Source organism: Lactococcus sp. LG1267 (genome assembly GCF_017309545.1).
Lineage (GTDB): Bacteria > Bacillota > Bacilli > Lactobacillales > Streptococcaceae > Lactococcus > Lactococcus petauri.
This window is the reverse complement of sequence record NZ_CP071295.1, coordinates 1,268,773-1,326,443: the sequence shown is the minus strand read 5'-3', so window position 1 is coordinate 1,326,443 and position 57,671 is coordinate 1,268,773. Positions and strand designations below refer to the sequence as shown.

55 protein-coding genes, 1 pseudogene and 1 other annotated feature (2 of these 57 only partly in view) are annotated in these 57,671 nt (G+C 39.1%); of the genes and pseudogenes, 14 read left to right on the top strand and 42 right to left on the bottom strand.

Annotated elements, in window-relative coordinates; genetic code table 11:
- From glpO to J0J33_RS06505, 10 genes are all read right to left on the bottom strand, one after another.
- Positions 1–1,527: the 5' portion of a type 1 glycerol-3-phosphate oxidase gene (gene glpO, locus J0J33_RS06550; protein ID WP_206888865.1), read on the bottom strand. Its footprint begins 303 nt before the window's first position; only the first 1,527 of its 1,830 coding nucleotides appear in the window; the start codon lies at positions 1,525–1,527; the stop codon falls past the left edge of the window.
- A gap of 36 nt (positions 1,528–1,563) precedes the next feature.
- On the bottom strand, positions 1,564–3,060 hold the full coding sequence (gene glpK, locus J0J33_RS06545) for a glycerol kinase GlpK (protein WP_019292543.1): 1,497 nt from the start codon (positions 3,058–3,060) through the stop codon (positions 1,564–1,566).
- A 234-nt stretch (positions 3,061–3,294) separates the two neighbouring features.
- Complete coding sequence (locus tag J0J33_RS06540; protein WP_206888849.1) at positions 3,295–4,923, bottom strand: hypothetical protein; 1,629 nt, start codon at positions 4,921–4,923, stop codon at positions 3,295–3,297.
- A 283-nt stretch (positions 4,924–5,206) separates the two neighbouring features.
- Positions 5,207–8,596, bottom strand: a complete 3,390-nt coding sequence (locus J0J33_RS06535) for a BspA family leucine-rich repeat surface protein (RefSeq protein ID WP_206921627.1) — start codon at positions 8,594–8,596, stop codon at positions 5,207–5,209.
- 319 nt (positions 8,597–8,915) lie between these two features.
- Positions 8,916–10,382: a helix-turn-helix domain-containing protein gene (locus J0J33_RS06530; RefSeq protein WP_206888841.1), complete on the bottom strand. Its 1,467-nt coding sequence runs from the start codon at positions 10,380–10,382 to the stop codon at positions 8,916–8,918.
- A gap of 159 nt (positions 10,383–10,541) precedes the next feature.
- Positions 10,542–11,753, bottom strand: coding sequence for a chloride channel protein (locus J0J33_RS06525; protein WP_019293554.1), 1,212 nt, complete (start codon positions 11,751–11,753; stop codon positions 10,542–10,544).
- 176 nt (positions 11,754–11,929) lie between these two features.
- Positions 11,930–12,169: a DUF896 domain-containing protein gene (locus J0J33_RS06520; protein ID WP_004257921.1), complete on the bottom strand. Its 240-nt coding sequence runs from the start codon at positions 12,167–12,169 to the stop codon at positions 11,930–11,932.
- Positions 12,170–12,185: 16 nt separating this feature from the next.
- Entirely contained in the window at positions 12,186–14,219 is a 2,034-nt protein-coding gene (gene glyS / locus J0J33_RS06515) for a glycine--tRNA ligase subunit beta (RefSeq protein ID WP_206888840.1), read from the bottom strand.
- Positions 14,219–15,187 carry a glycine--tRNA ligase subunit alpha gene (gene glyQ / locus J0J33_RS06510; RefSeq protein ID WP_165719545.1) on the bottom strand — a complete coding sequence of 323 codons (969 nt, stop codon included), beginning with the start codon at positions 15,185–15,187 and terminating at the stop codon, positions 14,219–14,221. Before glyQ ends, glyS begins: the two co-directional genes overlap by 1 nt.
- A 13-nt stretch (positions 15,188–15,200) precedes the next feature.
- Entirely contained in the window at positions 15,201–15,980 is a 780-nt protein-coding gene (locus tag J0J33_RS06505; RefSeq protein WP_019292766.1) for a formate/nitrite transporter family protein, read from the bottom strand.
- A gap of 317 nt (positions 15,981–16,297) precedes the next feature.
- Here J0J33_RS06505 and J0J33_RS06500 point away from each other — a divergent pair, with 317 nt between their 5' ends.
- Entirely contained in the window at positions 16,298–17,320 is a 1,023-nt protein-coding gene (locus J0J33_RS06500) for an alpha/beta hydrolase (protein ID WP_034999659.1), read from the top strand.
- A gap of 34 nt (positions 17,321–17,354) precedes the next feature.
- Here J0J33_RS06500 and J0J33_RS06495 read toward each other — a convergent pair whose 3' ends face one another.
- Positions 17,355–18,377 (bottom strand): DUF475 domain-containing protein, encoded by a 1,023-nt coding sequence (locus tag J0J33_RS06495; protein WP_206921626.1) that lies wholly within the window; start codon positions 18,375–18,377, stop codon positions 17,355–17,357.
- Between the two features lie 12 nt (positions 18,378–18,389).
- A complete protein-coding gene (locus J0J33_RS06490) occupies positions 18,390–19,013 on the bottom strand; it encodes a YigZ family protein (protein WP_019292769.1) in 624 nt (207 codons plus the stop codon).
- Between the two features lie 54 nt (positions 19,014–19,067).
- Here J0J33_RS06490 and J0J33_RS06485 point away from each other — a divergent pair, with 54 nt between their 5' ends.
- Positions 19,068–20,324 carry a DEAD/DEAH box helicase gene (locus J0J33_RS06485; protein WP_206888838.1) on the top strand — a complete coding sequence of 419 codons (1,257 nt, stop codon included), beginning with the start codon at positions 19,068–19,070 and terminating at the stop codon, positions 20,322–20,324.
- Entirely contained in the window at positions 20,321–20,965 is a 645-nt protein-coding gene (locus J0J33_RS06480) for a ComF family protein (RefSeq protein ID WP_206888836.1), read from the top strand. The genes J0J33_RS06485 and J0J33_RS06480 overlap by 4 nt, the downstream gene beginning before the upstream one ends.
- 2 nt (positions 20,966–20,967) lie before the next feature.
- Here J0J33_RS06480 and J0J33_RS06475 read toward each other — a convergent pair whose 3' ends face one another.
- The 5 genes and pseudogenes from J0J33_RS06475 to ald form a co-directional block, all read right to left on the bottom strand.
- Positions 20,968–21,429 (bottom strand): diacylglycerol kinase family protein, encoded by a 462-nt coding sequence (locus J0J33_RS06475; protein ID WP_019292772.1) that lies wholly within the window; start codon positions 21,427–21,429, stop codon positions 20,968–20,970.
- Positions 21,413–21,901: an rRNA maturation RNase YbeY gene (gene ybeY, locus J0J33_RS06470; RefSeq protein ID WP_019292773.1), complete on the bottom strand. Its 489-nt coding sequence runs from the start codon at positions 21,899–21,901 to the stop codon at positions 21,413–21,415. The genes J0J33_RS06475 and ybeY overlap by 17 nt, the downstream gene beginning before the upstream one ends.
- 9 nt (positions 21,902–21,910) lie before the next feature.
- A pseudogene (locus tag J0J33_RS10945) lies at positions 21,911–22,384 on the bottom strand (NUDIX hydrolase).
- A 1-nt stretch (position 22,385) separates the two neighbouring features.
- Positions 22,386–23,345, bottom strand: coding sequence for a PhoH family protein (locus J0J33_RS06460; RefSeq protein WP_004257953.1), 960 nt, complete (start codon positions 23,343–23,345; stop codon positions 22,386–22,388).
- Positions 23,346–23,464: 119 nt separating this feature from the next.
- Positions 23,465–24,571, bottom strand: a complete 1,107-nt coding sequence (ald, locus tag J0J33_RS06455; protein WP_206888834.1) for an alanine dehydrogenase — start codon at positions 24,569–24,571, stop codon at positions 23,465–23,467.
- Positions 24,572–25,179: 608 nt separating this feature from the next.
- Between ald and J0J33_RS06450 the strand changes: the two genes are divergently transcribed.
- Positions 25,180–26,352, top strand: coding sequence for a hypothetical protein (locus J0J33_RS06450; RefSeq protein ID WP_206921625.1), 1,173 nt, complete (start codon positions 25,180–25,182; stop codon positions 26,350–26,352).
- Positions 26,353–26,358: 6 nt separating this feature from the next.
- Positions 26,359–26,991, top strand: coding sequence for an ATP-binding cassette domain-containing protein (locus J0J33_RS06445; RefSeq protein ID WP_029343346.1), 633 nt, complete (start codon positions 26,359–26,361; stop codon positions 26,989–26,991).
- Between the two features lie 99 nt (positions 26,992–27,090).
- Here the strand turns inward: J0J33_RS06445 and rpmA are convergent, their stop codons facing one another.
- From rpmA to J0J33_RS06415, 6 genes are all read right to left on the bottom strand, one after another.
- Positions 27,091–27,375, bottom strand: coding sequence for a 50S ribosomal protein L27 (gene rpmA / locus J0J33_RS06440; protein WP_004257956.1), 285 nt, complete (start codon positions 27,373–27,375; stop codon positions 27,091–27,093).
- On the bottom strand, positions 27,368–27,712 hold the full coding sequence (locus J0J33_RS06435) for a ribosomal-processing cysteine protease Prp (RefSeq protein WP_004257958.1): 345 nt from the start codon (positions 27,710–27,712) through the stop codon (positions 27,368–27,370). The genes rpmA and J0J33_RS06435 overlap by 8 nt, the downstream gene beginning before the upstream one ends.
- 3 nt (positions 27,713–27,715) lie before the next feature.
- Complete coding sequence (gene rplU / locus J0J33_RS06430) at positions 27,716–28,030, bottom strand: 50S ribosomal protein L21 (protein ID WP_003136338.1); 315 nt, start codon at positions 28,028–28,030, stop codon at positions 27,716–27,718.
- A 33-nt stretch (positions 28,031–28,063) separates the two neighbouring features.
- Positions 28,064–28,136, bottom strand: a sequence feature (ribosomal protein L21 leader region).
- Between the two features lie 143 nt (positions 28,137–28,279).
- Entirely contained in the window at positions 28,280–29,188 is a 909-nt protein-coding gene (locus tag J0J33_RS06425; protein ID WP_206888829.1) for a diacylglycerol kinase family protein, read from the bottom strand.
- A 90-nt stretch (positions 29,189–29,278) separates the two neighbouring features.
- Complete coding sequence (locus J0J33_RS06420; protein ID WP_029345738.1) at positions 29,279–30,457, bottom strand: DUF998 domain-containing protein; 1,179 nt, start codon at positions 30,455–30,457, stop codon at positions 29,279–29,281.
- 2 nt (positions 30,458–30,459) lie between these two features.
- Positions 30,460–30,837, bottom strand: coding sequence for a DUF1934 domain-containing protein (locus J0J33_RS06415; protein WP_206888826.1), 378 nt, complete (start codon positions 30,835–30,837; stop codon positions 30,460–30,462).
- Positions 30,838–31,037: 200 nt separating this feature from the next.
- Between J0J33_RS06415 and J0J33_RS06410 the strand changes: the two genes are divergently transcribed.
- From J0J33_RS06410 to J0J33_RS06400, 3 genes are read left to right on the top strand one after another with little or no spacing between them, the layout of a single operon-like run.
- On the top strand, positions 31,038–32,336 hold the full coding sequence (locus tag J0J33_RS06410) for an HD domain-containing protein (RefSeq protein WP_019292783.1): 1,299 nt from the start codon (positions 31,038–31,040) through the stop codon (positions 32,334–32,336).
- Positions 32,337–32,357: 21 nt separating this feature from the next.
- On the top strand, positions 32,358–33,170 hold the full coding sequence (yidA, locus tag J0J33_RS06405) for a sugar-phosphatase (RefSeq protein ID WP_019292784.1): 813 nt from the start codon (positions 32,358–32,360) through the stop codon (positions 33,168–33,170).
- Complete coding sequence (locus J0J33_RS06400) at positions 33,163–33,531, top strand: hypothetical protein (RefSeq protein ID WP_019335349.1); 369 nt, start codon at positions 33,163–33,165, stop codon at positions 33,529–33,531. The genes yidA and J0J33_RS06400 overlap by 8 nt, the downstream gene beginning before the upstream one ends.
- A 19-nt stretch (positions 33,532–33,550) precedes the next feature.
- Here J0J33_RS06400 and J0J33_RS06395 read toward each other — a convergent pair whose 3' ends face one another.
- The 3 genes from J0J33_RS06395 to J0J33_RS06385 form a co-directional block, all read right to left on the bottom strand.
- Complete coding sequence (locus tag J0J33_RS06395) at positions 33,551–34,564, bottom strand: rhodanese-related sulfurtransferase (protein WP_206888824.1); 1,014 nt, start codon at positions 34,562–34,564, stop codon at positions 33,551–33,553.
- Between the two features lie 87 nt (positions 34,565–34,651).
- On the bottom strand, positions 34,652–35,110 hold the full coding sequence (locus J0J33_RS06390) for a hypothetical protein (protein ID WP_019293172.1): 459 nt from the start codon (positions 35,108–35,110) through the stop codon (positions 34,652–34,654).
- Between the two features lie 101 nt (positions 35,111–35,211).
- Positions 35,212–35,814 carry a DUF6287 domain-containing protein gene (locus tag J0J33_RS06385; RefSeq protein WP_206888821.1) on the bottom strand — a complete coding sequence of 201 codons (603 nt, stop codon included), beginning with the start codon at positions 35,812–35,814 and terminating at the stop codon, positions 35,212–35,214.
- Positions 35,815–36,005: 191 nt separating this feature from the next.
- Between J0J33_RS06385 and J0J33_RS06380 the strand changes: the two genes are divergently transcribed.
- From J0J33_RS06380 to J0J33_RS06370, 3 genes are all read left to right on the top strand, one after another.
- Positions 36,006–36,650 (top strand): CatA-like O-acetyltransferase, encoded by a 645-nt coding sequence (locus tag J0J33_RS06380; protein ID WP_206888819.1) that lies wholly within the window; start codon positions 36,006–36,008, stop codon positions 36,648–36,650.
- Between the two features lie 73 nt (positions 36,651–36,723).
- A complete protein-coding gene (locus J0J33_RS06375) occupies positions 36,724–37,602 on the top strand; it encodes a phosphoesterase (protein ID WP_029343339.1) in 879 nt (292 codons plus the stop codon).
- Between the two features lie 72 nt (positions 37,603–37,674).
- Positions 37,675–38,205 carry a DUF402 domain-containing protein gene (locus tag J0J33_RS06370; RefSeq protein WP_004258003.1) on the top strand — a complete coding sequence of 177 codons (531 nt, stop codon included), beginning with the start codon at positions 37,675–37,677 and terminating at the stop codon, positions 38,203–38,205.
- 21 nt (positions 38,206–38,226) lie between these two features.
- Here J0J33_RS06370 and J0J33_RS06365 read toward each other — a convergent pair whose 3' ends face one another.
- Positions 38,227–39,867 (bottom strand): ABC transporter permease, encoded by a 1,641-nt coding sequence (locus J0J33_RS06365; RefSeq protein WP_206888818.1) that lies wholly within the window; start codon positions 39,865–39,867, stop codon positions 38,227–38,229.
- A 12-nt stretch (positions 39,868–39,879) separates the two neighbouring features.
- Complete coding sequence (locus J0J33_RS06360; RefSeq protein ID WP_165719533.1) at positions 39,880–40,758, bottom strand: ABC transporter ATP-binding protein; 879 nt, start codon at positions 40,756–40,758, stop codon at positions 39,880–39,882.
- A gap of 133 nt (positions 40,759–40,891) precedes the next feature.
- On the opposite strand from J0J33_RS06360, the gene J0J33_RS06355 reads away from it, so the two are divergent.
- Positions 40,892–41,458, top strand: a complete 567-nt coding sequence (locus J0J33_RS06355) for a TetR/AcrR family transcriptional regulator (protein ID WP_019291875.1) — start codon at positions 40,892–40,894, stop codon at positions 41,456–41,458.
- On the opposite strand, the gene whiA is transcribed toward J0J33_RS06355, so the two are convergent.
- The 12 genes from whiA to J0J33_RS06295 form a co-directional block, all read right to left on the bottom strand.
- Positions 41,455–42,375 (bottom strand): DNA-binding protein WhiA, encoded by a 921-nt coding sequence (whiA, locus tag J0J33_RS06350; RefSeq protein ID WP_019291876.1) that lies wholly within the window; start codon positions 42,373–42,375, stop codon positions 41,455–41,457. The two genes, J0J33_RS06355 and whiA, sit on opposite strands and share 4 nt — an antisense overlap.
- The gene (gene yvcK / locus J0J33_RS06345; protein ID WP_019291877.1) at positions 42,372–43,358 is read right to left on the bottom strand and encodes a YvcK family protein; all 987 of its coding nucleotides are present in this window, start codon (positions 43,356–43,358) and stop codon (positions 42,372–42,374) included. Before yvcK ends, whiA begins: the two co-directional genes overlap by 4 nt.
- Entirely contained in the window at positions 43,355–44,245 is an 891-nt protein-coding gene (gene rapZ / locus J0J33_RS06340; protein WP_206888801.1) for an RNase adapter RapZ, read from the bottom strand. Before rapZ ends, yvcK begins: the two co-directional genes overlap by 4 nt.
- 47 nt (positions 44,246–44,292) lie before the next feature.
- Complete coding sequence (gene cls / locus J0J33_RS06335) at positions 44,293–45,738, bottom strand: cardiolipin synthase (RefSeq protein WP_019293179.1); 1,446 nt, start codon at positions 45,736–45,738, stop codon at positions 44,293–44,295.
- 105 nt (positions 45,739–45,843) lie between these two features.
- Positions 45,844–46,452 (bottom strand): hypothetical protein, encoded by a 609-nt coding sequence (locus J0J33_RS06330; RefSeq protein WP_206888798.1) that lies wholly within the window; start codon positions 46,450–46,452, stop codon positions 45,844–45,846.
- On the bottom strand, positions 46,416–47,723 hold the full coding sequence (locus tag J0J33_RS06325; protein ID WP_206888795.1) for a glycosyltransferase: 1,308 nt from the start codon (positions 47,721–47,723) through the stop codon (positions 46,416–46,418). Before J0J33_RS06325 ends, J0J33_RS06330 begins: the two co-directional genes overlap by 37 nt.
- A complete protein-coding gene (locus J0J33_RS06320; protein WP_206888770.1) occupies positions 47,724–48,374 on the bottom strand; it encodes a hypothetical protein in 651 nt (216 codons plus the stop codon).
- Positions 48,364–49,749: an FAD-dependent oxidoreductase gene (locus J0J33_RS06315; protein WP_206888768.1), complete on the bottom strand. Its 1,386-nt coding sequence runs from the start codon at positions 49,747–49,749 to the stop codon at positions 48,364–48,366. Before J0J33_RS06315 ends, J0J33_RS06320 begins: the two co-directional genes overlap by 11 nt.
- Positions 49,750–49,962: 213 nt before the next feature.
- Positions 49,963–50,358, bottom strand: a complete 396-nt coding sequence (locus J0J33_RS06310) for a hypothetical protein (RefSeq protein ID WP_206888759.1) — start codon at positions 50,356–50,358, stop codon at positions 49,963–49,965.
- A gap of 303 nt (positions 50,359–50,661) precedes the next feature.
- Positions 50,662–52,155, bottom strand: a complete 1,494-nt coding sequence (gene lsa(D) / locus J0J33_RS06305) for an Lsa family ABC-F type ribosomal protection protein (RefSeq protein ID WP_206888749.1) — start codon at positions 52,153–52,155, stop codon at positions 50,662–50,664.
- 53 nt (positions 52,156–52,208) lie between these two features.
- On the bottom strand, positions 52,209–52,370 hold the full coding sequence (locus tag J0J33_RS06300; RefSeq protein ID WP_019291881.1) for a hypothetical protein: 162 nt from the start codon (positions 52,368–52,370) through the stop codon (positions 52,209–52,211).
- Positions 52,371–52,649: 279 nt separating this feature from the next.
- Positions 52,650–53,984, bottom strand: a complete 1,335-nt coding sequence (locus J0J33_RS06295) for an amino acid permease (protein WP_019291882.1) — start codon at positions 53,982–53,984, stop codon at positions 52,650–52,652.
- A 477-nt stretch (positions 53,985–54,461) separates the two neighbouring features.
- Here J0J33_RS06295 and J0J33_RS06290 point away from each other — a divergent pair, with 477 nt between their 5' ends.
- Both J0J33_RS06290 and J0J33_RS06285 read left to right on the top strand, forming a co-directional pair.
- Entirely contained in the window at positions 54,462–55,271 is an 810-nt protein-coding gene (locus tag J0J33_RS06290; protein WP_019335346.1) for a Cof-type HAD-IIB family hydrolase, read from the top strand.
- Positions 55,268–56,191 carry a LacI family DNA-binding transcriptional regulator gene (locus J0J33_RS06285; RefSeq protein WP_017369743.1) on the top strand — a complete coding sequence of 308 codons (924 nt, stop codon included), beginning with the start codon at positions 55,268–55,270 and terminating at the stop codon, positions 56,189–56,191. Before J0J33_RS06290 ends, J0J33_RS06285 begins: the two co-directional genes overlap by 4 nt.
- A gap of 45 nt (positions 56,192–56,236) precedes the next feature.
- On the opposite strand, the gene J0J33_RS06280 is transcribed toward J0J33_RS06285, so the two are convergent.
- Together J0J33_RS06280 and J0J33_RS06275 are read right to left on the bottom strand one after the other, a co-directional pair.
- On the bottom strand, positions 56,237–57,010 hold the full coding sequence (locus J0J33_RS06280) for a DUF1295 domain-containing protein (RefSeq protein ID WP_019291884.1): 774 nt from the start codon (positions 57,008–57,010) through the stop codon (positions 56,237–56,239).
- On the bottom strand, positions 57,007–57,671 hold the 3' end of the coding sequence (locus tag J0J33_RS06275) for a DAK2 domain-containing protein (RefSeq protein WP_117517416.1). 1,129 nt of this gene lie beyond the right edge of the window; only the last 665 of its 1,794 coding nucleotides appear in the window; its start codon lies off the right edge, out of view; its stop codon occupies positions 57,007–57,009. The genes J0J33_RS06280 and J0J33_RS06275 overlap by 4 nt, the downstream gene beginning before the upstream one ends.

The following is a 57,671-nucleotide window of genomic DNA, read 5'->3' as shown; positions in this document are numbered from 1 at the left end:
GCCATAAAAGTCCGCAATGTATTTTGCTTCTTCTTCTGTAAGTCCTGCAGCAACACCAACTTTCATGTTTTCAGCAACAACTTCTTCAACCTTAGTTGGGTCAAATTCACCACCAGAGATTTGGTATTTTTTAGAGTCAATAGGTTCATATTTCAAACCAAAGTCCTCCTCAAGCAGTTGGCAGATAAGCTCCATCGCACCCGCTGCCATTTTGCGATAGTCCGTGATTTTTCCGCCCGCTAGAGTAATCAAACCATCGCTCTCGCGTTCGAGGGAACTTCCACGAGATACGGAAGATGGTGCATCTCCTTTTTCGGAAAGGCTTGATTCCATATTGTTCAATAAATGCTCTACTTCGGCTTTTGTTGCTGTTTTATTTTTATAGCGGAGCACTGCCTCAACGACAGCGTTAAAGCTGGTTTCAGAAACCGCACCATTATCCCCACCGTTATAGTCTGAACCAGAATTTCCACCTAATAATGGGCGCAATCCAGCCCATGAAGCTTCAATGTCATTAATCGTGATATTTGCTTCAGGGTAGCGGAAATTAATGACATCCAAGAGGTAATCCACATCTTCTTGGGTTACTTTTGGATCAGTAAAGTCGCCATGATAATCTGTATCTGTCGTACCAAAATAAGTTTTATTTTCACGTGGAATAGCAAAGACCATACGTTTATCGTGTTTGCCTGTGTCAAAATAAGTTGGTTGTGGTACAGGTAGTTTAGCCGCATCCACTACCAGATGTACACCTTTTGTTGGACGCATTTTTGGCACGATAGGACGTGTGAAGTTCAGATAACGAATCTTGTCTACCCAAGGACCACTTGTGTTAATCACAAGTTTAGCTTTGACTTCAATGACTTGGTCTGTCAACAAATCACGCGCACGAACACCAGAGATTTGTCCATCGGTATAGGTAAAATCAATGACTTTCATCTTGCTAATGGCTTGCGCACCGTCTTCTACGGCTTTCTTGATATTATCAATTACCAAGCGTGCATCATTGTTACGATAGTCAAGATAAACACCAGCTCCTTGTAACCCTTTTTTCTTGATGAGTGGCTCACGGCGCAATACTTCTTCTGGTGAGATAGTATAGTTAGCATATGGTGAGTCTTCATCCACACCGGCCAAACGGTCATACAAATCCATCGCAATTTTCACAGAAAACATATCAAAAGTTGTCTTGCCTTCATCATCGTAGATAGGAAGTAACATCGGATCTGGCTTAGGAATATGGGGCGCAATGCCTTGAACAACAGCACGTTCTGAAACCGTATCAGAAACAACTTCGACATCGAAGTTTTTGAGGTAGCGGATCCCTCCATGCACGAGTTTTGTCGACCGTGAAGATGTTCCCTCTGAAAAGTCCTGCATTTCAAGTACGGCAACTTTCATGCCAGCAGCCGCTGCTTGTAATGTCAATCCAGCACCAGTGATTCCCCCTCCGATAACGAGTAGGTCCATCTCTTCATTTTGAACTTTTGTGATTGCTTCTTGTCTTGTTTTTTTAGAAAAAGCCATTTCTATTCTCCTTTTAGGTTACTGTCTAATTGCTTATTATTTGAAAGCGCGTGTCGCATTCACGGCTTTTTTCCAACCGGCATAAAGTTCTTCTCTGCGTTCTTCTTGCATTTGAGTTTGGAAAATTTTGCCCGGTTCATAGGATTCTTTAAGTTCTTCTAAGTCTTTCCAGAAACCAACAGCTAGTCCTGCAAGGAAGGCTGCACCAAGTGCTGTTGTTTCCAAATCGCCCGCACGTTGGATTGGGATATTCAGGATATCCGCTTGGAACTGCATCAAGTATTCATTGTTTGCAGCACCGCCGTCTACCTTGAGCACAGACATATCGATTCCTGTATCTTCTTTCATGGTGCTGACTACATCACGAACTTGATAAGCAATCCCTTGTAAGGTTGCTTTCACAATATCTTCTTTTGTTGTTCCACGTGTCAAGCCAAACATCGCACCACGCGCTTCTTGGTCCCAATACGGAGCACCAAGACCGACAAAAGCTGGCACTACATAAACTTCATCTTGACTCCTAGATTGGAGTGCCACTTCTTCGGAATCACTGGCCCGCTCCAACATTTTCAAACCATCACGTAACCATTGGATAGATGAGCCTGCGACAAAGATGCTTCCCTCTAAGGCATAATATACTTTTCCGTTAATACCATAGCCAATCGTTGTCAGCATGTTATTTTTCGAAATATGGGGTTTCTCACCTGTGTTCATGACAATAAATGAACCTGTACCATAGGTATTTTTAATCATCCCAGGCTCAAAGGCCATTTGACCAAATAATGCAGCTTGCTGGTCTCCCGCCATACCAGAGATTGGTACTTCAGAGCCGAAGAAATGGAAACCTTTAGTTACACCATAAACTTCTGAGTTGGACTTAACTTCTGGAAGCATTGAAGCTGGAATATTAAGAATTTTCAGGATTTCTTCATCCCATTTCAACTCGTGAATATTGTAGAGCATAGTACGGCTGGCATTCGAATAGTCGGTATAGTGTGCATCGCCATCTGTCAACTTCCACAAGAGCCATGTATCGATGGTTCCAAAGAGGAGCTCGCCCCGTTCGGCACGCTCTTGTGCACCTTCTACGTGATCAAGAATCCAACGAATCTTTGTGGCTGAAAAGTAGGAATCAACAATAAGTCCTGTCTTTTTGTGGAAGAGTTCATCATGCCCTGCTTCTTTAAGGCCATTGGCAATGTCGGCAGATTGACGAGATTGCCACACAATAGCATGGTAAATGGGCTTGCCTGTCTTTTTGTCCCAGATAATGGTGGTTTCGCGTTGGTTAGTTATACCGATACCGGCAACCTGTACAGGTTTGATACCAGATTCGATAAAAGCTCCTGCGATAACAGACTGTACAGAGTTCCAAATCTCGTTGGCATCATGTTCGACCCAACCTTCTTTAGGAAAATACTGGGTGAATTCCTTTTGGGAACTCCCAATGTGTTTACCCTGTTTATCAAATATAATAGCTCTTGAGCTTGTTGTACCTTGGTCAATTGCCATAATGTAAGAAGTTTCTGTCATGTTCGTTCTCCTTTGTAAACGCTTTCTATATTTCATATTATAGCATTTAAAGATAATGAAATACTTTCATTTTTTAAGAAATTCTAAAAAAAATTGAAAGTGTTCGTTTTAAATATAAAAAAACTTCTCAATTACTGAGAAGCTTTGTGTATTGATAGTTAATGATAACGGAGGAATGAACCTGCTTTATTTTCTAAGTTGTCCTCATCAATAGCTTGGGACTCCTCACAGGTATTATTTTTGCATCTCTCCAATCTGTGAAAGCATGAGCGCAGGAAGGACGTCTTTTGTTTCGTTGACTTGCCATTTCCTCCAAGGATATTCTTCTGTCCTGCTCTCACTAAAGCCAAACACTCGTGTATAAGGAGGCCCTTCATATCCGACAGTTGTCCGTGACCAGAAGTCAGGGAAAGGAGGGTGGGAAACTTCGTTACGTATTCCTCCTCTCGTGTGAAACATAATGTCTGCCATAGACATAATAAAGGCCGTTCTTTCTCCATTTTCTGCATCTACTCTGGTGAAGTAATTTTCCATATCCTGACCTTTTTCACTACTCCATGGATCATTTAATTCATGGTCACCGATACCTCTAGTAGACCCATAGCTTACAGGAAGAACGCGTCGTTGGAGTTGAGCCGGCAGTAAAGCATAGAAATTATTAGCCATCTGCCTCACATTAGAGCTCATATAGTCTGTTGTCTCACCAAAAGTACTTTGCCCAATGGTCTGCATAGGTACAACCAGGTGCCCACCACCATGTGGACTTACATATAAGTATTCCGCTCCTTCCACATAAAAGCTGTCCCCAGGGTCAATATCGCCATTGAAGTTTGGAATACTCGTTTCTCCCATACGATTAACCAAATCTCTGGCTCGCGCTGTATCTCCTCCTTGTGCAAAGAACTCAGCAATATTTGTTTCACTTGGGGATACCATGTCACCTGAGACATGGATGGCATAAAACCACGAACCTGGTTCTTTTTTAATCGCATCTGCCATATCTGTCTGATCTAAGAAATAAGCAGTTGCTTGACCAGGCATGAGATAAGAGGCCCAGTAAGCATAGCCACTTTCTTCATCAACTACCCAATAATTGCCTACTTTTTGATTTTCATCTAACGTCTCCCATTCGGTCATGGTTATAGGGGGACGATCTTCACCTAAAACAGACTCGGTAGACTGATTTATTGGACGTCCTGGAAAGAGAGCTGTACGCTCTTCTTCTGGAAGCTCAGGATCATAGTTTTGGAAGCCAGAATTTCGGTCCCAATACCCCTCTGTACCATCACCGGGATGCGTAGCCCCTCCTTCCACATAGTCGCGTGCATCGCCAGCTGCTGCAGTCCTCTCATCATCACGATCCTGATTAAAAGTTGGCATATAAGAAGGAGAACGTGGGGCTTGTGTAAGTCTATTTCTAGGATTAGACATCCCCACTGGTGGAGGAGATGCACTACTAAAATTACCAAAAGACCAGTTTGTATAGCGGTCAAATGCCGCACTTGAACTTCTATCTGAGCGCTTATGAATATCACCAGCAGCTGGAAGCCAGGTGGTCCAAGAACCTACATTCTCTTGTTCAGCATCATATACGATGGATTCTCCATTTTTTGCCAAATATTCTTTGAGTTGGATACGGACAAGTAAAGGCCCATCGCCATAGTTTTCCACAAAGACATCTTTGTTTTCCGTTTCACGGTTGAAATAATCGTGAATGCGGCCTGCACTCTCATGATCATTTTGCCCTTCACGGTCATTGATGGCTTGTTGGTTGAATGATTGAAAGGCAAAAGTGCCTCCAATTAAGCCAAGCAGAGCTAAAAGTGCGATATTGCGTAGTTTGCGTTTCTTTTCTGGGTTCATATTTTTTCCTCATTTTATTTGTTAGCCTCAAAAACAACTCGATTATTCAAGTTGTTTTTAGACGCAATAAAAATAGCGGAAAATTACGTCTGTCTGTCTGATTATAGAACATCACAGTCCCTCCATCAAATTTTTTGTTAAAATTGAGTAATATCAACGATACCTATATGATATAATTGTAATATTTCTGTTGTTAAATTCAAAATAATATCAGGCATAAGTAAAAGAAGAGAGGAGTCTCTCTTCTTTTACTCTAGACATGTTTTTAAATTTGAGATACGCTCTACTTCACTTTTCTTCGTTTAAGCCATAATGTTAAAGCGAGTATTAAGTTGGCTAAGCCGAGTATACTAAGTAGTAGCCCTACAATTTCCCCTGTTCTTGGTAAATTGTCTGTGTGTGTTGGAGTGAGTTCTTCCTCTTTATTGTCGGAAGCAATCTGTTCTTCATTGTCCTTATCTTCATCAGAAGTATCCGTTCCATATTCTCCATTTCCATTGTTCGATTCAGAACCATCATTACCACTTCCTCCACCGCTCGAAGTACCATTATCATCTCCACCCCCTTTGGCTTTAACTGTAATTTGTGCAGTCTCTTCTACACCGTCATAAGTGTAAGTCACTTTATAAGTGCCAGCTGTATCTGTGTCCACAGTCCCCTCTACTGTGATGCGATCAAAGGCAACAGTTTCGCCATAACGGTCTGTGGCGCTGACAAAGTTATCCTCTGGCTGCCAATCTTTACCAATAAATATACTGCTGTCCTTGACTTGAACATTCGTTTGGTAAGGGACACGACGCCAAGTTCCAGTGGCTTCCCCGGCTGTTCCTGATAAGGTCATTAAGTCTTGAGAGCTTAACCAATCCGCTGGGCCTCGCAATACATTGTTTTCTATTATTGGACCTGTACCAAAGTCAAATAAGGTATTTTGTCCTGTGAAGGCTTCGAAGCCTTGCGTTTCTCGTTTCCAAGAGTTGAGTAAACCTGTGCTTGTTGTCTCCGTTGGCAAGTCTGAGTTGGTAATAACGGTATTTGCGCCTAAACGAAGCTCATCTAAGGCATTTATAGCGCTGAAGAGACGGGTTCTGTTGTTCGCTTGGACATTCCTCGTATCAAAGGAGGTCAGATCAAGTTCAGTCAAAGCATCTGCCAGCCAAAACATCTGTGTCATATTTTTGACTGCTCTTGTGTCAAAGCCGCTTAAATCAAGACTCTTGAGATTGCGTGTGTGGGCGAACATCAGAGACATATCTGTGACAGCGCTTGTATCAAAGTTATCTTTATCTAAAAGCAGTTCTTCTAAATCACGTGCTCCCGCAAACATGTGGTTCATGTCTCTAACATTTTCTGTTTTGAAATGGCTTAAGTCTAATTTATCGATACTTTGGGTATGCATGAACATCATACCCATATTTGTCACTTGTTGGGTGTCGAATTTTGATAAATCTATCTTTTCTAGATTTCTTGATTCGGCAAACATGTAAGTCATCAATCTTACATTAGACGTTTCGAATGAAGATAAATCAAGCGCTCTTATGTTGCGCATTTCCGCAAACATGGCATTCATATCTAGGACTTGACCTGTATCAAAATGAGAAACATCTAACTGGCTTACGGCAGTGTTACGAAACATGCCTTGCATATCACGTACATTCTCTGTTTCAAAAGAATCTAAGCCTTTAATTTCTTGTAAGGAAGAAGCGTGCGAGAACATGTCTTCCATATCAGTGACTTTGCTTGTATCAAAAGAGGAAACATCTAACTCAGTTAAAGCTATTGCAGCATGAAACATCATAGCCATATTGGTCACGCTACTCGTATCAAAGGAAGATAGATCAAGTGCTTTTAATCTAGAATTATTAGTTTGACCAGCTGCCCCTCTGAACATCCAGGCCATGTTGGTCACACCTTTTGTATCCAGATAGGAAAGATTGTCGATAGTCTCAAGCACTTGCATCTCGCCAAAGAGGTTAAATAAGCTCTTATTCCCACCAACATTCACGTTCCCTGTGAACACGATATGCTCTACTTCGGCTCTAGGAACATTTCCCCACGCTGTATGAGCAGGATTTGTGATCGTGCCGCCTTTAAGCGTTAATGTTTTTGTCGGTTCGTCATAGCTGTATTCCACTTGGCCTAAAATCATGGGCACGTTAGGCTGCCAGACAAAGGTGTCGGCTTGACTGCCGTTGAAAGTGCTCTGTAGTTCTGAAGAAGTCCAGATGTGCGACCCGTTAGGACGGTCTACTGTACCTGTTCCAACATTTCGCCAACGTCCAGTGAATTGCGCATTATTAAACATAAAGTTCATCCCGCCCGGGGCCACACTACTGGTATCAAAGCTAGAAAGGTTCACGCGTTCTAAATTAGTCATGTTGGCAAACATGTGCTGCATATTTGTGACCTTGCGGGTGTCAAACATGGACAAGTCCAATGCACTTAGCCCACTTCTATACCACCAAGAACTGCCACCGAACATACTGCTCATATCGGTGACCTCGCCTGTATCAAAGGAGGAGAGATCTAAGGTTTCTAAACCACTCGTACCTGCGAACATACCACTCATATTGGTCACCTTCTCTGTATTAAAAGAAGTAAGGTTCAATGTTCTAAAATCCGATTGACGAAACATGTTCCGCATATCAGTGACTTTGCTGGTATTAAACCTAGATAAATCTAGGTCAGAAATACTCCCTCCTATTACCCATTGAAACATGCCACTCATATCTGTAACTTGACTGGTATCAAAGGAAGGAGGAAAGGATAGAGAACCAGAATCCCTTAGCCTGAACCGATCGAACATATATCTCATATTCGTGACTTGGCTTGTATCAAAAGAAGACAAATCCATCGTCCTAGAGAAGTTGACCCTTTGAAACATCCCTTCCATATTTGTCACAGCGCTTGTGTCAAGTCCAGTGAGATCTGCACGTGTCATACCACTTCTAAACATGTAAGACATATCCGTCACACCGGTTGTGTCTAATAAAGGGAGATTAATAATATCCAAATAAAAATCTACAAATCCAAATGCTGTCGAGTGACCATCTACATATAAATCAAAAAGGCCTGATAAACTCCCCCCTTCTACATCAACAGAGTCCTCAAAAATAATTCTCCACATTGTACCCATATGAGTACCAAAAGGTCTGTCTTGGGGATCTGTTATCGTTCCACCACGAACAAGCACGGTGGGTATCCAATGTGATCCCCCGCCTAACGCATTGTCTTCCCATTGCATTTCTATCCTGACGTCAACATCTCCCCATATTTTCCCTTCCCATGGTAATGATAGCCAGGGCATATTCTCAGCAGTTGCTTCCGACCCAGCTGCTTCAGGTTTAGCTTCTCTGACTGGTGGCACAGGCTTTTCTTCTGGAGTAGGTTCTGCTACAACATCAACTTCTTCCTCCTCATCCTGACTCGGATCCTTTTCCTCAATGGTGTCCTCAGGTTCTAAAATTTCAGGGATTTCAGGAATCTCAGGATTTAAAACATCTGGAAGCTGCGTTTCATCCCCTGTAACCAAGGACGTATCAGGCGAGAAACTCTCGGCTAAGACAGTTGTTCCTTGGAGAAGAGGATTACCCACAAGCCCCGCCAATACCGCAAGGGTTAAGAAGTATCTGCTTTTACTTGAAAATCTCATCTTTTTATTCTTTTTTACTTTCATATTCTTGTCCTTTATTATCATATTACCGCTATTCATCGCTTTGTTTTCAAAATAGAAGCACTAGGGATAAGAAGAAAAAGCGTAGTATATTAGTCTGGCTGGGCTGGGCTGGGCTGGGCTGGGCTGGGCTGGGCTGGGCTGGGCTGGGCTGGGCTGGAAGATTATAGAGCATGGCTTTTACCTCGTCAAATATTTTGTTACTTTTAAAAAACAGGCTCAACATTTATAATCCAATTGTAATATTTCTTTTAATAAATACAAAATGATATCCGCAGAAGAACAAAAAAAGAGGGATATGTCCCTCTTGCTCTATTTATTCTCAATTAAGAATTGCTTTCTTTTGAAATTTGGCTTTTTTTAAGTTTTCGATACAGGTCAGTAGCTCTTCAAAGTCATACTCACTGGAAAACTCGGAAAGGACATAGACAAACTTTCGACTGTCATTTCTTTTACTTGAGATAAGCAAGTCATAGCTCTGTCCTTCATGGTAATGTTCCAGTTTTATCTTTTCCACTGCTCTGAGACGATTTTTAAGATAATGTTCCATGGGGATTTGATAGGCTGGCGTATCAGACAAGTCATAAGCCACTGTCAGTTGTTGGGCAGATAAAAGTTCCAGCAACATCAAAGCATTGCGATAGCCAAAGATGAGTTCAGGCAAATCCTGCGTTTTGGGAATATAACTTAAGGCGATTTCTTTGAGATTATCCAGCAAATCTTGAAAACTCTTGTCGACCCAGTTTTGCTTATGACTGAGCAACGCTTCCTGGCTCTTTGTAAAGAGGCTGCCATGGAAAAAGGCAAATTTATTATTGACTTGTGCCAGCTGATAACTAATGGCTTTTTCCTCTTCAAACCCTAAACGATGGGGACGATAGTGGTTCAGCATACGTTCTCTTAAAGAAATATTCAAGAGAACAGTGGGAATTTTTTTACTGCGGAAAATATCAAAGCGGTAATAACTTTCCTTATCTAAGATGAAAAAAGACAGGAGAAAACTGTAGAAAAAGATTGTCTCACAATTATTCTTGCTCTGTTTATCATAAATGTATTGATAAAAAAGAGAATCCAACAGCTGATAAAGGTGATCGTCTTGATAGATTTTCTTCATTTCCAAAGATTGAGTAACTTGAATATCTGTAAGTTTACGCCTTTTTTCTGTAATGGCTAACCAACGGTAAAGTTTATCTTGGCTGCTTGCCGAAAAGGTTACTTTTAAGGTTTCTTGGAGTTGCAGGATAAAATCAACTTGAAACTTCGTGACTTGAAGGAAGTTTGGTCGAAATTTAGGATGAAGCGAATCAAACAGCAAGTAGTAAAAATAGCGAATCTGGCTTTCTTCGCCCAGCAGCTTATTATTTTTAATTTGAAGCTCAAACTCGGCTAAAAGTTTATTTAGCTCTTTTATTTTGCGGAACAAGGTTGATTCACTGACCAGTAAGGCTTCTGCTAGTTCAAAAATCATGTAATTTTTTTGTTCAAAAAGCAAGAGAAGCATGCGATACTTAATGCTGTCTTGGATTAAAAAACTGATGACTTCATCTAAACTTTGAGACTCTGCCATGTTTAGGGCTAGTTTATTGTCCTGGCGCATCACTTCCATAGGTTTCCCCATCATCTGTCCCAGATAAGAAATGTCCTCTAAGTAACTTTCAATCGAAGGTCGAGAGAGATTTACCCCCTCACACAGTTCTTGCGCGGTTATCTTATCCCGCTTGAGGACCAACTGGCGTAGAATCTTAACCTGTATTTGCTCTTTTTTTTCAAGTAAAGCTTCGATATTCACAGCTGCTCCTCCTCTTTTCTAAGCCTAAGTGTTTCGTAGGCGTTTTCATATTCTCTTTCTATTTTATCACTTCGCTATATTTTGTGATTAAAAATTGCTCATTCTGGACATAGGAAAATAGACAATAAAAAGAATAAGACCAAAAGCCTTATTCTTCTGTTAAACTTCTAAATTTAGTTTTCCTTGTGCATAGATCGAAGCATTACCATTGAGAATATAGGCAATGGTCACGATTGGCAGGATATATTGTACCGTACCAAAGCCAAAGACTTCTGCAGCGATGAAGATTGAAGCAAAATATGAGTTGGTTGCTGATGAAAAGACTGAAACATAGCCAGCAGCAGCTACCAAGCCAACAGGCAAGCCCAAAAGTAAGGCTAAGGTTGCGCCCAAACTTGCACCAATCGCAAAGAGCGGTGTTACTTCTCCACCTTGGAAACCTGCTGAGATACTTAAGACAGTGAAGAGCAATTTCAGAAGCCAATCATAGGCATTGATATGTTCTCCATTAAAACTCATGGAAATCAGGTTCGTTCCTAGACCTGCATAACGATCAAGATGGATGAAGATGAGACCCAAGCTCAAAATCAGTCCCATAAGTAAGATACGGCGATAAGGATTAGTGAGTTTACTTGCCATATAAGTCTTCATAAAGGCTAAGCCTTGCGCAAAGATGCGCCCCACCAAGCCAAAGCAAATTGCCACAACGAGCAGCTTCAGAAGTACCAACGGATCAATATTTAAGTCGGTATTGACCGCAAAGGAAAATTTTTCTAAACCTAAAGCATGAGATGTCGCACTGGCCGCATAGGAACCAACCAAAGCGGGGAAAAGTGCGATATATTCAATCTTGCCCACCATCAGGATTTCAATAGCAAAGAAAGTTGCAGCAATTGGTGTTTGAAAGAGACCGGCAAAACCGGCTGCCATCCCCGTAATCAAAAGCACTTTTTGTGCTTCCTTGGAAGATAATTTCCCACCGACTGTATGGCCAATCGTGGCACCAATCTGGACAGCTACACCTTCTCGTCCAACACTGGCACCAAAAAGGTGCGATAGCCAAGTTGAAAAGATAATCAAGGGTACCAAACGCTTAGGAATATCTTCTCGTCCTTTATTTCCCGCTTCAAAAATCAACCCCATTCCTTTTTGACTGTCTTTACCAAAACGTTGGTAGACATACACAATCAAAAGACCAGCTAAAGCCAAAAAAGGAAGAAAATACATGGGATGTGCGTCACGTGTCTCCGTAATATAAATCAAGCCACGTCCAAATAAAGCATCAACAGCTCCAATGATTACCCCAATCACAAGAGCTAAAACGGCATAAAGAACGGCCCATCTTGATATTCCAATTTTTATATTTTTCATTAAAAGTAATTCCCCTTACCTGTATAATAATACCAATAATGCAGAAATCAAAAAATCGATCCTGCCTAATAAAATGTTCAGGCAATTCCGCTGGGAATTGTCGTCTAACATGAGCTCCTTCAGGAGCAGATCTGGGAGCGTATCAAAAACAGGCCGAGCACAAAGCTCGACCACTTTTAATCACGCATACCTTTGGCACGTTGAATGTCTTTAAGCTTTTCTGGCGTGATGTCTTTTCCATCTTCATCCACCAATTTTACTGCTTCAACTTGACCACGAAGATTTTCACGTACGCTATCAAGATAAATACGGCGCAATTCAGCACGTTCTGCAGTTTCGGCTTCTGTTAGTCCTTCTGCTTTGTGTTTACGTGCAAGCTCATTGATACGTTCTACTTGTTCATTTGTGATTGCCATAAGACCAATATCCTCCTTATTTTGTATTGATTAAACTAAAGTCAGCCATTGTTCCTGTAAGTGCTGACAGCTCTGTAAGCAAGGCCAGACGATTGTGACGTACTTTTTCATCTTCTGCCATAACCATTACATTTTCAAAGAAATTGTTAATGGCTGGAACACCTTTGTTGACCAGAATATCATATTTTTCAGAGGCAGACAAGTTTGTCCAACCTGCTTTAAGTTCTTCTGTAGCTTCGTAAAGCATGCCTTCAGCATCGTTCTCAAAGAGTTCAGAAGAAACCGTTCCGACATGATCGGCTTTTTTCGCCAAGTTGATCACACGTGAAATATTTTCAATAGCTGGTTTAAAAGTTTCTTCGTCCTTATGACTGTTAAGCATTGGTGCAATTTCCATCATGTTAGCAATATCCATTGTATCTGCCGCAATTGTTGCTTCAACAATATCGTGACGGATTTTCTTATCCAGTAGAAGTTTTTGCACACGCCCTTTGAGGAAATCAATAACTTGCTCTTTATTTTCATAATCAAGTGCGGCGATAAACTCAGAAAAGTCAAAGTGCCAGTTGAATTTCTCAATAATACGTGTCAATCCTTGCGCTGCACGACGCAAAGCGTATGGGTCATTCGAGCCTGAAGGAATTAAGCCTGCGCTAAAGAATGAAAGAATGCTGTCGATTTTATCTGCAGCAGCCAAAACACTTCCGACAGCAGTTTCCGGCAAATCTCCTTCAGCAGATACCGGCATATAATGCTCACGAACTGCTGCTGCTACGTTGCCATTCTCTCCTGCAAGAAGAGCATATTTTTCACCCATAACGCCTTGAAGTTCATCAAATTCACCAACCATACCTGTCAAAAGGTCAAATTTGTAAATATCTGCTGCACGCGCCACATCCGTCTTTTCAGTTTCTGTCAGCTTGGCAATATCTGCCAGATGTGCTGCAATAGCTTTTGTACGAGCCATATGTTCTGTGATTGAACCGATTTTTGCATGGAAAGTTACATTTTCAAGTTTCTTCACAAGATCTGCAATTTTTAACTTTTGATCTTCTTTCCAGAAGAACTCAGCATCTTCCAAACGGGCAACCAGAACTTTTTCATTGCCTAAGATGACGTTTTTCATACCTTCAGCATTACCATTACGCACGGAGATAAAGTGCGGTGCGAGCTTACCTTCTGCAGTATAAACTTCAAAATAACGTTGGTTATCACGCATTGAAGTAACCAGAACTTCTTCCGGAACTGACAAATACTTTTCATTAAAGCTACCGACAAAAGCAGTTGGGTACTCGACTAGGTTATTGACTTCTTCAAGAAGTTCAACGTGTCTTTCGTCTGAAAGTTCAACTTTCCAACCATGTTCAGCTGCAATTTTTTTGATTTGTTGGCTAATTTCAGCTTTACGTGCTCCAGCATCAACCATAACAAAATTATCAGTCAAAACTTTGGCATAATCTGTCGCATGTTCAAGTGTAAACTCTTGGTTTGAAAGGAAGCGGTGTCCACGTGTTCTATTTCCTGCAGTCACATCAAGAATGTCAAAGGGAACCACTTCGGCATCTAGTAAAGAAATCATCCATTGGATTGGACGCACGAAGAGGAAGCTATTATTTCCCCATTTCATGTAAGTTTTGAACTGCATTTTAGAAATGACTTCATCGCCAACTTTTGTCAATATTTCTTGTGCAGCTACGCCCGCAATATGTTTGTTTGCGAAATAGTAATCGCCCTTGAGGACCAATTCGTCAGGTGTTACGCCTTGTCCACGAGAGAAACCTTGAATGGCTTTTGACCAGTTTCCTTCAGCATCTTTAGCAATTTTAGCAGATGGACCTTTGACTTCTTCGTCCATTGCTTCGGAATTTTCAGCAAGTCCTTCCACCAAAACAGCCAAACGACGTGGTGTTGAAAATTTGCGGATAGCATCAAATTCTAAACGATTTTCATTCAAAAAGTCCGAAAGACGTTCTGCCAATTGATTGATTGCAGGTGTTACCAAGTGGGCTGGCATTTCTTCCAAGCCAATTTCGAGTAAATAGTTTGCCATTATTTTGCCTCCTGTTCTTCTGCCAATTGTGCCAGAACTTTTGTATATTTCCCTTTTTCTCCCAGATATTTCTCACGTAAGTCTTCATCTTTTAAAAGTGGGAAACCAAGTTTAGCACGTTCTTCAATAAATGTTTTGGCAACTTTACGCGCCATTGTACGTACGCGGTGCAGGTACCCAGCACGTTCAGTTACCGAAACTGCGCCACGTGCATCCAAAAGGTTAAAGGTATGAGAGCTCTTCAAGATAAAGTCATAAGCAGGGTGAACCAAACCTAAGTCCAGTAATTTAAGTGCTTCTGATTCGTACTTGTTAAACAAGTCTAAAAGCATATCTTGATCAGACTCTTCAAAAGCAAATTTTGAGTGTTCATATTCTGGTTCTTTGAAAATATCACCATAGAGTACGCCATTTCCCCATTCAAGATCGTAGACACTGTCAACTTCTTGAATAGCTGTTGCTAAGCGTTCTAGACCATAGGTAATTTCAGAAGTTACAGAATCCACTTCAATACCGCCCACTTGTTGGAAATAAGTAAACTGTGTACACTCTTGTCCATCAATCCAAACTTCCCAACCAATACCGGCACAACCCATTGATGGATTTTCCCAGTTATCTTCAACAAAACGAATATCATGCTCCAAAGCATCAATACCCAAGGCAGCTAAACTTTCCAAGTAAAGTTCTTGGATGTTTTTGGGTGAAGGTTTCATCACCACTTGAAATTGGTGGTGTTGGAAAAGGCGGTTAGGGTTTTCACCATAACGTCCATCTGCAGGACGACGTGAAGGTTGAACATATGCCGCTGACCAAGGTTCCGGTCCATTTGAACGCAAGAAAGTATAAGGACTCATCGTTCCTGCACCAACTTCGTTATCGTAGGCTTGCATCAAGTTTGCACCTTGCTTAGACCAAAAAGCCTGCAAAGTCAGAATCATATCTTGAAATGATAATTTATTATTTGACATTTAATTCTCCTTATTATTTATTAAGTTCATTCATTTGGCGTTTATATCCAAGGAAGTAGAAACCAGCAACGAAAATCACACCACCGATGATGTTTCCAGCATAGACAAGACTGAAATTGCGGATGAATTCCATCCATGTTGCGCCACCTTCAAAGATTGCAGCGGGGATGGCAAAAGCATTTGCCACACTGTGCTGGAAACCAATTGCAACAAAAGCCATTGTCGGGAACCAGATTACCATTACTTTTCCTGCTGCATCTTTGGCTCCGTAAGAAAGCCACATCGCAAGGCCTACAAACCAGTTACACCCTACTCCAGAAACCAAAGTCTGAAGCCAGGTTGCATTTATTTTCGAGTGCGCAACGGTGATTAATTCCTCACGATACACACCTGTACTTGTCAACCCAACAATGTGTGCAAAAAAGAAAGCCACAAAGAAGGCACCCAGAAGATTAAAAATCGTGATGACAATCCAGTTTTTGAGCAAATCTGAAAACTTTACTTTCTTTGCAAAGAAAGATACAGAAACAGCCGTCATATTTGATGTGATGAGCTCGCCACCGCCCATTAAAATAACAATCAAACCAATAGGAAACACTGCTGCACCGATGAAACTTGCCAAACTTCCAAAATCATCGACGACACTTGATATGACGCGGATATAAAGCAGATAACCTAAAGAGATTAACGCGCCTCCAATAAAGCCAAGTACAGCTTTTTCTAACATCGGTCGTTTGACCTTTTCTTGTCCATGGTGAATAGTTGCAGCCAATATTTCTGCTGGATTCATCATAATGTTCTACTCCTTAAAATAATATAAAAACCGCGCAATACACCTGTCCTAAGACAAAGGGTGCTATGCACGGTTCCACCTTTATTTTTTACTTCATTCGTATTGCGATGATTTTGGGCCATTTTAAATCTCGGCTTTCACTGTCCCGAGTCGCTTGCTTTACCTTAAAATTGTAGTCCTTTTTGCTGAAAATGTCAAGGCCAGACTTAAAGTTTTTAGTGTTTCCGATTTGAAGGGGCTAAAGAGAGATTCAGCTTGCTGAACCCTTTTTCAAAAATCATTTGCAACATGAAATAATTTGATATAATAAGTTCATCATGAAAAAATTATTTAAGGTTATAAGTTTATTGTTAGGCTTTCTTGTGGTATTAATTTTAGGAGTGTTGCTGGTGTTTAATCTCTCCCCACGCCCCGGGGCTTTTGTGATTAATCGTCTTTTTGCTAAAAGTGGCGGAAAGATAACAGATCAAAATACCTATGAGTCCACGAAGAAAAAAGTCCTTTTGAAAAGTGACATCAGCTATAATTCAGACAAAAAAAGAAATACCTTTGACATTTACATGCCTCAAAATGCCAAAGGCCCTATTCCTGTAATTATCTGGGTTCATGGTGGTGCTTATGTCGGAGGAAATAAAACCGATGTTAAAGAATTTGCCACTAGGATTGCGCATGATGCTCAAGTTGCTGTTATCTGTCCTAATTATGCACTTGCACCTGATGCACAATATCCCAGCCAAATTCAGCAAATAAACGAACTAGTAGAAGACTTGCTCGATCATCAAGCCGAATACCCTTCACTTGATTTCAATAAAATTATTCTTGGAGGAGATAGCGCTGGTGCCCAGATTGCGGCCCAATATGCGGCCATCCAAACCAATAAAGTTTATGCAAATGCATTAAACTTCAAACCCCTCCTCTCTCAGCAAAATTTAAAAGGAGTCATCTCTTATTGTGGCCCTGTAAACTTGCAAGAAAAGGCACATGATAAGTCAAATAATTTATTGCTTAAAGCTTTCACCAAAACTGTAGCTTGGTCACTCTTAGGTACAACAGATTGGAAAACCAATACACATCTAAAACAAGCAAGTGTGGTTCCAGCCGTAACAGAAAAATATCCGCCCACTTATATTACGGATGGAAATACTCTTAGTTTCGCTCCAGAAGGTGAAGCTTTGGCAAAGCGTTTAAAGGAGCTAAACGTTCCTGTATCCGAGCTTTTCTTTAGTGATTCCAGTAAAAAAATTGGACATGAGTATCAATTTGATTACCGTACGAAAGAAGCACAGCTCTGCTACGAGCAAACACTCCAATTCATTCAAGAAAATACCCTACAACATTAAAAAAGCTGCACAAGAGGTGCAACTTTTTTGTTTTTTAATGTGTTCGATTGTAAATAATGCTTGAGATAAAGGATAACACGATAATAATCCCGCCAAGTAGACCTGTCACTGCCTCACCAATTTCCCAATGGATACTTGCCAAAATCAGAATGGCTAAGGTAAGAATCGCCCAATGCGCACCGTGTTCTAAATAAACAAGCTCATTCAGTGTTCCTTTTTCTACCAAGTAAAGGGTCAGTGATCGGACAAACATTGCCCCGATAACACCTAGCCCAAGTAGGATAATAATAGGGTCTGAGGTAATGGCGAAGGCACCAATAACACCATCAAAACTAAAGGAAGCATCAATAACTTCCAGGTAAAGGAAGAGCGAGAAAGCTGCTCTTCCCACAGCGTAAGTCGTCTGACCTGCTGTTTCGGTAGGCATGTGCTCGGTCATCATATCGCCAAAGCCATTCACCAACATATAAGTTACAATCCCCAAAACACCGGAGAATAGAACAGTGTGTGCATCAGCCGCGATAAATTCAGCAGTCAATAAAAGAACAAGCATTGAAATTATCGCATTTGCTGCAGGAAAATGTCCAACCTGTTGCAAGACTTTTTCGGGCAATTTTAGCCATGTATGTGCTCTTTGATCAAAGAAAAAACCAAGTGCAAGCATCAAAAGAAACATTCCACCAAATGCAGCGATTGAAGGATGCGCATGGTGTAAAATATAACCGTAGGTCCCTGGAACACTGGGATCACCTTTTTCTAAAGCTAAGCGCATGGCACTTATCGGATCCAGTTTTGCGGAGACACCAACAATTAAAAGCGGAAAGACCAGGCGCATCCCTACAACAGCAATTAAAATCCCCACCGTCAAAAATATTTTACGCCAAGAATGGCTCATACGCTCCAAAATACGTGCATTAACAATGGCATTATCCATGGAAAGTGAAATTTCCAACACTGCTAGGATAGCTGTAATCATTAAGCCATCCCATCCGGCGTAGAGGTAAGCGATAATTAACGCAATAATACTAACAATAAACGAGCTTCTAAAAATTTTCATAAATCCCTTTTTCTAAATATCAACTTCCACCAGTTGCTTGTCCCCTTTTGCCGCGGAAATTTTTCCACTGAACTGTTCAACCAAATCGGCCAAAAGTTGCTCTGTCTTATCCAAGTCAACAAAGAGCTTGACCGTAACATCGGAGAGAAATTCACTCTCTGAGATGACTAAGCCTTGGGAACTTAAAAAGCGCTGTAGCCCGTCATAATTCCCGTAATCAAGAGTCAAGATTAATTGCTCCTGTGTGACAAATTTGACCAAACCAACCTGATCTAGAGCATGGCCAACACTCCCCGCATATGCACGGATTAAACCACCAGCACCGAGTTTAATTCCTCCAAAATATCGAGTCACAACTGCGCAAACGTTGGTAATTTCTCTTTTCTTAAGAATTTCCAACATAGGTACACCAGCTGTACCAGAAGGTTCCCCGTCATCACTTGAACGCTGAATCTCCTGACGGTCGCCTAAAGTAAAGGCGGAACAATTATGATTCGCCTTATGATGCTCTTTTTTTATTTCAGAAATAAAAGCTCGTGCTTCTTCCTCAGTATAAACGCGCTTCAAATGGCAAATGAAGCGCGATTTTTTGATTTCTTCTTCTGCAATGAAATCCTCTTTTATGGTAATTGTCATAAATAAATTTTATCAAAAATAGTGAAAACATGCGACTTTTTTCGTCTTAAAGGTATGAATGAATTATATGGTAGACTCCTTTTACAAAAAGAATTGTCGAAAATCCCAGACAAAGCAACACTTTTTGATAGTATGCACGATATTTCAAGAACAGTGATTATGTGCAATCGCTGTGGCAAAAAAAGTAAGAAAAAAGAGGTCCTACTCCCCGTTGGTGCTTATTATTGTCCCCATTGTATTCAGATGGGACGTGTTCGCTCGGATGAAAAACTTTATCATCTTCCTCAGGAGGATTTTTTAGCAGCTTCTTTTCTAAACTGGCAGGGAAAACTCACAGCCCCTCAGCAATATATATCTGATACTCTAGTCAAATTACATCAGCAACAAAAAACGGTGCTGGTGCAGGCTGTCACGGGTGCAGGAAAAACTGAAATGATTTATCAGATGATTGATAACACCCTTAAAAAAGGAAAAGCTGTAGGTTTAACTAGTCCTCGTATTGATGTCTGTCTAGAACTCTACTATCGCTTAAAGCGAGATTTTTCTTGTCCCATCTCGCTTTTACACGGAAAAAGTGAGAAATACAGCCGCTCGCCACTCGTAATTGCGACGACACATCAGCTTATGCGTTTTCGTCATGCCTTTGACTTAGTCATTCTTGATGAGGTTGATGCTTTTCCATTTCCAGATAATGACATGCTCTCTTTTGCACTGACTCAAGCTCGTAAACCTTCTTCAAGCTTGATTTATCTTACTGCAACAACCACCAATAATTTGGAAAAACAAGTCAAGTTGGGGCAAATCGAAAAGTTACAACTTCCCCGACGTTTTCATGGTTTTCCATTGGTACTCCCACAATTTTTTTGGCAGAGCAAGTTTTATAAAATGGTCAAAAAACAACGCGAATCTGGTTTCCCATTACTTATCTTTGTCCCTGAAATAAGACTGGGAGAAAAACTGAACCAAGACTTACAGAGTAGTTTTCCTCATGAAGAAATTGCCTTTGTTGCTTCAACGAGTCTTGAACGCTTAGAGGCTGTGGAACGTTTTCGCCAGGGCAATATTTCTATCCTTGTCTCAACGACTATTTTAGAACGTGGTGTAACTTTTCCTAAGGTTGACGTTTTTGTATTTCAAAGTCATCACCATAATTTCACAAGATCAAGCCTCATCCAAATTGCTGGACGAGTAGGTCGAAGTACCGAAAGACCTGACGGCAAAGTGTTTTTCTTTCATTTAGGAAAAACAACAGCAATGTTGGAAGCTTATAAAAATATCAGAAATATGAATAAGGCAGGAGGTTTCCAATGATTTGTTTGCTTTGTCATACTGAATACACTATTGAACCCACTTTCCATCAACTTTTTCTCTTAAAAGACTCTTCTCCCGGACTTTGTACAACCTGTCACAATAAGTTTCAACTGATTACTCCACCTTATTGTAGCCGCTGTTACAAGCCAGACATAAAGGGCGTCTGCTCTGACTGCAAGATTTGGGAAAAGGAAGGCATTATTGTAAATCATCAAGCTGTCTTTACCTATAATACAGCCATGGAAGAATTCTTTAGTCGTTACAAATTTTTGGGAGATTATCGCCTACATCATGTTTTTAACAAATATTTTAAAACAGAAAGAGGCTATACAATTGTTCCAATTCCTGTGAGTAAGCAACGTTTTCAGGAGAGGGGCTTCAATCAAGTTATTGCGCTTCTACACTCCCTCCCCTTCTCTTCTCTTTTGGAAAAAGAAGAGGGTCCTGCACAAAATACACGCACCAGAAATGAACGTCTTAAAAACAAAAATACCTTTACTTTAAAAGCAAAGGTAAAAGTACCAGATAAAATTTTACTGGTGGATGACGTCTATACTACCGGTCGGACGCTCCAACATGCTATAGCTGTCTTAAAACAAGGAGGGGCTCAGGAAATCAAAACCTTTTCCTTATGCCGTTGAGTTTAAAAGAAAAGGTGCCAAATTTTAGGTAAGAAGATAAACGCAGCAACAATCACGGCAAAACCAGAAATGACTAAAACAGCTCCTGCAGCCATATCTTTGGCTCTTTTGGCGCGCAAATGAAACTGGTAATCAGCAGCCAAATCAACCACATTCTCAATAGCCGAATTGAAGAGCTCTGCCATAAAGACTAAAAAGATGGCAAGAAAAAGGAAAAGCCACTCAAATTCTTGAATTTGCAAAACAACACCTAGGATCAAAGCCAACACACCAGAAAGTGTATGCTTGCGCATATTTCTTTCTTCTTTAAAAGCTGTCCAGATACCCGTAATTGCGAACTCCATGCTGGAAATAACATTCGTATTTTTCCAACGTTTGCGCTGGGTATTCTCTGGGACTTCACCGTCCGCAAAGTCTTCCTTATTAAAAATTTTTACATCTTTTTCGTTATCTTTTAAGTCCATAAGCAGTCAAAATCTCCTCCTGAAGTCCGAACATTTCTGCTTCTTCTTCTGGAGAATAATGATCGTAACCATTAATGTGTAAGAAGCCATGAACAGCTAACCAGCCATATTCACGTTCAAGGGAATGCCCATAATCTTCTGCTTGCTCGGCAGCTTTATCGATTGAGATAAAGAGCTCACCAATAAAAGGATCAAGCTCATCCATCAACTCTTCTGGAATATCCATATCTTCATCAAAGAAAAACTCATCTTCATCAGGCTTATATTCAAGCGAAATAACATCCGTCGGTGCATCTTTCTCTCTATATTCCAGATTAATTTCTTGTGACCGCGCATTATCAACGAAAGTAACAGACATTTCTTTTGAGTCGGCAAGCTTTATATAATCTGCAGCAAAGCTTAATAACTTTTCAGTTTGCTCAATAATTTCTTTTGAAACTTTTCCTGTTTCATCAACTAATTCTATATACATTCTTTTCCCTTATATATTTTCGATGTTCTCTCTCATTTTTTTCGCAAAATCTAAGAGCGGTGTTCTTGTTGAAGGCATAATATTTTCTGGCAATTGGTCAAATGCAAACCATTGTGCATCCAGAACTTCGCTTTCTTCAAAAACTATTTGACCTGAAAAATCCTTGCTGACATAAACAGTATCTACAATATGAACTTCATCACCATTTGGATAGCAAAAATGCTATTCCTCTCCAGAACATACGGTAAATAGCTCCATGTTTCCTACAGTCAAACCTATCTCTTCAAAAAGCTCTCTGCTCGCAGCTTCTTCTGCTGTTTCTCCAGGTTCGATTGAACCCCCATGATAAGACCAACACCCTGTATCCTTACGTTTCTGAAGCAAGATTCCATCTTCATTATAGATAATTATGCTAGCACATGCAACAACAAGTGGGCGCGGGCCTAATATTTTACGTAAGTCGAGAACATAACCTTCAGACATCTTACTCTCCTTTTTTCTCGTAAGCATTAATAATTTGAGCTACAACAGGATGACGAACGACGTCCTTAGCTGTAAAGTAGACAAAATCAATACTATTTAAACCAGAAAGTTTTTCTTTTGCGTCAATCAAACCAGATTTAGCCTTAGCCGGCAAATCAATCTGTGAAATATCACCATTGACAATCATTTTTGAGTTGAAGCCCAAACGTGTCAGGAACATTTTCATTTGCATCGTTGTTGTGTTTTGCGCTTCATCCAAGATAACAAAGGCATCATCTAAAGTACGTCCACGCATGTAAGCTAAAGGTGCAATTTCAATGATCCCACGCTCCATCATACGTTCCGTTGCATTTTTTCCTAAAATCTGGAAGAGTGCATCATAAACAGGGCGCAGATAAGGATCTACTTTTTCTTGCAAATCTCCCGGTAAGAACCCCAGATTTTCACCAGCCTCTACAGCCGGACGTGTCAAAATAATGCGTTTCACCTGACCATTACGCAATGCTTGGACTGCCATAACGACAGCCAAAAAGGTTTTCCCGGTCCCCGCAGGACCAATGCCGAAGACGACATCATGCTGCTTCACACTGTCTACATAGAGCTTTTGCCCCACATTTTTTAACCGAATTGGTGTACCAACAGCATCTTTAGTAAGCTCGATTTCATAAAGTGTAATGAAATTTTCGATATTATCTTCAAGCACCATTTTAACTGCAATCATCGCATCAGAGCTATGGACAGGTAAACCACGAGAAATCAAAACTAAAAGAGCCTGTAAAACTTTACGTGCTTGCTCAGGCGCTACTTCATTATCAGCAAAAATCTGTACGCGCTCTCCGCGATAGTTTATATCAACAGCAAGTTGAGATTCAATCAACTGTGCATTTTTATCCTGTGAACCAAAAAGTAAAACTGCATCTTCTGGATTTTCCAACTTAAATTCTACGGAATGTCTAGCCAAACAAATACCTTCCTGTTCTTTTATTTATAATCTTTGTCTCATTATACCATATTTCAAGGTTTATACGCTTCCATACCTTTCATGCAAGCAAAAAGATCATTGGGAAGCCCCAATAATCTTTACTTAATTTTTGTATAAGGAAGACCAATCGAATCAGCCAACGCAGGCGACACTATTTTTCCTTTATAGATACTCATACCAGAGCGAAGGGATTCACTAAGATTAAGTGCTTCTTCTAAACCATTGTCGGCAATCTGCTTCAAGTATTCTATATTCCCTTTAGACATTACCAGAGTTGAAGTCCGAGGTGTTGCCCCTGGCATATTTGGCACTGCATAATGAATGACATTGTGTCTTGTAAATACCGGTTCTGCATGATTCGTTGCGTGATCAATAGTTTCAACCGTCCCTCCTTGATCAATAGCGATATCAACAATCACAGCACCTGGTTTCATTGATTTGACCATATACTCTTTCACAAGCTTTGGTGGTTTAGCCCCAGGAATCAGAATTGTTGAAATAAAAACGTCTGCTTTTTTTATGTGCTCTTCAAGTGCTTCGGTTGTTGACTTGACGACCTGCAGCTTTTTACCAGCGTAACGCGTTTCCAGCTCTTGAATACGTGTATCACTCAGCTCTAAAATAAGGACGGAACAACCAATACTCAAAGCAATATCTGCTGCATTTTCAGCTGCAGTACCACCACCAAATATAACGATATGTCCTGCCTCGATACCACTTTCGGGAATGCCTGGAAGTAGAATTCCTTGTCCCCCGTGTTGTTTTTCCAGATAATATTGTCCAATATTAACGGCACGTCGTCCCGCAATTGCACTCAAGGGTTTGAGTAATGGAAAAGTTCCCTCTGTAGCGATATTTTCAGCCGAAAAAGCAGTCACCTTCATTTCTATCATTTTTTCAACACAAGCTTTATTTGCAGGTAAATGTAAAAATCCCCAGATTATTTGTCCCTCTTTAAGGTATTGATATTCTTCCTCTAAGGGCTCTTTTACGCGAACCATCATTTCTGCTTCCCATGCTTCTTCACGTTCCACTATCTTGGCTCCCGCTGCGATATACTGCTCATTTGGAAAACCAGCACCAAAACCTGCATTATTTTCGACATATAGCGTATGCCCGGCCTCTACCAAAATTTTTACATTTTCCGGCGTCATTCCGACTCGTGCTTCCCCTTGTTTCAAGTCTTTTACTACACCAATTTCCATTCTTTTCTCCTTCAATGCAACTCAAAATTATAGAGTAAATATACCATAAATAAAGCGCTTAACTTACGAAAAGGGAAAATAACACTGTCTTTTTAGAATAATAAGATATTTTTGTTTTATATTCTACAAGGTATATTTTTAGTGAAAAGTAAGATGTATTTACGTCTTATATAGTGTAAGGCAAAAAAGATGTTAGGCATTGAAAGGAAGCACTCAATATAACATCAATATTTATAGAAAAAGGAGTAAATTACATGTCAAACAAAAAAACTAAAAAAACTGCTTATTACTGCTCTCACAGCTCTTGCACTCACGTCAGGTCCTGCTTTAGTACAAGCGAATGACATTCAAAGGTCTGCACCTCGAGTCTGGGTAGGAACTGTTGTTCGACAAAGAGTATACAATGTCAGAGGAAGTCTTCTACAGACACATTACCGTGAATTAAGGGTCAGAAATGGCTATAGAGTCAGAGTAACACCTCTCTATCTTAACAGAAACAGAACGCGTTACTATCAAGACTACATTTATCATACTTACTAAGCAAATGAAAAAATGGTGAGAGGGAAAATAGCATATGTTTCCCTTCGTTCTTTTCATGAGGAAAAAATATGTTTATACTAAAAAAATTTGTAAGCAGTAATAAAAATAAAGTCCTGATTTCCTTACTGTTCATCGGCCTAATCTTTCAGTTTGTTGCTTTTAAAACTGTAGGAACTCATCCCCCTAATGGTTTAGGATTGGAAGATACAACACAGGAAAATATCAAAGCCAGCGAAAAAAGTATCAGGGAACTCAAAAGTTTTATTGAATCTGGAGATCCTCCAGAAAACGCTGAAGAACTCTTAAGAGAACTCAATGATGAGTTAAAATTAGATAAGGCAAAACTTCAAGCATTAGAAGTAAATAATTACAATGAATTCTGGCGTTTAGATAACCTTTATAATGAACAAAGAATTAAAAAGTTAGAGGAAGCACAAAAAAATGGTGAAGAGGTTCCTTTTGGTGGGGGATATGAGTATTTCAAGGCAACTTCCAAATGGTACCACCAAGTCCTAGACAGTGGGCAAGACTTTACTCAAGCTCCAGGGGTAAACCCATCCAGCATCGGCGCCGCCCTCTATATTTTGATTGGCTTAGGTGGACTTTATGGTCTAATCCTGCTGACTTTTATCTGTGGAGATACCTTGGCAATGGAGATGCCAAACGGTTTGCGCTATTACCATTTGATGAAAAAGGATAAAAAAATGCTTCATTTCCAACATCTATTTATCCCTGCTGGCTTTGTACTCCTACTTATTCTTTCTGCCTTGCTGGTTTTTGCGCTCATCGCTGGACTCCAGTTTGGCATGGGCTCTTGGAACTTTCCTAACTTTGTCGTTGGGGCGATTTATGATGTATTTCAGGGCGAGGAGTTGCTCTGGCGCCTGCTCTATCTGCTTCTGGCCATCCTATTTATTACAAGTTTAGGACAGCTCCTCTCACAGTTTATCAGAAAAGCTTATATTCCTTCAGCGATTATCGCTTTACTGCTGGTCACTTATTCTGTTATCCATACGCATGAAGCGATGAAAACAATCGTTAAATGGATCCCTTTAACCTACTTAAACATTAATACTGTCTTGCAGTTTTCCAGCGGTGAAAATTCTTGGTCAACTTCTGGGAACTTTCTCTTTGAGAGAGAATCCCTCTGGATTGGTGCTATTGTACTCCTCTCTTGCAGTATTCTTTTCTATGGTATCAGCCATATCTTATTCACAAAGTACATCTATAGAAAGGCCTAGTAACTTATAAAACTTATAATAAATAATCTAACAACCTGTACGCTGAGTAACATATGTCTCACACTTGATAAACCAGGTCTTTATGGTATTATCGGTCGAAATGGCACAGGAAAATCTACCCTTTTCACGGCAATTAATAAGGAAATGAACTACGAGGGAGATATTCAGATTTCTGATGGCTGGCATCAAGGTAGAGTTTCATATGTTGCGACACTTGATATTTTTGAGCCTAATCTTAGAGCAATCGATTATATTAAGGTTTTGACAAAGACAGAGCTAAAAAGCGCAGAAAAATACATGCCCTTATTTTCTGCTTCACGTTTCTTTAAAAGACCAATCAAAAAATATTCTCTCGGAATGAAAGAAATACTGGCTTTCATTTACACTGTAAGCCTTGAAGCAGACCTTATCATTGTCGATGAGCTGATGAATGGGCTTGACAATGCGATGCGTGCCAAAGCCTTCCAAATCTTAAAAGAGCTTTCCAAAACAAAAATCATTCTGCTTACTTCCCACATCTTAGAAGAGGTGGAAAAATATTGCGACCAAGTCTATTTTCTTTCAAAATATGGTTTTGATGATGTCCTAAATTTTAGGGAAGCACAAAAATTAATCCAGGAAACTCAAGTATTTATGTAAAGAAAAGACATGAATCTGTCCCTCAAGAGTGGGCTTTCCTCATTGTCTTTTCTTTTATATTTATAAAAAAAGCCTCTCCGAAGAGAGACTCGTTTACCATTATTTAGCTACTGCTGGGTAAACTGAAACGTGTTTTTTACCACGTTTCATTTCAAATTTAACGTGTCCTTCGATTTTAGCGAAGAGAGTGTCATCGCCACCACGACCAACGTTAGCACCTGGATGGATATGTGTACCACGTTGACGGAAAAGGATTGAACCGCCGCTTACAAGTTCACCGTCAGATGCTTTAGCACCAAGACGTTTAGCTTGTGAGTCACGACCATTGGAAGTAGAACCCCCACCTTTTTTGTGGGCGAAGAGTTGCAGATTAAGTTCAAGCATTATATTGCCCTCCATTTTCAATTTTAAGTGTAATGTATTGGCTGTAATTATTTGATACTTCTCGCATAGCATTTTCAAACGCTTGGAGAAGTGTTTGAGCCAATTCGCCTTGTCTTTCAGGAGTACTCAAAGGTATTTCAACATAAAGATAACCATCTTCCATATTGGCAATAGGTTTAATCTTTGCCATTTCATAGAGATTATTTGCTGTTGTAATTGACAACACACTCACAGCTGCACAGACCACATCGTGACCATATTCACCTGATTCAGCATGTCCAGAGATTTCATAGGAAACTATTTTATCTCGCTTTGTCCTGATAACCGCTTCAATCATGCCTTAAGCGTTGATTGATTTGATAACAACCTTAGTGTAAGGTTGACGGTGACCTTGTTTACGGTGTGAGTGTTTTTTAGGTTTATATTGGAAAGTAACAACTTTCTTTTGTTTACCATGTTTTTCAACTTCACCGACAACTGTTGCACCTGAAACGAGTGGAGCACCAACTTTAGTAGTAGCACCGCCGACAAGAACAACTTCATCAAAAGTTACAGTTTGACCAGCTTCAACGTTAAGTTTTTCAACGTAGATAACTTGTCCTTCTTCAACTTTGACTTGTTTACCACCAGTTTTGATGATTGCGTAGTTTGACATTGTGATTCCTCCTTGTTAGATTTTGTGCCGTAAAACGACTGTAAGACTCGCCTTGGACCGTGAGCTAATGCTACTTAAACGGTACCTCGTGCGGTTGTACTTTATGGGAGACCACAAAGACAACTATATAAGTATAACAGAAAATATTCTTCAATTCAAGTGGAATGCAAGGTTTTTTTACTTCAATTTGTCATTTACAGTTAAGTTTGCATTCATCAGGTGCTTTTATGGATAATATAAGATAAGTTCTTATTTAGGAACCACCGTAGTCAAACCTTTGCGGTATACCGTTATGTCTAGTGGAAGTGGCAAGCTTTTATCTCCGTCAATTCTTGAATAAGGAATATCTTGTTTTTTATTAGATTGGGCACTTATTTCTAAGTGATCTGTGTCAAAATAAGTAATTTCCATAAAATCTTCGAGTTGGCCCTTGCGTAGCTTATTAAGATGGAATAAAATTTTGAGTAAATTAATCTCCTTCAACGAATACACTCGGATAAGACCATCGTCTACCTTAGCATCAAGAGATAAAGCCTGTCTTCCGCCAATCGTATCGGTCATCGTAATTAATAATAATTTCGTTTTTAAGGCTTTTGTTTTGCCATTATATTTGAGCTCGATACGGTAGCTTTTATTATGGCGAATAACTTTGTAGGCATCCTTCAAGTAAGCAAAGGGTCCAAATTTTTTCTTTTCTGAGCTGCTCACATTTTGAGCGATATCTGCCAATATTCCCAAGGTTAGGCTGGAAATCATATAATCATCGTTAACTTTAGCAATATCAAATTTTTGCAACTTCCCCTCATTGAGATTTTGCAAGGCAGCTTCTATATTCTGAGGAATATGGAGTGATTTTGACAAGTTATTGACTGTACCATTGGGAACGATACCTAAGATAGATTTGCTTCCTCCCTCAAATACGCCTCCACATACTTTATTAATCGTTCCATCTCCACCAAGTGCCACTACAAGATCTGTGTTTTCTTGACTTGCTTTTTTTGCTAAACGTACTGCATCTTCTGGGCTATCTGGATTGATATATTCCACATGAGAGGCTTTGTTTTCTTCTTTTCCAAAAAAAATTTTAATTGTATTTAATACTTCGTTTTCGTCATTTTTTCCTGATTTTTCATTATAAAATACTTTTACTTCTTTCATTTTGACCTCCCTATCGTCTTTATTTTACCATAGCTTTTACTTAAGGTAAAAAAAAGCTGCTCTGCTTTTGGTATATGAAAAAACCACAGCTTATTTTTCTGTGATTTTTTCTACGTCTTTTACGATATCAACTTGATAAACGACACGTGGATTAAACAATATCCTCACTAATGTATTAATCAAGAGCATGATCCATGCAAAAGATAAGCTAAAGGAAAGAATTTCAAAGGCAGTTAAGTTCAGATAATAGAGCGGATGCCATAAGAAGTAACCAAAAACTATCAAACCTGCTAAACCATAAGAAATGCGGTACATGTTTTTATCTAAGTCAGGTAAAAACCAGCGAATTCCTAAGATTGATAAACTCATAAACAAAACAATGAGCTGAGCCGCCACATCGTGCATAATGTGCGCCAAACCATCACCATTATTAGGAATCAGGCCAACCAAAGCGATAGAGATGGCACATAAAGTTAATAAGATTTGCAATATCATAAATCGTATACGATGCCCTAATTTTTCACGAATCGAGACGAATATATAATCAAATAAAGCAATCATCAAGGCAGCCGAAACAACCAAAGTCATATTAAACTGCAAGCTTGTGTTGGATTCACTCGTTCCTAGCAGGCTGAAGTTCTTTTGCCACCAGTATTGGTTATTGTTGGCGGCCATACTTGCGACAAGTCCACCAACAGAAACCATAATAAGCATATTAATCATCATTTGGATGGAGAATGTGTCTACAGCAAAAATTAACAGGTAATTTAAAATTCCAGAAAAAATAGCAAAAATCAGCATTGACGTAAAAACATCAAAACTCAAGCCATAAAAAAGCTGGTTCAAGAACCAAAATAAGGCAACTAATCCTAAAGTGACGATAATAAAAACAGAAAGAATAACAGAGGGAAAAGTTCGCCAGTACACGCGCGGTAACATGGTATGATAAAGCTCCTTCCGCTTTTTAATAAAAGCAATGATAAAAGATGTTAAAGCGATCGTATTAGCAATAACTAAAACGCCAGTTGAGATCGAGGCTGTCCCCGACAATTTAATCTGACTCAGCCCCATCACCTGACTGGCAACAAAAAAGAGGAGTGTGCTAAGCGCTGTGGGGATTAGAAAGACCCGCGCTGCCTCTTCTCTCTTGTTGGGGGTTTTAGCACGTATGGTGAAGCTGTTTTTATTATTTTCAACGACTTCAATTTCTTTTTCACCTGACAACTCCAGCTGGTCGTACAGTTCCTCAGGGAGTAATATTTTTTTCATCTTTAACTCAATTTCCAATCAATTCTCATTCGATACTCCCCGATCGGGATATCATTTTGAGCTAAGCGGTATTTCAATTTCACATGTTTTAACTCTTCATTCATATGAAAACCATCTGTCAAAATCTCCAAACGTCCCAAACCTTCATAAAGAGTATGCGTTGGAAGTTCTTTGTGAAAACGCATGACAACCGGTTTATCAGCATAACGTGTCATACTCAACTCTTTGTCATCAAACTTTATCAAGACTTTTTCTTCTTCAGCATTCTTATAATATAATGCAATTTTATTCCCTAACTTTTTAACATCACCTTCAAAAGTTTCACAAATAAATTCTTCTTGTCCATCAATAACAATACGGTTCCGAATAGTAATTTCCATAACTGTTATTTTACTATAACTTGCCTTATTAGTAAAATGGCAATTTATGTTAATTTCGGTTATAATTATATTACAGTAATGCAAGAGTTTTCATTAAGTTAGAGTCTCTCTTGAAGACTCTTTGTCGAAAAACTTATCTTGAAACCACAACTTGTTCAATTACGTCAAGATAATTGCATGTAAAATGCAAAGGAGGTTGTATGGCACAGCTCGAAAAAGTTTTTCGTGACCCCGTCCATGATTATATTCATGTCGAAAACGAAACAATTTATGATTTAATTAACACTGCAGAATTCCAGCGTTTACGTCGTATAAAACAACTGGGAACTTCTTCATACACTTTTCACGGAGCCGAGCATAGTCGCTTCTCTCATTGTATGGGAGTTTATCATATCGCTAAAACAATCACTGAATGGTTCACTAAGCGTTATCCTGAAACTTGGAATCCAGAAGAAAATTTAGTTACACAATGTGCAGCTTTATTACATGATGTCGGTCATGGTGCTTATTCTCATACGTTTGAAGGCCTATTTGGCACAGATCACGAAGCCATGACACGTGAGATAATTACCTCACCAGCTACTGAAATCAATGCGGTTTTACGCAAAGTAAGTCCTGACTTTCCTGAGCAGGTCGCTTCAGTCATTTCCCATGACTATCCTAACCCACAAGTGGTGCAACTTATTTCCAGTCAAATTGATGCAGATCGTATGGATTACCTCTTAAGGGATGCTTACTATACTGGTGCAGTCTATGGACAGTTTGATTTGACTCGGATTCTGCGTGTAATTGCGCCTCATGAAGATGGAATTGTCTTCAGAATTTCTGGTATGCATGCCGTTGAAGATTACATTGTGAGTCGTTACCAAATGTACATGCAGGTTTACTTCCATCCGGCAAGTCGCTCCATGGAAGTCATTCTCCAAAACTTGCTGAAGCGGGCTAAATATTTATACCAATTTGATCACGATTACTTTGCGCATACAAGCCCCTGTTTAGTTCCTTTCTTTGAGAATAAACAAACTTTGCATGATTATCTCGCCTTGGATGATGGTGTAATGAATACCTATTTTCAAACATGGATGGCTAACGAAGATGATATTTTGTCTAAGCTTGCTCAGATGTATATCAACCGCCATCTTTTAAAATCCTTAGAGTATAATCAAGGACAAGAAAAACAACTGGATCTTTTTAACTCTGATGCTTCGCTTTTGGACAAACTGCGTGATCAAGTGGAAAAAGCTGGCTTTGACCCGCAATATTTCACGGGAACAAACAGTAATTTCGATCTCCCTTATGACTTTTATCGTCCCAATTCGAATAAACCACGAACACAGATTGAAATTTTACAAAAAGATGGTAGCCTCATTGAGCTTTCCGAGGTCTCTCCTATTGTGGCAAGTTTAGCGGGCACCATTCACGGAAACAGCCGCTTCTACTTCCCAAAAGTGATGTTGGAGAATCCTGAATTCATTACCTTTATGCAAACCAACCTTTAATTAGAAAAGAGAAAAAATAAAATGATTAAACTTATCGCTATTGACATCGATGGTACACTATTGGACCCGGAACGTAAAATTACGCCAGAAGTTAAGCAGGCAATTGCTGAAGCTAAAGCTGCTGGAGTTAAGGTTGTTATTACAACAGGTCGTCCACTTATGGGTGTTCATGATATTCTGGAAGAACTTGAATTGACGGATTATAGTGATTATGTCATCACTTATAACGGTGCTTTAGTGCAACGTGCGACTGGCGAAGAGTTCATTATGGAAACCTTAGAAGCTGAAGATGTTCTTGATATTGATGCTGCAGCTCGTAAAATCGGTGTACATATGCATGCCATTACTAAAAAAGGAATCTACACAAGTAATCGTGACATCGGTAAATATACTATTCACGAAGCTTCCTTGGTTAATATGCCCCTCTATTTCCGTCAGCCTGAGGAAATTGCAGCACTTGAAGTTGCAAAAGTAATGATGATTGATGAACCTGAAGTTTTAGACAATGCTATCGCCTACTTGCCTTTTGAATTTTTCGAGCGTTATAACATGGTTAAATCAACTCCATTTTATCTTGAATTTATGAATAAAAAAGCCAGCAAAGGAAATGCTGTATTGCACTTAGCTAAAAAACTCTTCCTAGATGTGGACGAGTTAATGGCAATTGGTGATCAAGAAAATGACCGTTCTATGTTGGAAGCTGTTGGCAACCCAGTTGTCATGGGCAATGGTAAAGAAGAGCTGAAAAAAATTGCCAAATATGTCACAAAATCTAATGCTGAATCTGGTGTCGCGCATGCCATTAACGAATGGGTTTTGAAAGATTATGAATAAGCTTGCTGAAGAAACCTTTGGTCAGAATGTCCACTTTTGGTATGACGGACTTCCGCTTTATAAAGATGGGACCTATGCAAAAGAACTCGAATTTTCTGACCAACTTAAAACTGTTCTTTTACTGGTAAACGATGATTTCCATAACAAAGAAGCGCTTGAATATTTCTGGTATATCTATGGTAATGAACAGACACAGGATGCTCTGCATGAAAAGGTACGACCAAATATTATGATTCGTTATCAGTCAGGGGAATTTTTCGTGCGCATGAATATTGCCGATGCGGATTTTGCTTTATCTTTGGAGCGCGTGCTTGCTTTTGAAACAGAACTCAAGGAACAATTAAAAAAAGCAATCTTTTAAAAGATTGCTTTTTTTATTTTTAGCTTCTTCCTTTTGTGAAGAATGTTGGATCCGCTGCACGCTCTGCGATTAAAGCATTGATTTCTTCATCAGATAAGCTGAGTTCCTCCACACAGCTTTGTGAACAACAACCTTCAAAGCGCTCTGCACAATTTTCACACTGGATAAATAAACGATGACAAGCTTTATTTTTACAGTTTGTATGCATATCACAAGCTTCACCACATTGCGGACATGTTGAGAGAACATCGTCTGTTATACGTTCTCCCATACGTTTATCAAATACGAAGTTTTTACCGATAAATTCAATCGGTAAGTCTTGTTCTTTAGCTTTACGCGCGTATTCAATAATTCCGCCTTCCACATGGTAAACATTTTCAAAACCTTCATGCTTCATAAAGGCACTGGCTTTTTCACAACGAATTCCACCTGTACAGTACATGACAATATTTTTATCTTTGTCGTCTTTAAGCATATCTGCAGCCATTGGTAACTGCTCACGGAAAGTTGCAGATGGTACCTCTAAGGCATCTTTGAAATGTCCCACTTCGTACTCGTAGTGGTTACGCATATCAACAAAGATTGTGTCTTCTTTACCGAGCATTTCGTTCACTTCTTCAGCTTTTAAGTACTGCCCAACATCTGAAGGATCAAACGTTGGATCATCAATACCATCTGCAACAATTTTGTTACGGACTTTCATGCGTAAGACCCAGAAAGATTTTCCATCATCTTTAATCGCATAGTTCAGACGAAGGCCATCCAGTTCTGGCGCTGTTTGGTAAAGGGTCGTTTTGAACTTTTCTAAATTAGGAGTAGGCACACTGATTTGTGCATTTATTCCTTCTTTCGCAATATAAACACGACCAAAGACTTTTAAATCCTCAAATTTCATGTAAAGATTATCACGAAATTCTTGTGGGTCAGCAATATTAAAATATTTATAAAAAGAAATAGTTGTACGAGGCTCTGTTTCAGCTTCTAAACGTTCTTTTAATTCTTTATTTGAAATTTTATTGTGTAAGATAGTCATATTTCTATGGTAGCATAGCTTTATATTTTTCTTAAGAAATGCGCTTGTGTTTTTTTGCACAAGAGTTGATATAAAAAAGAAACACAATCAAGAAAGTGTTTCTTTTTCTTCTTCTTCGGCAAGTTGCTCAAGCTTTTTCATACGACTCATCAGCTGTCTTTCCCCCAAGAGAATGACCAACAATAATAAGCCCCAACCTGCTAAGATTCCCGCTGTACGCATCAAGCCATCGCCACGATAAGTCAAAAAGATACGTTCTGGATGTTCATTATCCACGTAAATTTTGATTTTTGTATCAACAGTGCCCAAGTTTCTAAAGTAAGTATCCAAGGGACGTACTTGGTGACTGACACCTTCAAAAGTGTAGTTCACCTCTTTTAATGCTTCATCCCCGCGGACAATCACACCTTGTGTTTCAGTTTTTGTGACGTTTTTATTAGCCATATGAACCCCAGTAAAAAAGAGAGAGCCTGAGATTAATGCTAAGCCAACAACGAGTAAGAGAATTCTTGAAATCCCTTGCAGTATTTTTACCGTATTCTTCATCTATAACCTATATAAATTCTAAACTTTATTTTGATCTCCCCCCTATTATATCAAAATTATCGTTCGGACTCTAGTTAGCTATAATTTATAAGCTTACAAATTTATTTTCTGTAGAAATATTCTTCAGCAGGACTGTTTGACCCACCTTGCACTAAAAGCAGACGTGGCTTAGATGTATCTGATTGATCGCCATATGGATTTTTTTCTCCAACCTTTAATGTTTCGATTGCTGCTCCAGCACGTGCCACACCAGTTGCCATTCGAATATTGAGTACTTTTTGCCCTGAACTTACAGTATCCACAGTAATTGTCTGTGCCTCTCCATTAAGAGTTGCACTATGGTCTGGGTTAATTATTAAAATATTGCCATTTCCAGCACCCCATGTGCCGGACAGTGTTGTGAAATCATTGTTTAAAATTGCCACTTCATCCAAATCAACTTCTTGTGCCTCTGTACTTGAGTCCGGAGTAACTTCAGTAGTGGTTTCTGGCTCTGAACTTGGTAGCACTTCTTCTGGGCTACTTGTTTCACTTTCTATACTTTTTGTACTTTCAGTAGACACTGAACTTTCGGTCGTTGATGTCTGACTTGTCACCTCTGTTTTTTCTTCTGAAGACTTTGTTTTTGAAGCTTTTTCGGACGAACAAGCAACCAATGTCAATGACATAAGTGCAACACCAGATAATATTATTAATTTTTTCATACTTTTTTACTCCTTGTTTCTATTTTAATACAAAGCCCCAAGAAAAGAAAGCGCGAACAAGTCACTTCCACACAAAATAAAAAAATACTTTTAATTTAGCTGACAGCTGGATAAGCCCTTCAAAATTATAGAAATCTATGATACACTCTAAGGAAGCACTCGCTTGTAATAGTGATTTTTGAGGAGAAACAATGAATTTTAAATATCTTGACATGGCTTCCTATAATCGGCTTTCACATTTTGAATATTTTAAAAGTCTCGCTCAACCTTATGTTGGAGTGACCGTGAACGTAAATATTACACAACTTCTTGCAACGATAAAAGAGAATAAGTTACCATTTTTCTTGACCATCTGTTACTGTGTGTCACAAGCAGCAAACGGTGTTTCAGAATTTAAGCAACGTATCGTTGAAGATAAAATTATAGAATTTGATAACTGTCAGACTTCACACACAGTTTCCTTAGATGATGGAACCTATACTTACTGCAATCTTGATTATACACCTGATTTTGCTGCATTTTTGAGCTATGCCGTGGAAGAGCAAGAAAAAGCTAAAACCATACGCTCAATCGATGAGGAAGCAGAGGATACTTTAAATAAATTATTTATCTCCACGCTCCCTTGGTTCTCTTTCACTTCTATGATTAATCCAACACCAGTTCCTGCGGACAGCAATCCAAGAATCACCTGGGGAAAGTATTTTGAACAAAATAATGAACTGTTGCTTCCCCTTTCGGTTCTTGCTAACCACGCCCTTGTGGATGGAGCACACATCACAGCATTTTATACCTTATTGGATGAGGCAATTGAAAAATTAGTCCAAAATTATCAATAAATAAAAAACTCCTGTAGTCTTTTTTCGGTCAACACAATTAGAACTTGACTTGCGCTTCTGTTATAATTTAACTATGAAAAAATTAGCACTGCTTTCAGATTTGCATCTGGATGTTAATCAATTTACAGATACTGAAATTCAAGTTTTTATTGATACGCTACAAGAGCAATCTGTGACAGACTTGCACTTTGCAGGCGACATGTCCAACGACTATAAAAAAATTACGGCACCTTTTTTTAATCAATTATCAAAGTGTTTCGATATCAGCCATAATCTTGGCAATCACGATATGGTACATTTATCCGAAAAAGAAATTAATGCACAGGATTTTTCACTTAAGTATTTTGGTGATACACTTTTGATTAGTTTTCATGGCTGGTATGATTATTCTTTCACTCAAGATTACTCGAAGGAAAAACTTTTAGCCTTTAAGAATAGTTTTTACTTTGATCGTAAAATTCATCGTGATTATAGCGATGCTCTCACAACACAACATACTCTTAACAGCCTTAAAAGCATCTTGGAAAATCTAGATTTTTCTGGCCGTATCATCATTGCCATGCATTTTGTTCCACACAAAGCTTTTTCCATTAATACAGCTTATAAAAAATTTGAGCGCTTCAATGCTTATCTTGGTTCCCAAGCTTTCCATGAGCTGTTTATTCAGTTTCCGCAAATTACGGACGTGGTCTTTGGACACGCACATCATCGTATTTCTGCTCAATCTATTGATGGAATCATGTATCATTCCCGCCCCTTAGGTTACACTTACGAGTGGCAAATGGTTAGCGATTTTCTGCAAGATTATCCTGAATATCAAATCGAAGAACACTATCATTTGCGTAAAAGATATCAGGCGATTAGATCACTTGATAGCTGGCAAAATTATCGTGAACAGAATCTGTCAAAGGAGTTTCTTAGTAGCTTAAGTTTTTTTGAACTGCCAACCTAAGTTCAGAAACTTTTTGAATATTATGCTATAATAATAAGCGAGAACTTTGAATTTTGGAAAGTTGGTGAAGCCTTGAATCTTCCGAAAGAAGGCGACCTTGTCACGATTCAAAGCTATAAACATGATGGCAGTTTACATCGTACCTGGCGAGATACGATGATACTGAAAACAAATGAAAATTCAATTATTGGTGTAAATGACCACACACTTGTAACCGAGTCAGACGACCGTCGTTGGGTCACACGTGAACCTGCAATCGTTTATTTCCACAAAAAGTTTTGGTTTAACATCATTGCTATGATTCGTGAGGAAGGCGTCAGCTACTACTGCAACCTTGCGAGCCCCTTTGTTTTAGACAATGAGGCGCTGAAATACATCGACTACGATCTCGATGTAAAAGTATTTAAAGATGGCGAGAAAAAACTCTTGGATGTTGAAGAATATGAACGTCACAGAAGACAAATGAACTACTCTCCTGAAATTGACCATATTTTGAAAGAAAATGTAAAAATTCTTGTTGATTGGATAAATAATGAACGCGGACCTTTCTCCAAAGAGTATGTTGACATTTGGTACAATCGCTATCATCAATTAAAAAAATAGTCCATCTGGACTATTTTTTATTTAATCACCAATCAAGTCACGCTGGCGATAAGCAACCATTCCAAGTAGAGAAAAAGATACTGCTAAAGCAAATATGAGTACAAAATTACCCCAGTTCATCGTTTCGACCGGAAGCCTTGAAATATGGTGGAAAATATTAAAATTATTTAACCAAGCCGGGAGATTCAATATGTTGCCAATATAACTCATGAAGAACGCAAAGCCAAGATAACCCCAAATCAAAGCACTCAAACGTGGAACCAAGGCTATGAGCAAGCCTAAAATGCCCAGAACAAAGAAAACTCCAACTGTCCAAGACATCCCCGCAGCAGCTACTTTAGCAAAGCTAAATGCATTGGCGTTATTAGCTTGAGCCAGATAGATACCAAGTACAACTGCAAATTGAGCAAGAGCCCCCAATATCCAAGAGATAATCATATAGGTTGCATAAACTTTATAACGGCTAATCGGCATAGCATAAAGCTGTTCTTGACGATTTTTTCGTTCTTCTGTTACCAGCCGCATGAGGGAAGTGACCGCAAAACAAGCAACCATTACCGCACAAATCATAAAGATTGTCGACATAAAACTTTCAATCATCGCTTTACTTGCTGCCTTGCTGGCTTCATTTGCCAGATGAGGGTCAATATTAAAGAGTTTGGATATAGTTGGACTAGATTCAACAAAGCCACCGATTTGGTCAATCATAGATCCATAAGTGATACCTAGAACAAAAAGTCCCAAAATCCATCCGATACTGGCTGTACGTTGTTGCCTCAGCGTAAGTCCTGTAAAACTAAGCAAGCTTTTCGAAGCATGGTCCTTACCGTTTATCTCTGGAATATAACCTGCATTGACATCTCGTCTAATCTCAAGGAAATAAGCTAGAACGAGAAGGACAAGGCTTAATCCCAATGCTAACAAGATGGGAAGCCAATGATTCTTAACATAAGGGTCGGTCAGATATGACCAACTCAAGGGATTCCAATAGCCACAATTTACATTTTGTGTATCTGTTCCCATACGAATAAGATAGAGCAAGCCAAGGAAGCCAAAAGTGGCACCTTTAGCACTACCTGAGTCGGAAAAGATTTGCGCAAAAACAAGTGCGAATAAGCCCCACATTAAACTTTGAGCACCTATAGCAGAGGCAAACAAGAGATTTACGCTAAAAGAAGTCATGCCCGGAATATTTTGCAACTGAATTGAAATCGCCAAAACCACAGTAATCAAGATTTGTAAAACAAAGAGTTCAATAACGACAGCTGTAGTATTGGCTAGCTTTCCAACTTGAAAAGAACGGAAAACTTCAGCAATTCCATCCTCTTCTTCTTTACGCGTTCGATTGACAACGTAGATAACAGAAACAACAGCAAATGTTATTGCTGTAATTAAAGGCATGGTCGTGCCATAAGCTGCTGCTGCGGTAAAATCCTTTCCTTGAGTGACCGTCATAGGACCGAATAATGCCGTCATAGCTGGTCCTTGAAAAACATTAAACATAGTTTCTCTTTGACTGTCAGTCTGCATGATAAGCTCAAATTTACCCACTCCTGATGCTGCAAAAGCCAACACACCGGCTATCCAAAAGACCAGCTTTAACCAATCTCTCTTGAGCAAGGCCTTCAGCATACTGAAGGTTTTATTTAATGGTTTATCCATAATGTCCACCTCCTACTCATAATGATGCATGAAGAGCTCTTCTAAAGTTGGCGGTGTAGACTCTAACTTCTTCACCCCATACTTAAGTAAGGTTTTTAAGATAACATCTGTTTTATCCGAATCCACTTGAAAAACAGCCTTGTTACCATTGAGATGTAAATCATGTACGCCCTCTAATCCACGCAACTCTTCTGGCGCTTGATGAGTTTCGACTTTAAAAGTATCACGTGTCAAATGACGTAAATCATCAAGTGAGCCTGTCTCAACGATTTCTCCTTTTCGAATTACAGCAACACGATCTGCTAGACGTTCGACTTCAGATAAGATATGGCTGGACAAAATAATGGCTTTCCCTGCTTTTTTGAGGCGCTGGACTTCAGCTTGGAAAACCGATTCCATCAAGGGATCCAAACCACTGGTTGGCTCGTCAAATATATAAAGTTCAGCATCCGTGGCTAAGGCAGCAATTAAGGCAATCTTCTGACGGTTTCCTTTGGAATAGCTACGCGCCTTTTTCTTGGGATCAAGTTCAAACTTCTTGATAAGTTCATCACGTTTTTTTAAATCTGCATGACCATGTAGCTTCAAGAAAAGGTCAATAATCTCGCCCCCAGAAAGATTGGGCCAAAGATATACATCGCCAGGCACATAAGCAATTTTCTTATGAATCCCAATGGCATCTGTCCACACATCTTTACCAAATATTGTGGCTGAACCTCCACTCTTTTTAATAATCCCCAGCAAAACACGAATCGTTGTTGATTTTCCTGAACCATTGGGACCAATATAGCCCAAAACTTCTCCGGCATTTACATCTAATGTAACATTCTTCAAAGCTTGAAATTTACCAAAATTTTTCTGCAAGTTTTTTATTTCAACAATCTTTTGCATTGCTTTTCCTCCTCACTCCATAAATAATATGTACTATTTTTACTTTTATAGTTCATATTGTACTATTTTAGTTGAAAGAGTACAAACGAAAAGATATAATACATATAAAGTATTCTTTTGTGGAGGCGAGAAAATGAATCAAACAGAAAAAAAGAAAAAAGCCATTCTTGAAGTGACTTCTAACCTACTACGAGAACGCTTAATTTCAGATATTTCTATGGATGAAATTGCTCAACTGGCACAGGTCTCTAAGGTCACAATTTTTAAATATTACAAGAATAAAAATAACTTGATGAATATCGTTATACGAAATGCACTTAATTTTATGATTGAGGAAATTCAACACTTGGTAAACACGAAGGAAAATTTTCGTGAGACTTTTCGCCAGGTTTCGCGTTTTAAAATAAAACAGATCCATATGATGACGGATATTTTTTTGCAAAACATGATGAATCAATACGCTACTGATCCTAACTTCTTTGATACAGATATGCGACATATTCAACATCTTGTTTATCAAAAACTCTTTCAAAAAGGGCGTGCAGAAGGACAAATTTCTCCTGATTACACGGATGAGGATCTGATTCTTTTTATCGATATTATGAGTGAAGGAATGAAAACAATCCCTTTGGAAAGGGCACTGAAGCGCCCTGAGATTCTTACTGAAATGTTTTTAAATGCACTAAAAAAAGCGGATTAATTTCCGCTTTTTTTTATTTCTTCAGCTAAGGATGTCAATTTTCGTAACCGGTGATTCACACCTGATTTACCCAACGGTGGATCCAAAAGTTGCCCTAATTCTTTGATGGTCGCTTCAGGGTGAGCAATCCGAGCATGAGCAACCTCTGTAAGTGCAGGCGGCAAATTTTCCAGCTCTTTCTTCTCTGCCAAATATTTAACTGCCGATATTACATCTTGTGCTGCCGACACTGATTTGTTTATATTTGCCGATTCAAAGTTGGATTGACGGTTTGCCAAGCCACGCATTTCACGCATTATTTTTGCATCTTCAAATTTTAAACGTGCCTTCATCGCTCCAATTAAGGTCAAAAAGTCCATGATTTCCTCTGCTTTAGATAAATAAAGGATATAGCGATTCTTCCGCGCAATGACACGCGCATCAAATCCGAAATTATTAAAAATATCTTTTAAGTCTTCAGCATGTTCCTGATACACACTAGAAATAGACAACTGATAATCGCCTTTTTCTGGATTATGCATCGAACCACTTGATAAAAAAGCCCCCCGCATATAATCTTCTTGTGCTTGTTGGTCATACTTCACTGACTCAGGAATACCTGAATCCAAAAACATCAGCGAATCCGACAGTTGCAGTTCATTGAGCAACTCATTAACTTTATCTTCAATAAAAACGGTGTACACTCTATTTTTGGAAAGTGTTGTTTTCTGATGCACCCGAATTTCAGCACGTATTTGATAAATTTCAAGGAGCATCTGATAGATATACTTTGCGGTAGCTGCATTTTCAGTAGACAAAGACAAGGTCAAACCTCCAGAAATACCCAGAGATCCATTCATGCGTATTAAAGCGAGTAAAGTTCCTCGACTTGCTTTTTGACTCGTGAGCTCTTTTTTTATTTCACTCGTAAAACTCATTCTTTTTTTCTCTCACAACGTGCACTGATACCCATGATTTCTGAAGCAATGGCATCACCATTATGGAAGGCTCCTCCATTAACCAACTGTAAGAAATCATTTGAAATAATGTTAACTTCTTCATCTTTGAGTGCTTTAAAGTCATGAACAACTTGGACCAAATACTCATCGAATTCATTTGAATTCATATACTCTTCTGGCACTTCCGCACTATTTACAAGTACGGTATCAATCACACGAGTGCCTAAATGTTCATGGATAACACGCACATGATCTGCATCACTAAAGTGCTCAGTTTCCCCGCGTTGTGTCATGATATTGCAGACATAAATGATACGAGCTTTTGTTTTAAGTAAGGCTTCACCAATTTCTGGGATGACTATATTTGGTAAGATTGAAGTAAAGAGGGAGCCAGGCCCTAAAACGATCGTATCTGCTTCCATTATAGATTGCACCACCTTTTTAGAGGCGCGTGGGCTCTGGCCTGTGTTTGTCTCCGTCAAATAAACATGATGAATCAAGCCATCATAATCAGCAATTTTACTTTCACCTTCAACTTCGTGCCCATCATTAAAAACAGCATGCAAGGTCAGTGCCACATCACTGGAAGGATAAACATTGCCACGCACGTGGAAAAATCGTGCTAAAGTTTGTACTGCTTGATAAGTTGAACCTTGCATCTCACCGATTGCAGCGATAATCAAGTTACCTAAAGGATGGCCAGCAAGTTCTCCATCGCTTGCATCAAAACGATATTGCAGAATATCTGCATAAAATTTGGGCATGTCGCTCATGGCAATAAGAACATTACGCAAGTCTCCTGGCGGAGCAATATTAATTGCTGAACGCAGGCGACCCGAAGATCCACCATCATCTGCTACTGTTACAATTGCGGAAAGATCAATATTTTCTTGTCGCAAAGACTTCAAAATGACGGGAATTCCAGTCCCGCCTCCTATAACTACTACTTTTGATTTGCTCATGATCGATTAACCGTTTCTTTCCGTCTATCCTTATCTCTGTGGCTAGTATTTAAATGCCAGTCTTCTTTAAGAAGTGCTTTGGATACGCGTTCAGCAAATGCGACAGAGCGGTGTTGCCCACCTGTACAGCCAAAAGCAATTGTCAATACAGATTTTCCTTCTTTTTGGTAAGCAGGAATAATCGGCAAGAGCATGTTCATTAAATTTTTATAAAATGCTTCAGAAGCTTCTTGATTCATGACATAGTTGAAGACTTCTTTATCTTGCCCTGTTTTATCACGAAGCTCTGGAATGTAGTGTGGATTTGGTAGGAAACGCACATCAAAGACTAAGTCTGCATCCATAGGCAAACCGTACTTAAAGCCAAAGGAAACAACTTCGATACGAAATGGAGCTTCTTTTGTTTCTGAAAAGCGCTCAAGAATACGAGCCCGCAAATTACGTGGTGTGAGCTCACTTGTATCGATTACAACTTCAGCCAAGGACTTCAAATCCGAGAGAATTTCGCGCTCTTGCGTAATCCCATCCAATACACGTCCATCAATAGCGAGCGGATGTGAGCGACGTGTTTCTTTATATCGTGCAACCAATTCAACATCACTTGCATCAAGGAATAAAAGTTTAAAATTCACTTCTGGTAGATTTGAGAATTCTGCAACGATACCACGTAAACGGTCAAAGAAGATACGTGAGCGCATGTCAACAACCATTGCAACTTTGTTTATTTTACTGTCGGGTGTATTGAGAAGCTCAACAAATTTTTCAATTAAGTTAGGTGGCATATTGTCAACGGCAAAGTAGCCCATATCTTCAAAAGATTGAATGGCTACAGTTTTACCTGCACCTGACATCCCGGTAATAATGACAATATTCAGTTTGTTATCCATGTTTTTCTCCTCTTTCTTATTAAAGTATAAATAGGATCATTTTTTGTTTAAAGCATTGGACTAATGAGCCTTGCAAGCCCTTCTTTGAAGCGAATGCTTGTGCTTCGCTCTTCATATATCTCCATGGTCAATCGCTTGCTGACTTCAAGGTCTTTCTTAAAGTCTTCCCGTAATTTTTGCGAAATATCATAATCGTAAAGGACCATATTTCCCTCAAAACAAAGTTGGAGACTTCGATTGTCGAAGTTTGCTGATCCTACAGATGCATACTCTCCATCGATAATGAGCGTTTTAGAATGTACAAAGCCCTTCTCATAAGTATAAACCTTTGCTCCCATCTTAAGCAAGTCAGCTGCATAATAATAGGTCGCCCAATAAACCAATGGATGATCCGGTTTGTTAGGAATCATGAGCCGAACTTCCACCCCAGATAAAAGGGCTAATTTTAAAGATTCGTGCAGGGCATCATCGGGCACGTAATAGGGTGTTTGAATAATGATTTCACGTTCTGCACTATTTATCATCTTCATATAGGTCATTTTTATTTGCGCTTTGACTTCGTCTGGACCAGAGGTCACAAACTGTGTAATGATCCGATCTTCTTCTAAGGCTGCTGGGAAGTACTCTTCTGCTTCTGATATTTCAAACTTATGCTGACTGTTCCAATCCATAATAAAGCGATTCTGCAGCGAGTACACAACATCGCCTGTTAAACGGAGATGGGTATCTCGCCAGTAGCCAAATTTAGCCGTTTCAGTTGCGTATTCGTCGCCCACATTGAAACCACCTGTGTAACCAATTTGACCATCGATAACGACAATCTTACGGTGTAGGCGATAATTTGTTCGCGGATTGATGAGGGATAAAATCAGTGGAAAGAAATAGGACACTTCTCCACCAGCTTTCGTCAATTCATCAAACTCACGCATTTTTGTTTTATTGCTTCCCCAAGCATCAATGAGTACTTTCACTTCAACACCACGTTTTACAGCTGCAGTAAGAGCATTCGTAAGTTCCCTTCCCAGATGATCCATCCGAAAAATGTAATACTCTAAATGGATGTGATGTTGGGCATTATGAATATCATCAAGCAGTGCATCAAACTTTGCACGACCATCTGTAAAGATTTTCACTCCGGTATTTGCTGAAATAACGGCTTTTTCTTCAACAAAAAGCATATGAATCAGCTGTGTGATACCATGATTTCTCGTTATTTTTTTTATAAATCCCTCTTCGTTATACACTCTCCAAGTACGTTTCAATTGCTCTTCAAATCCCACACGAAAGGCACGCTGCACCTTAAAAATGCGATAGTGTGCAATGCCACGACCAACTAAGATATATAAAATAAAGCCAAAGACAGGTAGAAGATTGACCACAAAGAGCCAAGCCCATGTTGTTGAGGTGCTTTTTCGCTCGCGAAAAATGATGGTCAATGATAAAAAGAAGTTTAGGACAAAAATAGATAGTTCAACAATGGCAAGAATCCCCAAAATAAAACTCCTTTTTCTAAAATTATTCTTATCTAATTATAGCAAATTAAGGACTGTTTCGCTTTTATTTTAGGTAATAATGCTTTAAGAAAACCTTGAATATATTCAAGGTTTCTTAATATAATAATCATAAAGAAGTTCAATTTCATCGGTATCAATATTTTCTTCAGGTAAAATAACAATCCAATCAGTATGTCGCCTCACTGCTTCTTCACCCAATTTGCTTGAGAAATGAAACTCTAAAACGTCAGCTTTATCTTTAATTTGACTCAAAAGCTTCTTTTGCTTATTTTGGAATTTATTGGAAAAATAACCTTTGGATCGAAACCATTTACGATGGGCCGCAAGTAAAGCAATGATAATGGAGACTACAAGTAAAGTCATAAGTATGGATTCCGAAAAGTTAAAGAAAAGGCGTGTTGTGGATTCTAAGTAGAAGAAGGGGTCCGTATCTATCATTTCTTCCGTCCAAAAAACTTGCCACAAAGTAATTATGCCTGGTAAAAATGTTACCAACCAGACGATAATTATCCCCAAAACATTTAACACGCGCGTTATTACTAATTTCGAATCAGGCGCAGCTTTTGGATCAAAGAAAGCATCGTAAACTACTTCATTCTCTATTTCTTTACGTGACAGGATACGAGATCGTTGAAAATCAGACGATGTTTTTTCCTTCAATCTTCTGTCTTCTGTCTCTCTGGAGATACCCATGTTCCTCCTCCTCCCGTAATTTGTGCTTTAATCGCTCTTGGTAGAGCCGCAAGTAAAGTAAATGGGGAAATAAGCCAATAAATCCACGTATACCAACCCGCAAAAAGTGAATATTTCATGGCTGCTTTATCACTTTCATTGAACCAAATAGAAGTTAGCAGCTGTGTCACACCCACAATAAATTCATACATGATAAAAATCAATGCACTAATGATAAAACGCTTAATCTGGAAACCATCACCAAGTGCAACCCAGAAAAAGAGCCAATAGATGACAAAAAGTGACGAGATAAACCAAAAAATAGCCCACATGATAGATAAAAACTGATCCATAAGCAAAAAGATAAACGGAAATGTCTTCATTGGATGTAAAAGTACGTCCAATGCATGAGACATAAATACCTCAAGGCCACCTTGCGCCCAACGACGACGTTGTTTATAAAGGACACTTATTTTTTCGGGAACCTCCATATAACAACGTGCATTCGGTGCATACTGAATGCGCCATCCCTTAAGCTGCAGTGCCCAGCTGACAGCTATATCTTCGGTAATTTTAGATTGGTCAAAAAGTCCTATATCGATCAGTGCTTCCCTACGATACATAACACAGACACCCGAAACTGTAAAAATTCGTCCAATCATCGATTGTGCACGTTTAGTCATTCCGATAATCGAATGATATTCCACATATTGCAACTTTGCTAGCAAAGAGGTCAGATTACGTGGCATTGGATTTCCTGTGACTGCAGCAACCAACTCTTTTGGAGAAAAGATAGAATCTACCATAAACCAAGCCACCATATGTTTAAGCGCATTTCCCGTAACAAAAGAATCCGCATCGATACAGAGTAAAAAATCTCCTTTTGAATGAAGAGCTGCTTGAGTGAGCCCATGTGCTTTTCCCTTGTTCTTCTGTACTTCAATAACCCGTAAATGCGAATTAGTTTTTGTCTCTTGCCATTCTCGTAAGATAGTATTTGTATTATCTGTTGAACCGTCCGATATAGCAATAATTTCATAATTTTTGTAATTAATCTGTGTATCCAAGTAATGGAGAGTACGCTTTATAACTACCTCTTCATTGTGACAAGGTACCATAACAGTTATAAAAGGCTCTTCCACATCTTCTGGAAACTTTGGCAGACACTTTTTAGTCCGAAAATGATAATATGTGCCACCAATAATCCAGAAAATACCACCAACAATTGGGTAAAAAACGAAGATAAAGAGTGTTATATCAACAATACTGCTAAGATTAAACCAGGCAACCATCTAATGTCCACCCTTCTCTTCAATATAAGTCCGTTCTTGTGAAACCAAGGATTCATGATTGTGAAAGAACTTTGCATAGCGGTTTCTACTATTCTTTAGATCAATTTCAAAAATATAGGCTGCCTCGCGTACAGTATCACATTGCCCGGTTTGAATATAGCTCTGAAAAATTTCGATAGCTTTTGGCGTTAAGTATTCCAATGAAATATTAGTTTGAGTAATTGCTTCCGAATCTAGGATTTCTCGAGTTGCCTTCAGAAGACGATCGCGCTCTTCTTGGACCTCACTATTAATCCTCACCACTGTGCGTTCAGAAAAATGCTTGAGTGCACCTTTCTCCCATAGAAGTAGGAAAATTACCATGCAGATTAAACTAGAAAAAACAAAGTAGAAAACATCAAAAAGAACAAAAATTTCAAAATCAACTCGCTGAAGTATATATTCCCCAGTTACAATAAAAAGTGCGATCGCAATAAATACTCCAGCAATTAATCCCGTGATAAAAGCATAACGATTACGTGTGGCACTAATTTCACGCTTGGTTGCCTTATTCAGTTGAGTGCGTTGAATACGTAACCTGTCCAAGCTCTCCAGTGCTTGGAGTAACTCCTTCAATTGTGCGAGAGCGGCAGATGATCGTTTATTTAACATTGAGATTTCTCGCTCCTTGTCTTTGACGCACCTGCTCTCTTACTTTTTGTGCTGTAATTTTTAAGAAGCTATCTGGGTTTTTGAAGCCATGTTCAAAGTAGAAATCAGCAAATTCCATGTCTTCAATAGTCATATCTTGTTGAATAGCAACTGAAATAATGTTGGCATAACTTGCAAGATTCGGAACTGTTCCCATAGCTTGAATACCTAGAAACTTGTGATTTTTTTGATCATAGGTAATCCATATTTTGATATAGTCGTCAGAGTTGATAAAGTGATTTTCTAGATAAACCAGTTCTGCATCATAGCCCTCTTTACGAGCTGTTTCTTTGCTGAGACCGGAGACACAGATACTGTATCCCTCTAAGTTCATTGCATATGTTCCTTGTGATGGTGTAATCATCTGGTTTGGCTTTATAAGATTGACAGCAGCAACCGCTCCTTCGCGAAAAGCATCGGAGGCATGGGGGAGATAAATTTTGCGCTCTACTTGTTTCATGTTTGTTGTTGCACAGTCTCCAGCGGCGAAAATATCATCAGCGCTGGTACGCATAAACTCGTCAACCTCAATAGCTCCCATCTCACCTAAGAGTACCTGATCCATCAACAATGTCGAATTGGGTCGGAAACCTATGGCCACGACGACACCATCAACATTGATCTGTTTATTTTCTGTATAAACAGCTAGCTTTTTCCCTTTTTTACTGAGTTTTGTTGATGATATGTCCTTGATGTCAACAACTAGTGACGATGTGTGTATTTTAATGCCCTCATCTTCAAGCAAGCTACGAATTTCTTCGCTGACTTCTTCATCAACATATTTGTTAAGAATACGATTTCCAGCTTGTACGATATAAACGTCCATTCCTTTGTTTCGAAAGATACGGGCAAGCTCAACGCCAATCATACCACCGCCCATGACCGCAACAACTTTTTTCTTATCCATAAATTTTCGGAGAGCAAATGCATCTTGTTTATTTTTAACAAAATATACATTTTCATTAATCACACCACGAATCGGAGGAATGACCGGATACGAACCTGTTGCTAGAACAAGTTTATCGAAGATATCGGTTAGTGGAATTTCGCTATCTTTTTCAGTATATATCAGTTGCTTAGTTGTTGCATTAATGTTTTCAATGGTCGTCCGCGTTTTGACTTGAATATCCAAATCCTCAAGCTCTCTGACGGAAGTATAAGTAGAGTGGCTAGCCAAATTATTTTGTCCCATCAGATATTGCGGAATACTTTGGGAAATGAAACTCACTTCCGCTTTTCTTTCATAAATAATTACTTCAGATTCTGGATATTCTTCACGCGCACGCTTAGCACAAGCAATTCCTGCATGAGATCCTCCTACGATTACAATTTTCATAAACCATCTCCTTTTTTAACTTATTATTAATTATATTAAAATAAATGTAATTTACCTAACGGAATAAGCACAAAGATAAACTAAATTACTTTTAAGTCACAACAATTAAATTTAATAAAAAGATTGTCTTATTCATATCGCAATTTTCTAATGCCTTAAATAAAAGACTAGCCACAATAAAAAAACATCTCAACTTGAGATGTGCTTCAAAACTTAATTAACATTACGAAGTGGCGGCCACCACCCATCTTTACTTGTGCCATCTGGATTGACAATATGTAAAATCTGTACTTCATCAATATGCTGGCGATTCATAGCTTCTTGCTTAGCTTCCATGCGGCTACTTGCCTCAACAAAAACACGTAAAGTATTAGGATGAGTCTCAAAATTTGCCTTCATGCCTTCTGCTTCTTCAGGTGATGGTGCATAATAAACTAAAAAAGTGTATTTCCCTATCCCACCTTGACCTTGTTCTTTCCATTTTTCTTCAATCGCTGTAAGTCTTTTTACAGATTCTCGATTTTGTGTAAAAATCACCGCAGTCAGCACTAAGAGTATGAGCAGTGCTCCACTTACTAATGCAACTACTATTTTTCCAACTTTGGACATCTCTTCTCCATTTCATTTGTTTTACTTATATTTTACAATAAGATGTCTTGTTTTCGAAATGAAATACTATTATCCATAGATAGAAAACACTTTTATTCAAAAAAAGTAAAAACGCCCGCTTCACCAACGGACGTTCTTACTTTTGTAAACATTTTATAGGAAAGTTTGCTCTTGGATAGAGAGCAATGTCTTTAAAATAACGCGCACGTAAAACGCTTTCATTCTTTCGACTTCTTTAGTATACAGGAATAAAAGGAACATGTCAAGAAATCTCTAAATTTTTTCAAATAAAAAAGCAGTGTGCTAAACGCTGCTTTTTACGAGTTCGATTTGGATATCTGCGACTTGATCAACAAAATACTGATCGTGCTCAATGACGAGCATGCTGGGCTTGCTGTTCTTTATCATTTGAATGATTTGCTCTTGATTAAAAACATCAAGATAGTTGAGCGGCTCATCCCAAAGATAAATGTGCGCTGGCTGACTTAAGGCGCGAGCGAGTTCGACTTTACGCTGCTGTCCTTGACTCATATTTTCGATTTTTTGCTCAAAAACTTTGCGCTCTACGCCTAACTTGCGCAAATTGTTGAGGAAAAGTTCTAATTCTAAGTTTTCTTCTTTAGCAAATTCATTTAGGAAACCTTTGTTATCTGCAAGCTGCCTTACTTCGGAAATAACCAAGTTATGAGCCAACTCAAATGAACCAGCATAACGTCCATTAAATTCTCCAGTGAGGACTTTCATTAGTGAAGACTTTCCTCGACCATTTTCTCCTGTTAGGGCAATTACTTGGCCTTGCTCAAGTGTAAAAGACACAGGTTCAAAAAGAAGTTCTTCAAAGCCAGCCGTTAAATTATCCACTGTCAGTAAGCGTTTTTGATGGCTCTCTAAGATACTCATTTCCAAGCCAGGTACTTCTTCCCAATTTTTTAGAAGTAGTTCCTTGTCAGCGATATCCTCTTTCATGCGCTTTTCGAGATTTTTAGACTTTTGCATCATATTTGCTGCTTTTCGTCCAATAAAACCTTTATCAACACGTTTGGTTTCTGAATCAAAGCCTCGCTTCTTACGGGATTTTGTTGCTTCTAAATTGCGTGACCACGCTTCTTTTTCACGCGCTGTTTGCTTCAGTCTACCGATTTCTTTCTTGAGTTTATCGTCTTGCGCCTTTTCCGTTAGATCGCGCAAACGTTTTTCCTCCTCGTAGACAGCAAAATTACCTGCATACACTTGTAAATCCGCACGTTCTATCGCCATTGTATGATCCGTTGTTTTATTAAGAAATTGACGATCATGTGAGATTAAAATATATCCTTTCTTTTCTGCCAAATAGGCAGCAATTTTCTCACGTGATGCCTTGTCAAGATGGTTGGTTGGTTCATCTATGAGCGGATAATTGTGCTCATCCAAGAATAGAACTGCTAGCAGCATCTTTGTCTGCTCTCCACCAGAAAGACTATTGAAAGGACGCCATAAAGTGTCTAAGTCAACCCCCATTAATGTTAATTCACGTTCTAGTTTCCACTGCTCAAAGTCAGCTAATTCCTGCAAGACAAATAAGGTCAGCTGCTCTTTATCATTAATCGTCTGAGGAAAATAAACAAAGCTCTTATTTGTCTTTATGTCAATATGTGCTTCCACTTCTCCGAGAAGGATTTTTAAAAGTGTAGTTTTCCCCCTCCCGTTACGGCCAACTAATCCCAGCTTCCATTGATCATCAATATTAATACTTACATTATCAAAAATAAGCTGATCGGTATAGCCAAATGTTAAATGATTTATTTTAATGTTCGACATTTTTCTCCTGTTCTAAAAGCTTATATGCTTTTTAAACCACACTGTTCTCATTTTTAGCTAAAACCTATCGTATAATGCTGCGAACTTGTGTGGGCTTTTGTTGCATGTTTAAGGCCTTTTGCCTGTATTTTCTTACCTGTTTGAACAGGTATTTTTTTCTGTGCTGCTTTAATTTTCTCTAATCGAGCTTGCATCTCTTTCTGTTTTTTATTCAAAATAAAAACTCCTTTTCTCTATTTTCGCATCCACAAAAATAGAGAAAAGGAGTTCAAAATAAGCCCAAAAAGGTCTTTATTTTTGAAAGTCTATTTCTATAAATCATGAATGCGAAAAAACATCTGCGGTCTTTCTTGCAGAACCGCTTTTAACGTTTTTTCAATTTTCATGACTTATAATTTCAATAGACCTTACCTCGCTTTTATTATTAAGATAAGTTTATCAAAACAAAAAAATACTGTCAAGAAAAATACTTGACAGTTTATTGTTTCATTTATTTATTCTTCTTTTTTACGATAGCTTAAAAGGCTAAGAAGGCAGACGACTAAGGCAAATACAGAAATTCCCCACGGGTTTGAAATCACAACATTGTAGCCCACAATAAGCAGTACAATTAAAGTAAGGATGGAAACCGTCTTGACAAACCAACCACCAAGTCCTGTTTTAAAATAGAAAATAATCGCCGCAATCAAAAGCATCATCCATACAATAAGAATCGTATAAGAGATTGATCCTGCAAGATAGACAAAAAGATTATCGCCAAAAATAAAGGAGAGAATAGCTCCGATAAAGAGCATGCCTGAGCAAAAGATAATTGCTGCGACAGGGATTTGTTTCTTCGAGAGTCTACCTAGCGTTTGTCCGATTGGACCCTTCGCATCTTTGGCCCGTGAATAAACCGAACGTGATGTGGCATAAATAGCCGAGTTAATAACAGAAAAGAGAGCTAAGATAATAACAAAGTTAACAATCAAAGCTGCCCCTGGAATCCCAAGTTTTTCAAAAATTAAGACAAACGGGCTTTCTTTTGTTGTACTCAAAAACTTCCATGAGTAGAGCTCCACAAAGATAAACATTGGAATAACATAGAAAGAGAAAATACGGATAATAACTCCTCGAATCGCTCTTGGTATAGCTTTCTTAGGATTTTCTACTTCTGCAACCGTCAAGGCTATAAGTTCTGATCCACCATAAGAATAAAGAACGATAAGCATGGAATTAAACACTCCCTGCATGCCATTAGGCATAAATCCGCCATAAGTATTCATTCTTCCAAGGCCGTCACTAAGGCCGAGATGGAAAACTTGAGTAGCGACTAAATAAAGTCCCACAACAATCAAAATAAGAATGACAATAATTTTTGTCCAAGCCAGCCAATACTCTGTTTCCGCAAAGACACGTACTGAATAAAGGTTTAGCCCCAAGGTAATAATAGCTACTATAAGTACAAAAATCCACGATGGAATTTGGGGGAGCCAAACTCCTAAAAATTGAGCAATGGCTGCTGATTCTGCTACCATAACAGCCATCCATAAGGACCAATAAACCCAGTCTGTAAAGTGGGCAAATCTTTTTCCCACATAAGGGGAGATGAGCCCTGCTAAACCAACAGTGTTCTCTTTTTGATGAATGATTATTTGGCCAACACCATGCATCACGACATATAAAATTACGCCAGCTAAAAGATAAGCAATCATTACCGCTGGACCAGCGGCTTGGATGGCGTTACTGGAACCAGCAAATAAGCCCGCTCCAATGGCGCCACCAAGTGATAGCATAATCACATGTCTCGTCTTCATTGAAGACTTCAGTTCTTGATTAGAATTTTCCAAGTAAAATCCCTCATTTCTATTTTTTTTGCTTCTTTAGTTTTTTATAAAAAAGGTAAAGCCCTGCTTGGATCACGATAGATTAACTTTAATGGTTTAACAAAAACTAAAGAGCGGTTAAATTCAAAAAGAAAAAGCCGGGTAATTTACCCGGCTTTTTATCACGGGCACAGATACTTTTTGAGAATACTCAAAAGTTGTATCTATGCCAAGCATAAACACAACTTATCTGCGCCAAAAGAAATAGACTGTCAATGGAAGTGTTTTGCTCATGTGATTTTCTCCTTTATGAATTTAAAACTTATTATACGTAAAAATATTTTAAATTGCAAGAATTTATACAGAATTATGTGAAAATTTATGAAATTCCAGTTTTTCTCCTCAATTTATCTTCCAAATCGGAAAAGCATATCGCTTGACATGGAACGCGTTTCATAAATTACAATGAAAGCATCAAAAAAACATAAAGGAGATTTAACGATGATTAAACACATTTTTACAGACATGGATGGGACACTTCTCGATACACGTGGCAGCCTTTCTGATACAAATCGCTGGTCAGTCTGCCTGAGTGATATCCCCGTTAGCCTTGTTTCCGCACGAAGCCCGATTGAGATGGGCCCTATATTGAATAAACTTCAGCTAAAGACACCACAGATCGCTTTCAACGGAAATCTAACTTTTACTCAAAATGATTTTGGGATTCAAGTGATTGAAAAGCACACCTTACCGGCTGATATTGTTTCCGCTCTTTTGGATTACTTCTCTTCAAACTTTCCAAATGTAAGCCTCAGCTGGTACAGCTTGGCACATTGGTACATTAAGAAACAGGACAAGGGAGTTTTCTTCCAAAAAGCCCTTACTGGAGCTGAACCACGTATTAAAGCATTTGACGGACAATCTGAAATCTACAAAATTATGCTGATGTCTTTCAACCCTGAAGAAATGCTACAAATTGAACAAGCTTTAAAAGAGCTGGATATTCCTGATATCCATGTGACTCGTTCCACAGTACATACTTTAGAGATTACATCTGCTGAAAAAACTAAGGCTGATGCTGCGGAAGCTATTTTGGAAGAAAAGGAAATTAACTTTGAGGAAATTGCTGCAATCGGTGATGGACATAACGATATTCCGCTCTTGAAGGTTGCCGGTCTTCCTATCGCAGTAGATAATGCTAGCGAAGAAGTGAAAGCCCATGTTAAAATAGTGGTAGCTAAAAATACAGATCACGGTGTAACTGAGGCGCTCTCAGCTATTCGTGAAATCAACGAACAGGTAACCTTATGACATCTCTTTCTGATATTGCCAAACTTACTGGATACTCCAAAGCCACCGTTTCTCGTGTGCTTTCTGGTAATGGCTATGCCTCTCAACACACGCGTGAAGAAATCTTGAAAACTGCTGCCGAATTAGACTATGCGACAAATGCGATTGCTCAAGAATTGGCATATGGAGCTACACATAATATCGGTGTTGTACTTCCTTATATCAAGTCACCCTTTTTCAGCAAAATTTTAGAAGGAATCCTTGAGAAAAGCTTTGAAACAGGATATAAAATTATTATTCTCCCCTCAAACTATAATCAGGATTTAGAAATTGAATATCTAGAAAAATTACGTAAAAAGGCCTTTGAAGCCATCATTTTCACTTCACGTCAAGTACCTGAAGAGACGATTCTTAAATATCAGAAATATGGTCCTATCGTGCTCTGCTACAAACCTGAAAATTCAGGGATTCCAGCAACCTATGCAAATCGGATTCCTGCTTATCGTGAAGCCTTTGAATGGCTCAAGGAGCAACACTGTTCAAATATTGGCTTTCTCTTATCCAGAGGTAAAAGTCCAACAATCTCAACTACTCTACAGGCTTACAAGGATGTTTACCAACTTGAAGCAAGACCAGAGCAGATCAAATCAGGCCTTATCTCATCTGAGGATGCTTATCGCTTTGCTCCACAATTGACACAATTTGACGGAATTTTTGCTAATTCCGACGAAATTGCGGCCAATGTATGGCGTTGGTTTGAAGAGCAAGGACTTCCTAAACCGATTATTGTAGGACAAGAACGTTTGCTCGCTGGACAATTGCTCAAATTACCCACCATTGACAACCATTGCCGTCAAGTCGGGCGGATGGCTTTTGAGCAGGCTGTTTCAAAAGCAAATAAACAGACCTCTGTTAACTCTGAGTTTATCCTTGAACGTTAACTGAGGCGTGACATAAAAATCCCAAGAAATTTATCTTGGGATTTTTTACAGTCCTTTCTTGCCGATGAAAGGGAAAAATTTAGGGGTGACTTGTGCATATGCTTGAAAATCTTTGCGCGCTTTGTATTTCCTTTCAAGTAATGGGACTCCAGAAACAAATAAGAGTAAACCAGTGATTAAAAGTGGACTCACGATCAACCAAAGATCAGAAATGTCTGTAAAAGCGATCAAGAAGATGCCCCACCAACATGCAGCTTCTCCAAAATAATTCGGATGTCGTGTCACTGACCACAAGCCGCTGGTCAGTAATTTTCCTTTGTTTTCTTTATGCTTCTTAAACTGTTCCAGTTGCCAATCACCTATTACTTCAAAAACAAAACCTATCAGCCAAACCACTACTCCAAGAATTTGCCACCAGAAAATTTGACTTTCCGGGCGGTGATTGCTTTGCATGATTGGCAGCGCAATAATAAAAAGTAAAAGGTACTGAACCATAAAGACTGAGAAAAAAGCCTTTAGTTTTGGCGCGTGACTCCCCCATCTGCGGCGCATGTTTGTATAGCGATAATCTTCGGGTTTGTTCCAATTGCGTCGGGCTAAATGAACGAATAACCTCACACCCCAAAGCCCAACCAAAACCAAAATTGCTCTATTTTGCATGGTTATTTGAGTATTGAAGAAATAGCTTAAACACGCTGTTAAAACAAAACCTCCGCCCCATGCTATATCGATTAATCCGTAGTTTTTCTTCTGGTCTGCTACTTTAAACCAGCAAATAAAATAAACAAGCAAAACCCCTAAAACTATTCCATAAATCATAACTGCTCCTTTGTAATTCCAGCGACAGCAATACTTCCCGCTCCCGCAGAGATAGCAATGGCAGATGAACTCTCAATCACCTTATAATCATTGCCTGTTTTTTCTTTTAATATTTTCTGCCAATCTTCTATATCACCTTGGGCCAAGACATGAGTCAGAGCAATATCTTCAATCTGTCCACTTTTTGCTAAGGATTGGATTTTTTTGAGTATTTTTTTCATACTTTGCTTCTGACTTAAGGAAGCACCGATGAGTTTCCCATTGCCCGTTTTGTCTAGACTAATTATTGGATGAAGTGAGAGTTTTTGAGCTATTGCTCCCAAAGACTGAGGAATTCTTCCTGACTGTATCATCGGAGATAAGTCAGCTACTGCCACATAGATGAAGATTCTTTCACGTAGCTGCTGGATTTCTTGCACAAGCTGTCGGATAGGAACTTTCCTCTCCGCAAGTTGGGCTGCCCGTTGTACAAGTAAACCTTGAGCAACAGAGTTTAATCGTGAATCAATGAGATGAATCCAGTTTTTCGAATAATTTTTTTCTTTGATACGTTGCTCAATCAACTGATATGTGCCACTAAGTTGTGACGCTACCGTGATAACAAGCACATGTTCATACTTACCTTCCAAAAAAGAGAAAAGCGCATCAATCGTTTGGATGC

What these genes read in the sequence shown, in the direction of transcription:
- glpK (WP_019292543.1), bottom strand. Translation starts at nt 3,060, where the DNA reads ATGACAGAAACTTCTTACATTATGGCAATTGACCAAGGTACAACAAGC.
- J0J33_RS06450 (WP_206921625.1), top strand. Translation starts at nt 25,180, where the DNA reads ATGTTTATACTAAAAAAATTTGTAAGCAGTAATAAAAATAAAGTCCTG.
- J0J33_RS06325 (WP_206888795.1), bottom strand. Translation starts at nt 47,723, where the DNA reads ATGGTTGCCTGGTTTAATCTTAGCAGTATTGTTGATATAACACTCTTT.
- J0J33_RS06285 (WP_017369743.1), top strand. Translation starts at nt 55,268, where the DNA reads ATGACATCTCTTTCTGATATTGCCAAACTTACTGGATACTCCAAAGCC.
- J0J33_RS06400 (WP_019335349.1), top strand. Translation starts at nt 33,163, where the DNA reads ATGAATAAGCTTGCTGAAGAAACCTTTGGTCAGAATGTCCACTTTTGG.
- yvcK (WP_019291877.1), bottom strand. Translation starts at nt 43,358, where the DNA reads ATGAGCAAATCAAAAGTAGTAGTTATAGGAGGCGGGACTGGAATTCCC.
- J0J33_RS06395 (WP_206888824.1), bottom strand. Translation starts at nt 34,564, where the DNA reads ATGACTATCTTACACAATAAAATTTCAAATAAAGAATTAAAAGAACGT.
- glyS (WP_206888840.1), bottom strand. Translation starts at nt 14,219, where the DNA reads ATGGCAAACTATTTACTCGAAATTGGCTTGGAAGAAATGCCAGCCCAC.
- J0J33_RS06420 (WP_029345738.1), bottom strand. Translation starts at nt 30,457, where the DNA reads ATGAAAAAAATATTACTCCCTGAGGAACTGTACGACCAGCTGGAGTTG.
- J0J33_RS06500 (WP_034999659.1), top strand. Translation starts at nt 16,298, where the DNA reads ATGAAAAAATTATTTAAGGTTATAAGTTTATTGTTAGGCTTTCTTGTG.
- J0J33_RS06485 (WP_206888838.1), top strand. Translation starts at nt 19,068, where the DNA reads ATGAATGAATTATATGGTAGACTCCTTTTACAAAAAGAATTGTCGAAA.
- J0J33_RS06505 (WP_019292766.1), bottom strand. Translation starts at nt 15,980, where the DNA reads ATGATGAATCCAGCAGAAATATTGGCTGCAACTATTCACCATGGACAA.
- J0J33_RS06385 (WP_206888821.1), bottom strand. Translation starts at nt 35,814, where the DNA reads ATGAAAAAATTAATAATATTATCTGGTGTTGCACTTATGTCATTGACA.
- J0J33_RS06525 (WP_019293554.1), bottom strand. Translation starts at nt 11,753, where the DNA reads ATGAAAAATATAAAAATTGGAATATCAAGATGGGCCGTTCTTTATGCC.
- rplU (WP_003136338.1), bottom strand. Translation starts at nt 28,030, where the DNA reads ATGTCAAACTACGCAATCATCAAAACTGGTGGTAAACAAGTCAAAGTT.
- J0J33_RS06280 (WP_019291884.1), bottom strand. Translation starts at nt 57,010, where the DNA reads ATGATTTATGGAATAGTTTTAGGGGTTTTGCTTGTTTATTTTATTTGC.
- J0J33_RS06330 (WP_206888798.1), bottom strand. Translation starts at nt 46,452, where the DNA reads ATGGGTATCTCCAGAGAGACAGAAGACAGAAGATTGAAGGAAAAAACA.
- J0J33_RS06520 (WP_004257921.1), bottom strand. Translation starts at nt 12,169, where the DNA reads ATGGCAATCACAAATGAACAAGTAGAACGTATCAATGAGCTTGCACGT.
- J0J33_RS06315 (WP_206888768.1), bottom strand. Translation starts at nt 49,749, where the DNA reads ATGAAAATTGTAATCGTAGGAGGATCTCATGCAGGAATTGCTTGTGCT.
- J0J33_RS06435 (WP_004257958.1), bottom strand. Translation starts at nt 27,712, where the DNA reads ATGATTGAAGCGGTTATCAGGACAAAGCGAGATAAAATAGTTTCCTAT.
- J0J33_RS06355 (WP_019291875.1), top strand. Translation starts at nt 40,892, where the DNA reads ATGAATCAAACAGAAAAAAAGAAAAAAGCCATTCTTGAAGTGACTTCT.
- J0J33_RS06360 (WP_165719533.1), bottom strand. Translation starts at nt 40,758, where the DNA reads ATGCAAAAGATTGTTGAAATAAAAAACTTGCAGAAAAATTTTGGTAAA.
- J0J33_RS06390 (WP_019293172.1), bottom strand. Translation starts at nt 35,110, where the DNA reads ATGAAGAATACGGTAAAAATACTGCAAGGGATTTCAAGAATTCTCTTA.
- J0J33_RS06375 (WP_029343339.1), top strand. Translation starts at nt 36,724, where the DNA reads ATGAAAAAATTAGCACTGCTTTCAGATTTGCATCTGGATGTTAATCAA.
- J0J33_RS06495 (WP_206921626.1), bottom strand. Translation starts at nt 18,377, where the DNA reads ATGAAAATTTTTAGAAGCTCGTTTATTGTTAGTATTATTGCGTTAATT.
- J0J33_RS06480 (WP_206888836.1), top strand. Translation starts at nt 20,321, where the DNA reads ATGATTTGTTTGCTTTGTCATACTGAATACACTATTGAACCCACTTTC.
- J0J33_RS06475 (WP_019292772.1), bottom strand. Translation starts at nt 21,429, where the DNA reads ATGGACTTAAAAGATAACGAAAAAGATGTAAAAATTTTTAATAAGGAA.
- J0J33_RS06425 (WP_206888829.1), bottom strand. Translation starts at nt 29,188, where the DNA reads ATGAAAGAAGTAAAAGTATTTTATAATGAAAAATCAGGAAAAAATGAC.
- rpmA (WP_004257956.1), bottom strand. Translation starts at nt 27,375, where the DNA reads ATGCTTGAACTTAATCTGCAACTCTTCGCCCACAAAAAAGGTGGGGGT.
- whiA (WP_019291876.1), bottom strand. Translation starts at nt 42,375, where the DNA reads ATGAGTTTTACGAGTGAAATAAAAAAAGAGCTCACGAGTCAAAAAGCA.
- J0J33_RS06490 (WP_019292769.1), bottom strand. Translation starts at nt 19,013, where the DNA reads ATGACAATTACCATAAAAGAGGATTTCATTGCAGAAGAAGAAATCAAA.
- J0J33_RS06380 (WP_206888819.1), top strand. Translation starts at nt 36,006, where the DNA reads ATGAATTTTAAATATCTTGACATGGCTTCCTATAATCGGCTTTCACAT.
- J0J33_RS06290 (WP_019335346.1), top strand. Translation starts at nt 54,462, where the DNA reads ATGATTAAACACATTTTTACAGACATGGATGGGACACTTCTCGATACA.
- yidA (WP_019292784.1), top strand. Translation starts at nt 32,358, where the DNA reads ATGATTAAACTTATCGCTATTGACATCGATGGTACACTATTGGACCCG.
- J0J33_RS06365 (WP_206888818.1), bottom strand. Translation starts at nt 39,867, where the DNA reads ATGGATAAACCATTAAATAAAACCTTCAGTATGCTGAAGGCCTTGCTC.
- J0J33_RS06310 (WP_206888759.1), bottom strand. Translation starts at nt 50,358, where the DNA reads ATGTCCAAAGTTGGAAAAATAGTAGTTGCATTAGTAAGTGGAGCACTG.
- J0J33_RS06540 (WP_206888849.1), bottom strand. Translation starts at nt 4,923, where the DNA reads ATGAACCCAGAAAAGAAACGCAAACTACGCAATATCGCACTTTTAGCT.
- J0J33_RS06410 (WP_019292783.1), top strand. Translation starts at nt 31,038, where the DNA reads ATGGCACAGCTCGAAAAAGTTTTTCGTGACCCCGTCCATGATTATATT.
- ybeY (WP_019292773.1), bottom strand. Translation starts at nt 21,901, where the DNA reads ATGTATATAGAATTAGTTGATGAAACAGGAAAAGTTTCAAAAGAAATT.
- J0J33_RS06415 (WP_206888826.1), bottom strand. Translation starts at nt 30,837, where the DNA reads ATGGAAATTACTATTCGGAACCGTATTGTTATTGATGGACAAGAAGAA.
- glyQ (WP_165719545.1), bottom strand. Translation starts at nt 15,187, where the DNA reads ATGTCAAATAATAAATTATCATTTCAAGATATGATTCTGACTTTGCAG.
- ald (WP_206888834.1), bottom strand. Translation starts at nt 24,571, where the DNA reads ATGGAAATTGGTGTAGTAAAAGACTTGAAACAAGGGGAAGCACGAGTC.
- J0J33_RS06535 (WP_206921627.1), bottom strand. Translation starts at nt 8,596, where the DNA reads ATGAAAGTAAAAAAGAATAAAAAGATGAGATTTTCAAGTAAAAGCAGA.
- J0J33_RS06320 (WP_206888770.1), bottom strand. Translation starts at nt 48,374, where the DNA reads ATGTTAAATAAACGATCATCTGCCGCTCTCGCACAATTGAAGGAGTTA.
- rapZ (WP_206888801.1), bottom strand. Translation starts at nt 44,245, where the DNA reads ATGGATAACAAACTGAATATTGTCATTATTACCGGGATGTCAGGTGCA.